The following is a 57,023-nucleotide window of genomic DNA, read 5'->3' as shown; positions in this document are numbered from 1 at the left end:
AATGACAGCGATGACGGCAGTTTCGAATTCCTGAAAGAGCAGGCCGATGTATCGGTCTGGCGGACAACAAGCAGCTACAAACGTGCAAGCTATGGTCTTGACTGGTCGAATTACCTATTGCGCAAATACGCGCATGGACATTGGGTTCTGAGCGTCGACCCGGATGAGTTTTTTATCTACCCCTTCTGCGACACCCGCCCGATCCGCGCCTTGACAGACTGGCTGGACGGAAGCGCCGTGCGCAGCTTTGGCACCATGCTGATCGACATGTATCCCGAAGGGCCTGTCGATGCCGAAACCTATCGCGAGGGGCAGGATCCCTTTGAAATCGCACGGTGGTTCGATCCGGGGAATTACACGATCACCAAGAACCCCGATTACAAGAACCTGTGGATTCAGGGGGGCGCGCGGGCGCGGGTGTTCTTTCGCGACAAGCCATCCAAAGCCCCGGCACTGAACAAGATCCCGCTGGTCAAATGGGATCGGCGGTATGTCTATGTCAGCTCGACCCACTCGCTTTTGCCGCGCGGACTGAATCAGGTTTACGACGAATGGGGTGGGGAAAAGGCCAGCGGTTCGTTGCTTCATGCCAAGCTGATCGACACCCTTGGCGACAAGGCACGCGAAGAATTGCAGCGCAGCCAGCACTATAGCGGTTCTGGCGAATACAAGGCCTATGCCGCACAGCTTGAAGACAAGCCCGTATTCTGGTGCGAATGGTCTGAGGCCTATATCAACTGGCGGCAGCTTGAGATTCTGGGCCTGATGTCAAAAGGAAACTGGGCATGAGCGGTCTGGGCATCGTCATGTTGGTTCATACCTCGCTGGACCGGGCCGAACAGGTCGCGCGCCATTGGACCGCTGCCGGATGCCCGGTTGTGATCCATGTGGATCGCAAGGTGCCCGGTGAAGAATTTGCGCGATGCGTCGCGTCCTGTTCCGACAACCCCCGGATCGCATTTTCTGACCGGCATCAATGCGACTGGGGCGGGTGGGGCATCGTTGCTGCTTCACAAAGCGCGTCCGAACTGATGCTGGAGCGGTTTCCGGAAACGCGCCACATATTCCTGTCGTCGGGGGCCTGCCTGCCGCTGCGCCCGGTTCAGGAGCTGATCGATTACCTGGCCGACCGGCCTCGTGTCGATTTCATCGAAAGCGCGACAACGTCTGATGTCAGCTGGACAATCGGCGGGTTGGATCATGAGAGGTTTACGCTACGGTTCCCGTTTTCCTGGCGAAAACAGCGCGGATTGTTCGACGCATATGTAAAGCTTCAGCGCGCGGTCGGGTTTCGCAGGAAAATCCCCGACGGTCTGGTCCCGCATATGGGCAGCCAGTGGTGGTGCCTGACCCGTCAAACACTGTCTGCCATTCTGCAGGACCCCAAGCGCAAACAATATGACAGCTACTTCCGCCATGTGTGGATTCCGGATGAAAGCTATTTCCAGACATTGGCGCGGCTGTATTCCACACATATCGAGAGCCGATCCCTGACCCTGTCCAAGTTTGACTATCAGGGCCGCCCGCACATTTTCTACGACGATCATCTGCAATTGCTGCGGCGATCAGACTGTTTTGTTGCCCGCAAGATCTGGCCCCGTGCGGAACGGCTGTATCAGGCGTTTCTGACCGATCAGGCCAGTGCGATGAAACCGGCAGAACCCAATCCCGGCAAGATTGACCGCGTGTTTTCCAAGGCGGTCGAGCGGCGGACACGGGGGCGTGACGGGCTTTACATGCAAAGCCGGTTTCCCCGGCACGGCAGTGAAAACGGCCTTACCTCGTCACCCTATTCCGTATTTCAGGGCTTTTCCGAACTGTTTGAAGATTTCGAAGATTGGCTGGCCGCGGCCACTGGCACACGCGTGCACGGGCATCTGTTTGGACCCGAGCGTGCGGAATTTGCAAAGGGTGAAACCATCACAAACGGTGCGCTTAGCGATTGTGCTTTGCTGCGCGATTACAATCCGACGGCCTTTCTGTCGAATCTGATCTGGAACACACGCGGCGAACGCCAGTGTTTCCAGTTCAGCCCCCGCGACACGCAGGACATCAATTGGTTTCTGGCGCGGGACAAGAATGCGCAAATCTCGGTCATCACCGGGGCCTGGGCGATTCCGCTATTCCGGTCGAACCTGAATTTTTCGGATATCCGGTGCGAGGCCGCGCGTCTGCAACAGATCGAAACCAAACAGCTTGAGGTACTGACCTCGGTCTGGACCAAAGCGCGGATGCGCAGCTGGTCTCTGGCCGATTTCATTGAAGCACCGATGGAGCCCTTGCAGACAATCCTGGACGAGATTGGCGCGCATCAGGCCAGCCACCTGACCGAAGTGCCCACCATGGTCGATCTGTCCGGGTTCGGGAAGTTCCTGCAAAACCTCAAGAACCAGGGAATGCACCCTTACCTGATGGGCGATTTTCCTTCGGACGATGTGTTCGGCCGTCAGACGAAACCCTATCGCAAACCCTATCTGGTGCAGTAATCATCCATGCCAGCCAATTTTGACTACTTCGTTGTTCTGGCTGCCATGCGCACAGGGTCGAACCTGCTTGAGGCCAATCTGAACGCGCTGGACGGGGTTTCCTGCCACGGCGAAGCCTTCAACCCGCATTTTGCCGGCAACCTGAAATCCGATACCCTTCTGGGTCTGTCGCTGGAAGACCGCGATGCAGATCCGATGCGGCTGTTGACGGCAATCCGTTCGGCACCGGGCGACTTGAACGGTTTTCGGTATTTCCAGGACCACGATCCACGCATTCTGAAGCCAGTGCTGAACGATCCGCGCTGTGCCAAGATCATTCTCACGCGCAATCCGCTGGACAGTTTTCTGTCCCTGAAGATCGCGCGCGCCACGCAGCAATGGCAGCTGAAGAACGTGAAGCGCCGCGTCGATGCACAGGTTGCGTTCGACGGGGCCGAGTTTTCTGAGTATCTGGATCAGGTCCACAGCCACCAGCACATGTTGCGGCGGCATTTACAGAAGACCGGTCAGACTGCCTTTTTCATTACCTATGACGACCTGGCCGAGTTGGACGTTCTGAACGGTCTGGCCGCATGGCTGGGGGTTGAGGCGCGGCTGAGCAAACTTGACGATACTCTGAAACCGCAAAACCCGGCTCCTGCCGTATCGAAAGTCACCAACCCCGATGAGATGCAAGACGCCCTGTCCAAGCTGGACAGGTTCGGATTGCACCAGCCCGCCCGTTTCGAACCAAACCGGGGCGCGGCGGTGCCGCAATACGTCGCCACAGCCAGATCAGCATTGATGTATTTGCCCATTCGCGGCGGCATAGAGCCTGTTATTGCGCAATGGATGGCCGAGCTGGATGGCTGTTCTACAGACGATCTGGTCACAAACCGGAACCGCAAGGAAATCCGCGCCTGGATGCAAGACCACCCCGGACACCGGAAGTTCACCGTGTTGCGCCACCCGCTGGCACGGGCGCATTCGGCGTTCTGCCAGTACATTCTGGATACCGGGCCGGGCAGTTACAAGATGGTCCGCAATTATCTGCGCAACCGCCTCGACCTGCCAATCCCCGGGCAGGTACGCGACAACAATTACTCGGTCGAACAGCATCGGGATGCATTTCTGGGGTTCCTCGGGTTCCTGCGCATGAACCTCAACGGTCAGACGCCGATCCGCGTTGACGGGACGTGGTGCAGCCAGTCCCGCACGCTGGATGGCATTGCCAGCTTTCTGATGCCCGACGTGATTCTGCGGGAAGAGGAGCTGATCACGGCTCTGCCGGATCTGGCCCGCTCAACAGGCCACCCCAATCCGCCGGTTCCCGGCCCGTGCGCGCAAGATGTTCCGTATACGCTGGATCAGATCTATGACGAACAGCTTGAAGCGCTGGCATCCGAGGTCTACCAGCACGACTATGAAACATTCGGGATTGCAGCGTGGGCGCCTGTGCCCCCTAAGGGCGCAGAGTGATCAGCGTCCCTCGGTTGACCATCGCATAGATTTCTTCGATCTCGTCATTCTTGACCGCGATGCATCCCGCGGTCCAATCCGGAGTTTTCTTGGCGCGTTTGAACTCGGATCGCAGATTTGGCTGCCCGTGAATGAAGATGTCCCCACCCGGATCAACTCCCTCAGCCTTGGCCTTGGCGATGTCCTGAGAGTTGGGATACGATATCCCGATAGACAGGTGATACCGGCTGTTGGGGTTGTGCCGATCGATCAGGTAACTTCCTTCGGGTGTGCGGCCGTCTCCGCGTTTGGTTTTTGTGCCCTGCGGCGCAAATCCCAGATCCACATCATATTCCTTGAGGACTTTTTCGTGGTGCAACAAATAAAGTTTGCGCGCGCCCTTGTTGACCACCAGCGAGGTGACCTCGGGCCCATCATAAGTCAGAAAATTTGGTCGGGCTGATGCACAAGCCGAAAGGCCCAGCGTTGCCATCGCCCCCAATCCGAATGCTCGACGATCCATGTTTCACTGCCTGCTTTGTTTTTTGGGGCTTATTATGCCAAAAAACGCGAAAACTGAAATCACTTTTTGATGTTCAGGTTTTCGGTCAGATGCCGCTCGATGCTCTCCAAGCGTTCCAGAACCTCATCACGATACGCATCAGTTTTGACCTCATCCTCTGCATGGTGCGCGTCCTGCATGGAATTTACGATCAGACCCACCAATAGGTTCACCACCGCAAAGGTGGTGACCATGATGAAGGGGACGAAGAACAGCCAGGCATAGGGATAAACCTCCATCACAGGGCGGACGATCCCCATCGACCAGCTTTCCAGCGTCATGATCTGAAACAGTGTATAGGCTGACCGGCCAAGATCGCCGAACCAATCCGGGAAGATTGCCGAGAACAGCTTGGTCGAGATCACGGCACCGATATAGAACAGAATTGCCATCAGCAGGAACACACTGGCCATTCCCGGCAGGGCCGAGATGAACCCTTCAACCACCCGGCGCAGTCTTGGCGCAACGGAAATCACGCGCAATACCCGCAGGATTCGCAGGGCTCGCAGAACGGACAGGCCTCCGGCGCTGGGAACAAGCGCAATGCCGACGATCAGGAAATCGAAATTGTTCCAGCCGTTTGTGAAAAACCTGCGCCCAGTCGCGATCAGTTTCATGGTAATTTCCGCCACAAAGATCGCAAGGCACAGCTTGTCCAGCATCACGATCAGCGTCCCGGCGGCTTCCATCAGGGTCGGCGACGTCTCCATCCCTAAAAGCACTGCGTTAAAGATGATGACAGCCGTTATGAATTGCCCGAATGCAGGCGCTTCGATGATGTTCAGCAGACGCTGTCTGAAACCCATGGGTCGCTTTCTCCTGTCTGATCAAGATGCGGCGTTCAGGGTAAACCGCGCAGCAAGTTCCGTATGTGACGACCATCGAAACTGGTCAACGACCTGCACCCATTCAAGGGTATAGCCAGCGTTAACCAATATTTTTGCATCGCGCGCGAAGGTGACGGGGTTGCACGAGACATAGGCAATCACCGGGCGTCTGGCCTGTGCCAGCTCGGCCACCTGCGCCTCGGCACCGGCGCGGGGCGGGTCCAGTACGATTGCGTCAAACGATTTCAGTTCATCCGGCATCAACGGACGACGGAACAGGTCGCGGGCCTCGGTCGTCACGCGTTTCAGACTTTGCGCCCTGCGCCAGCCCTGATCCAGTGCCTGCACCATGTCTGCCGCACCTTCTACCGCGTGAACCTCGGCTTTTTCCGCCAGCGGCAATGAGAATGTGCCGCTGCCCGCAAACAGGTCAACAATTCGTTTCGCACCCTGCGCCGCCTCGGAAACGGCCTGTAGTAGAGCCTGTTCTCCGTCTTTGGTCGCCTGAAGGAAGGCACCGGGCGGCGGCGTGACGGCGGCAGCCCCAAAGCGCTGAACCGGAGCGTGGCGCATGGCGATCACTTCACCATCCCAGCTGAGCCGCGCTAGACCGTTTTTTTTGGTTTCTTGCGCCAGTGCCAGCTCCAGCGGCCCATCCAAGGGCTTGCCGCCCTTGACGGCCACATCCAGCCCGCCTTCGGACAGGGTGAGCGTGACGGCCAAGACGCCCTTGCGGCTGCCGCCCAGAACCGCCAGCGCCTCGGCCACGGAAATTGCGGCGATCAGGGCCGGGTCAAGCAAACGGCAGTCCGGGATTTCGGTGATCGTATCCGATGCACGTCCATGGAACCCGGCCAATGTGCCTTTCTTGGTCCGCCTGACGGCAATCGTGGCGCGTCGGCGTGAGTGTTCGGGAGATGTGTGTATCGGACGCATCGGCGCCTCAACCCCCTGCGCGGACAGGGCGTTGCGGACAATGCTCAGCTTCCAGTCGGCGACAAACGCATCAGAGGCGTGTTGCAACTGACAGCCACCGCAGGCTTTGTAATGGCGACACGGGGCCTTTACCCGGTCATCAGACGGCACCTCGACGCGGATATCGGTCAGCACCTGATCAACAAGGGTGCCGCTGACAACCTCACCCGGAAGGGTGCGCGGGGCATAAACGGGCCCATCAGCGATGCCGTCGCCCTGATGGCCAAGCCGGGTGATTGTGTATTTCTGCGTCATGAGGGGCCTGATATCCGGGCTTTGGGTGCAACAAAACCCTTATTCGGCAGCTTCTGCCTGAATGAAGCCACCAGATTGCCGATGCCAGAACCGGGCGTAAAGCCCGCCCTGATCCAAAAGGTCTTCGTGGGTTCCGGTTTCCACGATTTGCCCCTGATCCAGAACGATGATCCGGTCCATCTCGCTGAGCGTTGACAATCTGTGGGCGATGGCCAGAACGGTTTTGCCCTGCATCACCCGATGAAGCGCCGATTGAATCGACGCCTCGACCTCGGAATCAAGGGCTGAGGTTGCTTCGTCCAGAACCAGAATGGGCGCATCCTTGAGAATGGCGCGTGCAAGGGCGATCCGTTGCCTTTGACCACCGCTGAGCTTTACGCCACGCTCGCCCAGATGAGCGTTATAGCCGGTGCGGCCCTGGCCGTCCTTTAAGCTCAGGATGAAGTCATGCGCTTCGGCCTTGATTGCTGCTTCGATCAACTCGGCCTCGGACGCGTCCGGGCGACCATAGAGGATGTTTTCGCGGGCAGACCGGTTGAACATCGCCGTTTCCTGCGTGACCATGCCGATCTGGCGGCGCAAACTGTCCTGCGTGACCTGCGACACGTCCTGCCCATCGATGCAAATAGCGCCGTTTTCCCTGTCATAGAGCCGAAGAAGAAGCGAAACGAGTGTTGATTTGCCCGCCCCTGAGGCACCGACAATTCCCAGCTTTTCGCCCGGTTGCACGGTGAGCGTCAGGTCCGTAACACCGCCGACGTCCCGGCCGTAAGCAAAACTGACATCTTCGAACGAGATGGATCCTTCGGTTACATCAAGATCTTTCGCGCTGCGCGCATCCTCGACCCTGTCCCGTCTGGCCAGCGTCTTCATCCCGTTTTCAATCTCACCCACATTGGCATAGAGGCCCATCAGCGTGAAGCTGACCCATCCGGTCATCTGCGAAATACGAACCGACACGGCGCCAGCGGCAACGATGTCACCCGCAGTCGCCAATCCGAACTGCCATAACCACAGCGTCGTCCCCAGCAGGAGAACAGGCAAAATACCGGCAAGCGCCATCAGGACGAACCGGAAACTGGCCGACAGCTTGCCAAACGCCAGTGATTTTTTCCGCAGCTCGACCATCGAGTGCCGCGCGGCCTGATCTTCGAAATCCGAGTGCGCAAAAAGCTTGACGGTTTTGATGTTGGTGATCGTGTCGACCACCTGCCCCGAAACCATCGCCCGCGCCCCGGCACGCGCAGCTGAGCGTATGCGAATACGCGGCAGGTACCAGCGCACCAGAAGGAAATAGACCACCAGCCAGGCTGCAAAGGGCAGCATCACCAAAGGATGAATAGACCCTAACAAAAGCAAAGAGCCCGCTAGCGACGCCAACGCAAACACAATCGCACTGATCGTTTCGGACACGACCGAGGCCATGGCGTTCGACGTTTGCATCTGTTTCTGGGCAATGCGCCCGGCGAAATCATCGTCGAAATAGGTGACAGACTGGCCCAGCGTCCAGCGGTTCAGCTTGGCCAGCACCAAAGGCGTGATGTTGGGCATCACGATATAGTTGTTCGAAATCGAAGACAGCCCAAACAGGATCGGGCGCAGCAGCATGAAGAACACCACCGCCCCAAAGATCATCCACATATTCCCGGCGGTCATGAAATGCTCGGGCCCGCTGGATGTTGCCACATCGATCACACGTCCCAGAATCCACGCTGTTCCAGCCTCCATCGCGCCGGCCAGCGCCGAAAAGAACGCGGCGACAAACAGCATGGGCCAGGCGCCCGAAAGGCTCCAGCGAATGAACGCCCCCAATGTCTGTGGCGGGGGCGTTTCAGTGGTCCTGAACGGATAGATGAGATCGGCGATCTTCATTCAGCGGCCTCCGGGTTCATGAAGCCGCCAGATTGCCGCGCCCAGAACTGCGCGTAAAGGCCACCCTGTGCCAGAAGATCAGAATGCGCGCCCTCTTCGACGATGCGGCCCCCGTCCATCACCAGAATGCGGTCCATCTGCGCAATGGTGCTGAGCCGGTGCGCGATGGCAATCACGGTCTTGCCCTGCATCATTCCGTAGAGCGTTTCCTGAATTGACGCTTCGACCTCGGAATCCAGCGCCGATGTCGCCTCGTCCAGCAAAAGGATTGGTGCGTCCTTCAGGATCACGCGGGCCAGCGTTACCCGCTGCCGCTGACCACCGGAAAGCTTTACGCCCCGCTCACCCACATGCGCGTCGTACCCGGTGCGCCCCTGCGGGTCTTGCAGGTCAAGGATGAATGCATGCGCTTCGGCCTGTTTGGCTGCGGCAATCATCTGCGCCTCGGTCGCATCCGGGCGACCGTAAAGGATGTTGTCACGTACAGACCGGTGCAGCAGCGCACTGTCTTGCTGGACCATGCCGATATGGCTGCGCAGGCTGTCCTGTGTGACACCCGCAATGTTCTGATTATCAATCAGAATGGCACCGCGTTCGACGTCGTAAAACCGCAAAAGCAGCTTTACCAGAGTCGATTTTCCGGCACCCGACCGCCCAATGAGACCGACCTTTTCACCGGGCTGAATGGTCAGGTTGATGTGGTCAAGCCCACCGGCCTCGCGCCCGTAATGGTGCGAGAGATCCCGGATCTGAATTTCACCCCTGGTCAAGCGCAGGGGTTTGGCTTCGCGCGCGTCAAGCAGGTCGATGGGTTGCGCGATGGTCTCCATCCCCTCGGCCACGATACCAAGCTGGCGGAAAAAGCTGGTCAGCGCCCACATGATCCATCCAGTCATGGCGTTCAGGCGCAGGGTCAGTGCGGTTGCTGCCGCGACGACGCCAACCGAAGCGGAACCCTGCATCCACAGGGCAATTGCCCAGCCCACGACACCCACGATCAGCACCCCGTTCAGGGTGACCAGAACCGCATCCATGATGGTGAAAATCCGCATCTCGATCTGGAATGTCCGGCGGGTTTCCTCGATCGCTTCACGGGCATAGTCCAGCTCTTGCGGGCCATGGGCGAACATCTTGACGGAATGAATGTTGGTATAGCTGTCCACGACGCGGCCCGTGACGGTTGACCGCGCATCGGATGCCGCCTTGGACGCCGGCCCGACACGGTGAACAGTCCAGCGCACCAGCATCGCGTAGAACGCAAACCAGATCAGCAGCGGGATCAGCAGGCGCGCATCCGCCGCATAAAGCAGGATTGCCGCCCCGATCAGGTAAGCCAGTGAAAAGGAAATCGCATCAAAGACCTGAAAGATCACTTCACCCGCCGCGGGCGGTGTCTGCATGATCCGGTTGGCAATCCGTCCGGCAAAATCATTCTCGAACCAGCCAACCGACTGACGCAGAACGTGCTTATGGGCGCGCCAGCGGATCAGAGTGCCAAAGTTCGGCAGAATCGTGTTGTTCAGGATCAGCACATCGACCAGATGCAACAAAGGGCGCAGAAACAGGACAAAGGCCGCGATCAACAACAGCTCGGTCCCGTGGTTCTGCCAAACCTCGGTTGGGGTACCACCCAACAGGTCGACGACACGACCCATATAGTAGATCAACCCGATCTCGACACCCGCGACGATAATGGAAATCAGCGCAGCCCAGACAAAGACCCGGTAGAACGGGCGCGAATAGTCCAGCAGGAACGGCCACAGCCGGGTCGGCGGCGTGTCAGCCTCATGATAGGCGACAAAAGGGTCAACAAGGTTTTCGAAATAGCGAAACATGGAGTGTGCTCCGATTGAGCAGAGAAAAAGACGTGCGAAGACAGATGGCGCCTGAACACCACCCTTTACGGGGCAAGTGTCCCGGCTTTAGCCGAACCAGATCCCGTAATACATTCGCATTCCTCCATCCATATGACGGGCGCACCTAACCACAATGGGCAAAAGTTGTCATCCCCTTTTGAGACTAAACATCAGCTTGCAAGCAAGTCTTCGCGTGACAGCTCAAAACCCGACGCGATCCAGAGGCTTTCAAGCTCGGCCAGTTTCTGGCCCAGCGCCGGGCCGGTGAACCCGGGGATCAGGTCCTTGGCCTGTATCGGGAAACGCGCGGCTGCACCTGCGTGCAGGTCCTGTCTGAAGTTTTCGGACCAGGGTTGTTCAAAGAAGGCGCACCGCAAAAGGGTTTTGTTCAACCCGCCTTCGTCACCATACCGATAGCCCAGTTCAGCCACGCTGGTGGTTGACTGCGCTTCGGTCCGCATTCCGGTCAGGCGTTGCAGTTGCGAACGGCTCAGGCGCAGGGTTGCGGCATCATCGGGCGTCGCGATAGCCGCCAGACGGCACAGGGGGTTCGGCTCGGCACCTGCAGCATGTTCCAAAGCGACCAGAGGTGCCAGCGACCGGTCATCCGCGCCCGGCAGCAATTGCGCCAATACGCCGGTGCTGCGCATCGTCGCAATGGATGGGGCCGGATCGGGTGCGCCCAGCAGTTTCAGCAGCTCGGCCCCGACGCGTTCCCGCGACAACGAGGTCAGCCCATCAAGATTGGCACCAATGGCAGCCAGCGCGTCCGGGTCGAAACCGGCATCCGGGTCACCATACCAGGCGTGAAACCGGAAATAGCGCAGTGACCGCAGATAGTCTTCGCGAATGCGATCTTGGGCCTCGCCGATGAACCGCACGCGCCGGGCCTGAAGGTCGGGAAGCCCGCCAAGCGGGTCTAACACGGTGCCATCTGGCAGCGCATAAAGCGCATTCATGGTAAAGTCGCGCCGCGCGGCATCTTCTTCGACGTGATCGGAAAAGGCGATGACGGCGCGGCGGCCATCAGTTTCGACGTCACGCCGGAAAGTGGTGATCTCGTGCGGGATACCGGCGCTGACCACTGTAATCGTGCCATGGTCGATACCGGTGGGGATGGCCTTGAGGCCCGCAGCTTGCACCATCTCGACAACCTGTTCAGGCCTGGCGTCAGTGGCAATGTCGATATCCGACACCGGCGCGCCCAACAGCGCATTGCGCACGCACCCACCGACAAAAAGCGCTTGCGCCCCGGATGAGGTCAGGGCGGCGCATACCTTTTGGGTCGCCGGTTCGCTGACCCAAAGTTCTTCTATCTGCATCATTCATTCACCCGTGCAGCAAGCCCGCGCAATATGCGGGCCGTCGCGCCCCATATGTAATAAGGGCCGTACGGAACTGTGTAATATCTGCGTTTCTGGCCACGCCAGCGGCGCGATTCAACCAGATAGTTCTTGGGATTCAAGAGATGCGCAAGGGGGGTCGAAAAGACTTCGTCGACTTCGCCGGGTTCCGGAACAGGTTGGAATCCCTTTCGAAGAACGGCCACCACGGGTGTAACCGTGAATGAGGTGACTGTTTCATGCGTCGGCAGGTAACCCAGAATTTCTGGAAGATCCGCGGGAAGACCAATCTCTTCCTGTGCTTCGCGCAGGGCCGTAGCCGTGACATCTGCATCCCCTTCATCCTGTTTGCCGCCGGGGAACGCGATCTGACCCGGGTGGTGTTTGAGGGCCGAGGACCGTTTCGTCAGAATCACCCGAGGGGTGTCATCCGCAAGCGAGATTGCAACCAGAACCCCTGCCGGGCGCAGGCGACGCCCGGGCGGCAGGGAAGTGTCCGGGTTCAGGTCAAAGTCGCTGGACCCGTGACCGGGACGGCGCAGGGCCGCCCGGATCTGTTCAATCGGGTCAAGCACCCTTGCGGTCTTCGGCTTCAAAGCCAACCGTTGACGGATCGAGCACGTAATGTGCGCCACAGAACTGGCAATCGGCAGTGACCTGACCTTCGGGCGTCGTCATCTTTTCGAGGTCCTTTGCCGAATAGATCGACAGGCTCTGCCGTACCCGGTCTTCGGAGCAGGTGCAGCCAAACTGCACGGACTGCGCATCATAGACCCGTGGCTGTTCTTCGTGGAATAGCCGGACCAACAATTCAGTCGGCGCAATTGAAGGACCGATCAACTCAAGATCCTCGACTGTGTCCAGCAGGATATTGACCCGGCCCCAGTTTTCGCCCTCTTCGCCGTCGACCAGATCGCTGGCGGTCAGAATCTCGCCATTGCCTTCCCCCGAGGCGGCGAATGGCGAGGCTTTGGGCATATGCTGCAACATGATACCACCGGCACGCCAGTGTTCATTCACGCCGGGCTCGGTCGATTTGCCAAAGCTCAGCGAGAACCGGGTTGGCAGCTGTTCGGACTGCGCAAAATAGGCCTCGGCGCAGGCGCTGAGAGAGGCCCCGGTCAGCGGAGTGATGCCCTGATAGGGCTGCGTGCCTTTGCCCTGATCTATCATGATGGCAAAGTACCCCTCGCCCACTTGGTCGAAGGGTGCTGAATTGGTTAGACGTTCACGGTCAAAGCTGGCATAGGCCCGGATCTGCGCAGGCTGGCCTTCGGTCTTGGGTGCGTAATAGTCGGTCGCAATCATGCGCACCGGCCCCTTGGACTGTACCTGCAACGACAGCTTCCAGCGCAGCGCAACCGTCTGCCCGATCAACGCGGTCAGCAGGGCCATCTCGGCCACCAGCGCCTCGACCTGTTCGGGGTAGTCATGCTGCTTCAGGATGCCATCCAGCACACCATCCAGACGAGCCACACGGCCACGCATATCCGATACATCGAGTTGAAAGGGCAGGACGGTATCGTCCCACGCGATTTTCGTTCCAAGAGACATGGGGTTTCCTTACGCGCCACAGGTTGGCATACCGGCACCATATAGGTCGAACAGATTAGGTTTTAAGGGGCCATACATGATCAGGCGGTTCGGTGAAACCCCAGAGCCGGGGCGGAAATACACGCGACGGGTCGGTGTTTACGCACTTTTGCCCCGCAGAAGTCACCTTTTGCTGACCTGCCAGACAGAACCCGGACCCGACCTGCAATTGCCCGGCGGGGGTATTGATCCGGGCGAATCACCTGTTACCGCCCTGCATCGTGAAGTCTTTGAAGAAACCGGGTGGCTTATTGCTGCACCCCGACGGATTGGCGCCTTTCGACGCTTCACCTATATGCCGGAATACGACCTGTGGGCCGAGAAGGTCTGCCTGATCTATCGCGCCCGCCCCGTACGCCGCATAGGCCCGCCGACCGAGGCGTTTCACGAAGCGTTGTGGATGGAAACCGCCGACGCCGTCGGTTTACTGGGAAATGACGGTGACCGGCATTTTGCCGAAATACACCTCGGCTCGCTTTAAGGTCCGTTATATTCAAAGAAGACGGCCGAGACGTCGTCTCCGATACCGTCTTTCGGTGACATCACTTGCGTCAAACGCCAGAACAAGTCGTCCAGAAACTCTGACCCGCCCCTTTCCGAGATGCTCTGTTGGGCCATCTGACGCAAACCGTCTTCGTCCAACAAACCGCCACCAGCCAGTTGGCATTCTGTAAACCCGTCCGAGTACAACAGCAGCTTGTCGCCGGGCTGCATCTGCGTTTCGATTTGTTGAAAGCGCGCATCTTCGATCAATCCTATGGGCAAGCCTCCGTCACCAAGAAACTCGGCGCGACCACCCTGCCGCAGCAGCAGGGGATGCGGATGCCCGGCTTGCACCATCTTCAGATGCCCGTTGCGCAGGTCGACGATGGCGTAGATCATCGTAAAATACTCTTCGATACCTTCATCGGCCATCAGCCGGGAATTGAGCGTTTCAGCCACATGTTTCGGTGGCAGAAGTGCGTAAAACTTGTCGAACCTCCGCTCCATCGCGACGTTCTGATCGAAATGCTTGCTGGACAGATACCCCCCCAATCGCGCCGTCATCATGGCCGAGGTGATACCATGCCCGGATACGTCGATGCTGTAGAACCCAAGCCGGTTCACCCCGGGCGAGAACATCCCCACCAGATCACCGCCGATATGACCACAAGGTTTCAGCAACAGACTGACCCGCGATTTGCCGAATGTCCGGGTCAGTTCGGGAACCAGCGTTTCCTGAATTTTCCGCGCCTGCATCAGGTCCTTGTCGATCGCGTCATGCGCAAGCCTGAGTTCCTTGAGCGCGGATTCAATCAGGCGGTTTTTCTGGGAGAGCTCGCGCTGCATGTCCAGAATGCGCGCACCAGCTGAAATCCGGGCGCGCAGTTCGTCCGCCTCAAGCGGCTTGATCAGAAAATCGTCGGCCCCGGCATCCAGACCGCGCGCGACTTCCTGCTTTTCGCTTTTGGATGTCAGAAGGATGAAATAGCTGTATTGATCCGTTTCCAAGGCCCGAAAGGCACAGCAGAATTCAAGGCCGCTCATCCCCGGCATGACCCAGTCGCTCAGCACAAGATCGGGCGGATTATCGACACAAAGCGCCAAAGCGGCATGGCCTGTATCGGCCTCGATCACCTCGAACCCCCATTTCCTGAGCGAGGCCACCAGAATGCGCCGTTGCAGGCGGCTGTCATCCACCACCAGCACCGTGCGGATCGCGCCGAAATCCAGATCAGTTCTGGTTTCCTCAAGACTCGCCCCCGGCACCATTTACCCTCTGCTCTGATGAGTTTCGTCACTTATGGCGAACCTATCGCCGACTGATTTAACATCCGGTGAAGAGTGACGATTGCCGAAGCGTGGCCCCGTTAACCTGCTTTTTACCGGACGCGTCTATTCAGAACCATGACCATTCATTAGCTGGTGTATAGGATGATCCACTAGGCCAGAGTCAGGCAGTTGCGGGATGAAGTCGGCCCCGAGGAATTCGATGAGGTGGTGGAGATATTTCTGGAAGAGGTGCAGGACGTGATCACCCGCCTGCGCCGCGATACCAACCGGGCCGAGCTGGAACAGAACCTGCATTTCCTGAAAGGCAGCGCGTTGAGCCTGGGGTTCGATCAATTCTCGAAACTCTGCCAGGATGGGGAACGGCAGGCGGCGGCAGGGAAAGGGGCCGAGGTTGATCTGCCGGCGCTTTTGGCCGCTTTCGACAGCTCAAAAACCGTGTTTGAAGCCGAGCTGAACAAGAACCTGAACTAGATCACGAACTGTGCCAGCGTCTCGTCCTCGGTGATGTCGGTATAGGTGAACCCGGCATCGTCCAGATGGGCAAACAGGCGCATGAAGTTTTCGGGCTTGCGGGTTTCGATCCCGATCAGAACCGAACCGAAATTGCGCGCCGATTTCTTCATGTATTCAAACCGCGCGATATCATCCTCGGGGCCGAGAATATTCAGGAACTCCTTCAGGGCACCGGGTCGCTGCGGCAGGCGCAAGATGAAGTACTTTTTCACACCGGAATACCGCTGTGCGCGTTCCTTGACCTCGGGCAAGCGTTCGAAATCGAAATTGCCGCCGGATGTCAGGCAGACTACGGTCTTTCCGCGCACAAAGCTTTGGATATCGCCTACTGCCTCGATCGCCAGCGCCCCCGCAGGTTCCAGCACGATGCCTTCGACATTCAGCATCTCGATCATGGTGGTGCAGATACGATCCTCGGACAGGACCAGAACATCCGACAGGTGACGTGATTTCAACAACTCGAACGGCTTTTCACCGATCCGCCCGACCGCCGCGCCATCGACAAAGGTATCCACTCGATCCAGCGAAACAGGATGCCCCGCCGCCAGGGCTGCGCGCAGACAGGCCCCTCCGGCCGGTTCGACGAACAGGCAATGGGTGCGATCCCCGAACCATGTAGCCACACCGGCAGACATGCCGCCTCCGCCCACGGGAAGCACAACGTGATCGGGCGCACCGCCCATCTGCCTTTCGATTTCAACCGCCAGCGACGCCTGTCCTTCGATCACATCGGCATCGTCAAAAGGCGACAGGAAATACCCGCCCTGCTGTACGCACCACGCCTGAGCGGCAGCGAGCGTGTCATCGAAATAGTCACCGATCAGATGAATCTCGACGTTATCCCCGCCAAAAATGCGGGTTTTCTGGATCTTCTGCTGAGGCGTCGTGACCGGCATGAAGATCACGCCCCGGACGCCCAGATGCTTGCACATGAAGGCCACGCCCTGCGCGTGATTGCCCGCGCTGGCACAGACGAACAGGTCCTGCCCCTGCTGCTTGCGCATTGCGTTGAACGCACCGCGGATCTTGTAGGAGCGCACCGGGCTCAGGTCTTCGCGCTTGAGCCAGATATCCGCCCCGTAACGGTCGGACAGGTGGGCATTGCGCTGCAACGGCGTTGCCGGGAAGACAGAGCGCATCGCCTTTTCGGCGGCGCGGGCGCGAGTCATGAAGTCAGTCATGCGGCATTCCCTGCCCCATCAGCGCGATAAGGGCAAGGAATACATATGTGTACGCGGGTCAGGAGAGTTGGCGTTTTTCAATAAAGACGCCATACATGGTTGTCAGGATGCTGACGTTGATCAACGGCAGGATCAGCATTCCAAAAAACAATGTCAGTAAGATGCCTAACAGAGGAATAAACGCCAACCCGGTGAATATTAGCTGAACCAGAAATTGGAACAGAAAATTCACGATCAAAAGAACAATAATAGCCCCCGATGCACCCTGAGTGCTGTTCCATACATCTGCCAGAGTCGCCGGGTGCCCGATAGCTGCCGCTGGCAAGACGATAGAAAGGCGATAAAAGCAGACAACCAGAAAGATGGCATAAACAGCGACAAGCGCGAATCCGATTGAGCCGCCACTCAGTGCTGACATAACAAAGCCCATCGGAAGGAATGCAATGGCCATCAAAATTCCCAACATCAGAAAGCGACCGAAATAGGCCAGAATCCTGTCGAAGCGGAATGTCGGAAGTATTCCCGTGGGATATTCTTCCATCAGGATGAAGCGGTGCCATGACACCGCGATCCAGAACATGGTAACGGACATTACCGCCAGTAAAACGACCACAAAGACAAAGGCTGAACCTGCGGTTGCACCTGGCGGCAACGCGCCTGTGTTGTCTTCAAGCGCCTCAAGCGGAATACCAAGCGCCAAAAACACGCCCACGATGATGATTGTCGCAATTAGAGCAGGGCCAACCGTTATCTGTAGCACCTGCTTGATGTTTCCAAATACCATCCGCACAGAATGCAAGAAAATCTGCCATCCCAACATTTTAAACCGCCCCTTCAACCAATGCTTGTTATTCTCTGCACCCGTTTCACCCCATTTCAGGTACTGCGTCAATCCTCACAACTTGCCCCCGCGTCCAAAACCCGCTAGGGGCCAATCGTTCTACGCATAAAGGGAAGTCAGATGTCCGCGCCCAAGAAAGTTGTTCTGGCCTATTCCGGTGGCCTTGATACCTCGATCATTCTGAAATGGCTGCAGACCGAGTATGGCTGTGAGGTCGTGACCTTCACTGCCGATCTGGGTCAGGGCGAGGAGCTGGAGCCCGCGCGCCAAAAGGCCGAACTGCTGGGGATCAAGCCCGAGAACATCTATATCGAGGATATCCGCGAGGAATTCGTCCGCGATTTCGTCTTCCCGATGTTCCGTGCCAATGCGCAATATGAAGGTCTGTACCTGCTGGGCACCTCGATCGCGCGGCCGCTGATCTCGAAACGCCTGATTGAGATCGCTGACGAAACCGGTGCTGATGCCGTCGCCCATGGTGCAACCGGCAAAGGCAATGACCAGGTCCGGTTCGAACTGGCAGCATATGCGCTGAACCCCGATATCAAGGTGATCGCCCCCTGGCGTGAATGGGATCTGACCAGCCGTACCAAGCTGCTGGAGTTTGCCGAGCAGAACCAGATTCCGATTGCCAAGGACAAGCGTGGTGAGGCGCCGTTCTCGGTCGATGCGAACCTGCTGCATACCTCATCCGAGGGCAAGGTTCTGGAAGACCCTGCCGATATGGCGCCCGACTATGTCTATCAGCGCACCGTCCACCCCGAGGACGCCCCGAACGAGCCTGAGTTCATCGAGATCGGCTTTGAAAAAGGCGACGCGGTCAGCATCAACGGTGAGGCGATGAGCCCGGCTACGATCCTGACCAAGCTGAACGAATACGGCGGCAAGCACGGTATTGGCCGTCTGGACCTGGTCGAAGGCCGTTTTGTAGGCATGAAGTCGCGCGGTATCTACGAGACACCCGGCGGCACCATCCTGCTGGAAGCGCACCGTGGCATTGAATCCATCACCATGGACCGTGGCGCGATGCATCTGAAAGACCAGCTGATGCCGCAATATGCGGAACTCATCTATAACGGTTTCTGGTACAGCCCCGAGCGCGAGATGCTGCAAGCCGCCATCGACAGGTCGCAAGAGCATGTCACCGGCACCGTTCGCGTGAAGCTGTACAAAGGTCTGGCCTCGACCGTGGGTCGCTGGTCGGATCATTCGCTGTACTCTGAGGCGCATGTGACCTTCGAAGAGGATGCAGGTGCGTACGATCAGAAAGATGCGGCAGGCTTTATCCAACTGAATGCGCTGCGTCTGAAACTGCTGGCTGCGCGCAACAAGCGCCTGTCCAAGTGATCGACGAAGACGATAGCGACGACGAACTCGACATGTTCATCGAGGCGCAGGACACGGTTTGGGCCGATGTCCTGCGCGAACTTGAACAGGGGCAGAAAACCAGCCACTGGATGTGGTTCGTGTTTCCGCAACTGGCCGAGCTAGGCCAATCCCATATGGCACAGCTCTACGGCATTGAAGATCTGGACGAGGCGACACGCTATCTGAACCACCCGGAACTGCGCGACCGGCTTAGGCAGGCGGCCTCGCTGATGTTGCTGCACGCAGGACGCGATGCCAGCGACATTCTGGGCGGGATTGACGCGAAAAAGCTGCGATCTTCGATGACATTGTTTTCGTCTGTGGCAGATGCTCCGCCCGAGTTTCGTGCTGTTCTGGACGCCTTCTATGGCGGTAAGCCTTGTGACCGGACGGTTCAGATCCTCGGCGCATCGTGATCAGAAGTTCCAGTTGGGTCAGCCTTGCCTGTTTGGCACCTGACGCATTACGCATTCGGAAACCGTGAAAGGAACCCGAATGCTTCAGGACATCGCCGATGGAATTCAAAAAGGGCTGAACGGCAAAAGCTTTGATGGCTCGCTCAAATTCGATTGCGGCGCGGACGGTGTGATTGTCCTGGCAGAAAATCAGGCAACAACGCAGGATCGGGACACGGATTGCACAATCCGCATCTCGCAGGAAAACCTGACCAAGCTGTTGACCGGAAAGCTGAACCCGATGACCGGCGTTGCTTTGGGCAAGCTCAAGATCTCGGGCAATATGGGTGTTGCAATGAAGCTGGGGCAACTGCTGGGCTGAATTTGCCGCAAAGCTGGCCTTTGGTCCGAGTCCAGCCAGACTGGCGGTTCCACCCGCGGTGTATCGCAGTTCCGCATCGGGATACCTGTCGCGCATAATCTGTTGCAAATGAGCGGAGGTTTCGCCCACCCATCAAATGAGCCGTATACAGGTGATCGCAGACGATAAACTCGTCTCACCAGCGCGTGACATTGCATGACAGGCAATTGCAAGGCGGTCGAACCCGCGTCAATCTCATCTTAAAAGGAGACCTGACATGATGCGGACTGCTTATTTCGAAACCGTCAGACCAGCCCTTCTGTTTACACTGATTGCATTGGCTGCCCTGTTGCGCGCGCTGCCTGCCCCGGCTGCAGGAACCGAAACGCTGACGGTGGCCGGAGGGTGTTTCTGGTGCGTGGAATCCGATTTCGAATCCGTGCCCGGCGTTATCGATGCGGTGTCGGGGTACACCGGCGGGACATCTGCGGACCCGACATATGATCAGGTTTCAAAAGGGGGGACCGGCCATTACGAGGCGGTTCAGATCACGTTCGATCCGGCGCGGGTTTCTCGCGCATCGTTGCTGAGCATGTTTTTCCGGTCGGTTGACCCGACAGACGCCGGTGGCCAGTTCTGCGACCGGGGCGAAAGCTATCGAACTGCGATATTCGTCTCTAACACAGGAGAAAAGGCGCTGGCGGAACAAGCCAAAACAGACGCGCAGCAAGCGCTGGGGCAGACCATTGTCACCCCGGTTCTGAGCGCAGGACCCTTTTACCCCGCCGAGGCGTATCATCAGAATTATTACAAAGGCAACAAACTGGTCCTTACCCGCTTTGGACCAAAGCGTCAGCACAACGCCTACAAAGCGTATCGCAAAGCCTGTGGTCGTGACGCGCGCGTCAAGCAGCTTTGGGGCGGGGAAGCGCCATTTGCAGGGTCCTAGTCAAAGGATGCGTCACGCACTTCTTTCAGATCGGGAATGACATCCGCCGTTCCGTGCCGCATGACCATCAGAGCTGCGGCGCGGTTTGCCTGCAATATGGCCTGTTCCATTGGCATTCCGCGATCCATGCCTGCCAGCACATAGCCGGTGAAGGTGTCGCCTGCCCCTGTGGTATCCACCGCCCGCACCTTATGCGCGGGAAACTCGACCGGATCGTTGCCCTGCTGCAAGTACCTCGCGCCTTTTGAGCCGAGGGTAACGATGACATGCCGAACAGGCAGATCGGCGATGCTCAGACCGGTTTCCTGACGCAGTTGCTCGGCCTCCACCTCATTCAGGATCAGAAAATCCAGAAAAGGCAGAACGCCCTGAACGGCCTGTGCCTGAAACGGGGCTGCGGCATAACAGACGGTCAAGCCAAGCTTGCGCCCCAGCTGCGCCGCTTCGACCTGGGCATTGGTTTCATTCTGCAAGATCAGCAGATCACCGGTGTTTGCCGAGGCCAGCGCCTGCCCCAGATGGGCGGGTTCCAATGCGTGATTTGCGCCGGGATACAGGATAATCAGGTTTTCACCCTCGGCATCCACCGCAATGATGGCGTGGCCCGTGGGAACATCCACCTCAGAGATATGGCGTGTATCCACACCATATTCTGTTAGTCGATCCTTGGCCCAGCGCCCATCGGGCCCCACGGCACCTATATGGCTGACGCGTGATCCCGCACGCGCAGCGGCCACCGACATGTTGGCCCCCTTGCCGCCCAGAAACCGATCCAGCCTACGGGCGGCCAGGGTTTCCCCCGGCGCAGGCAGATGCGGCAGGTCATAGACCATATCCGCGTTGATCGAGCCGAGATTCCAGATCGTCATGATTTATCCGATGTCGCAAGAGGCCAGAATGGCCATATTCAGAATATCGTTCGCGGTCGAGACGGTCGAGCAGATCTGGATCGGCTTGTCGATGCCTGACAGGATCGGGCCAATCACGGTGGCTCCACCCATTTCCTGCATCAGCTTGGTCGAGATTGATGCCGAATGCCGGGCCGGAACGATCAGGATATTCGCCGGACCGGTCAGGCGCGAGAACGGATAGGCCGTTTGCTGTTCGACGTTCAGGGCAACGTCCACCGTCATTTCACCCTCGTATTCAAAGTCAACGCCGCGCCGATCCAGCACAGCCGGGGCCCGGTGCATCTTTTCAGCACGTTCTGACACCGGATAGCCAAAAGTTGAGAAGCTGACAAAAGCCACGCGGGGCTCCAACCCCATATGCCGGGCAACTGCGGCCGAACGTTCGGCAATATTCGCCAGATCGTTTTCGTCAGGCCATTCATGCACCAGTGTGTCGCCAATCAGGACAATCCGGCCTTTATGCAGCAAAGCTGTCACACCGGCGGCACCATTGGCGGCATCGGCATCAAACACATGGTTGATCCGGTCGAGCACATGCGCAGACTTGCGGGTTGCGCCGGTGACCAGACCGTCACCATGCCCATGGGCCAGCATCAGCGACGAAAACACATGCCGGTCCCGTGCGGCCAGACGGTGAATATCTTTGCGGTCAAATCCCTTACGCTGCAAGCGCTGATACAGGAAGTTCGAATAGGTTTCGAGGTGCGTGGTATTGGCGGCATTCACGACCTCGATTTCGCGTACAGCGTCGCCCAGGCCCGTGGCTTCCAGTTTGGCCTTAACATCGTCTGGCCGACCCACCACAAGCGCCTTGCCGAAACCTGACCGCTGATACATGACCGCTGCGCGCAATACCCGGGGATCGTCGCCCTCGGCAAAAATCATGCGGCTTTGCGCCTGACGCGCACGGGCGTTCAGACCGCGCAGGATGCTGGCGGTCGGGTCCATCCGGGATTTCAGACTCAGCTCATACGCGTCCATATCGATAATCGGACGGCGCGCGGCACCGGTGTCCATCCCCGCCCTGGCAACAGCCGGTGGAATGCGATGGATCAGACGCGGGTCGAACGGGGTGGGGATGATATAATCACGCCCAAAGGTCAGCGACTTGCCATAGGCCATTGCGACCTCATCCGGCACATCCTCGCGCGCCAGATTGGCAAGTGCGTGGGCACAGGCGATCTTCATCTCATCATTGATGGCGCGGGCATGAATGTCCAACGCGCCTCGGAACAGGTAGGGGAAGCCCAAAACGTTATTCACCTGGTTTGGATAATCGCTGCGCCCGGTGGCAACGATCGCATCCACGCGAACCTCGTGCGCTTCTTCCGGAGTAATCTCGGGGTCGGGGTTGGCCATCGCAAAGATGACAGGATTGTCGGCCATGCTGGCAACCATATCCTGCGTGACCGCGCCTTTCACCGAAACACCCAGGAACACATCCGCCCCCTTCATCGCGTCTTCCAATGTGCGCAAGTCGGTTGTGATCGCGTGGGCCGATTTCCACTGGTTCATGCCCTCTGTCCGGCCCTGATAGATCACGCCCTTGGTATCGCAGACAATGCAGTTTTCATGCCGCGCGCCCATTGCCTTGAGCAGTTCGATACAGGCAATCCCCGCGGCACCTGCGCCATTCAGAACGATTTTCACGTCCTCGATCTTCTTGCCCGAGATATGCAGCGCGTTCAGCAGGCCCGCCGCACAGATCACGGCCGTGCCGTGCTGGTCATCGTGAAAGACGGGGATGTCCATCTCTTCCTTCAGTCGCTGTTCGATGATGAAACACTCGGGCGCCTTGATGTCTTCCAGATTGATGCCGCCAAAGGTTGGCCCCATCAGACGCACTGCACGGCAGAATTCATCCGGGTCTTCGGTGTCCAGCTCGATATCGATCGAGTTCACGTCGGCGAACCGTTTGAACAGGACCGATTTGCCTTCCATCACCGGTTTCGAGCCCAGCGCGCCAAGGTTACCAAGGCCCAACACCGCCGTCCCGTTCGAGATTACGGCCACCAGGTTGCCCTTGTTGGTATAATCATAGGCCGTTTCCGGGTTTTCCGCGATAGCCTCGCAGGGAACGGCCACACCCGGGCTGTAGGCCAGCGACAGATCTCGCTGCGTTGTCATGGGGACGGTGGCCTGCACCTCCCACTTGCCGGGGGTGGGGTCCAGGTGAAAGGCCAATGCCTCTTCTTTGGTGATCTTCGCTTTGGGCATCTTAAATGTCGTTTCCATGACTTCAGGGCTGACGCCTCATAGCGCAGGAGAACGCCCGCCTCAACGAGAATGAGTTTTCGGCTTTTACAGAAGATGCGGGATTTGTAAGGTCGCGCCCGGAATACGCCAAAAGGGGGCCGCTTTTGTCCACAGTCACGCCAATGATGGCGCAATACCTCGAAATCAAAGAGGCCCACCCGAATGCCCTGCTGTTTTATCGCATGGGTGATTTCTATGAGATGTTCTTCGAGGATGCCGTCAACGCTGCCGAGGCGCTGGATATCGCGCTGACCAAGCGCGGCAAGCACAATGACGAAGACATCCCGATGTGCGGCGTGCCGGTGCATTCGGCCGAAGGGTACCTTTTGACCCTGATCCGCAAGGGCTTTCGCGTTGCGGTCTGCGAACAGTTGGAAAGCCCGGCTGAAGCAAAGAAAAGAGGCTCTAAATCGGTCGTAAAACGTGATGTCGTGCGACTCGTCACGCCCGGAACACTGACCGAGGATGCGTTGCTTGAGGCGCGCCGACACAACTTTCTGGCTGCCTATGCCGAGGTCCGGGACGAGGCCGCGCTTGCCTGGGCCGATATTTCGACGGGCGCGTTTCACGTGATGCCACTGACCTCGGTCCGGCTCAGCCCCGAGCTTGCCCGGCTTGCGCCCTCCGAACTGATCGTGGCCGATGGAACGCAGGAAAAGCTGAACGAAACGCTGCTTGATCTGGGGATTTCACTGACGCCGGTCGGGCGCGCCAGTTTCGACAGCACGGCGGCGGAAAAGCGCATCTGCGGGCTGTTTCACGTGGGTGCCTTGGACGCGTTCGGCAATTTCGGCCGCGCCGAAGTGTCCGCGATGGGCGCGCTGATCGACTATCTGGAGATTACGCAAAAGGGCAAACTGCCCCTGCTGCAAACGCCGCTGAAAGAAACTGAGGATCGCGTCGTTCAGATCGACGCTGCAACGCGTCGAAACCTTGAGCTGACCCGTTCCCTATCTGGCGGGCGCGCAGGATCGCTTCTTTCTGTCGTTGACCGGACCGTTACCCCCGGCGGCGCGCGATTGCTGGAACAGCGGCTTTCAAGCCCTTCTCGAAATCTGGATGTGATCCATGCCCGGCTTGACGCAGTCAGTTTCACCGCTGGTGACAGCTTGATCGCGTCTGATCTGCGCGAAGCCTTGCGCAAAACCCCGGATCTGGACCGCGCCCTGTCGCGTTTGTCACTCGAGCGCGGCGGACCTCGTGACCTGACAGCCATACGCAACGGGCTGACACAGGCGGCCACAATTGCCGAAATCTGCACCGATCAGGATTTGCCTGTGTTGCTGGCGACCGCGCTTCAGAACCTTGTTGGTTTCGATGACTTGCTGACTTTGCTGGACGAAGCGCTGGTGGCCGAACCCCCGCTTCTGACCCGCGACGGAGGCTTTATCGCGCCAGGTTTTGATACTGAATTGGACGAGGCCCGCACCCTGCGCGACGAAGGCCGGTCCGTTATCGCCGGGTTTCAACGAAAATACGTCGAACACACCGGCATCACCTCGCTGAAAATCAAGCACAACAACGTGCTGGGCTATTTCATCGAAACCACGGCCACCCATGCCGAAAAGATGCTGAACCCACCCTTTAGCGAAGCCTATATTCATCGCCAGACGACAGCCAACCAGGTGCGGTTTACAACCGTCGAACTGTCCGAGATCGAAACTCGTATCCTGAACGCCGGAAATTTGGCGCTGGAGATTGAAAAGCGGCTCTATCAAAGGCTTTCTAGCACAATACTGGACCTCGCTGCCCGATTGAATCAGGCCGCCCGCGGGCTTGCCGAACTGGACTTGACGACCGCCTTGGCTGATCTTGCACGGGGTGAAAACTGGTGCCGCCCAAAGGTTGACGGCTCTCGCGCATTCAATGTGCAGGGTGGTCGCCATCCGGTTGTGGAACACGCCCTCCGGCAGCAAAGTGGCGGTGCATTCATTTCCAATGATTGCGATCTGAGTGTCCAAGACGGTGCGGCTATATGGTTACTGACGGGTCCGAACATGGCCGGTAAATCAACCTTTCTGCGCCAGAACGCCCTGATCGCACTGCTTGCCCAAATGGGCAGCTATGTCCCGGCCGAAGAGGCGCATATTGGCGTCGTCAGTCAGCTGTTCAGCCGCGTAGGAGCCTCGGACGATCTGGCGCGGGGGCGGTCGACGTTCATGGTCGAAATGGTGGAAACCGCCGCCATCCTGAATCAGGCCGATGACCATGCATTGGTGATCCTGGACGAAATCGGCCGTGGTACCGCCACCTATGATGGCCTCTCGATTGCCTGGGCCACATTGGAACACCTGCACGCGGCCAACAAATGTCGCGCATTGTTTGCCACGCATTATCATGAGCTTACGGCTTTGGCCGGTAAACTCGAAGGTGTCGATAACGCCACCGTAGCGGTCAAAGAGTGGGATGGCGAAGTCATCTTCCTGCACGAGGTTCACAAGGGAGCGGCTGACCGGTCTTATGGGGTGCAGGTTGCGCAACTAGCCGGTTTACCCGCTTCTGTTGTCGAACGTGCCCGGATGGTTCTGGACCAGCTTGAAAAAACCGAACGCGAAGGCGGTAAGCAAAAGGCGCTGATTGATGACCTGCCGCTGTTCTCAGCAGCCGCGCCGCCACCCCCGCCCGCACCGAAAACTTCGCCAGTGACCCAGATATTGGAGGGTGTCCTGCCCGACGAACTGACCCCGCGCGAAGCGCTGGATCTGATCTACAAACTGAAAGAGGCGGCCAGATCCTGACCGCCCTTCATCTTTTCAAAAATACTCTCGCCGAAGGCTTGGCTTTCAAAAGCCAATCAGCTTGCTGGCGTTGAAGAGACCCCGACCTGAGCCGGACGCAACAGGCGGTCGTGCAGCATGAAACCCTCGGCAGACACCTGAATGATGTCCCCTGCCCGCGTGCCCGGCACCGGGGCCTCGAACATTGCTTCGTGCACATTCGGATCAAACCGGTCGCCAACCTGGGGCGTAATCACTTCGATCCCGTGTTTCTGGAACACATCCTTCAGGGCACGCATGGTCAGTTCGACGCCCTCCAGCAGCCCGGCGGCGACCTCTTTCTGCTCGTCAGTCGCGGCCTCAAGTGCGCGCTTCATGTTGTCGTAAACGGGCAGCATATCACGGGCCAGCTTGGAACCGCCATACTGCTCGGCATCGCGGCGCGCCTTGTCGCCACGTTTGCGTGCGTTCTCGGCATCGGCAAGCGCGCGCATGAATTTGTCTTTATACTCATCCCGCTCAGCTCGAAGCTCGTCCAGCTCGAGCGCCTCGTCACTGATCTCAGCTAACTCCTCGGCCAGTTCTTCCGCTTCTGCCGCCATGATATCGTCCAGAAAATCTTCGTTCTTGGGCTCTGCCATCTCTTACCCTCTAGCTCCGGTCGGATATCAGCTTGCCGACCAGTTGCGCCGTATAATCCACGATCGGCACGATCCGTCCATAATTCAGACGCGTGGGCCCGATGACCCCGACCGCACCGATTATCTTTCGATCAGCGTTCATATATGGAGACACCACCAAAGAGGAACCCGAAAGTGAGAAAAGTTTGTTCTCAGACCCAATAAAAATGCGCACACCCTCGCCGCTTTCCGTCAATTCAAGGAAATCCGCGATGTCGCGCTTGCGTTCCAGATCATCAAACAGGCTGCGAATGCGCTCCAGCTCTCCGGCCTGGCCGGGTTCGTTCAACAGATTCGCCCGTCCCCGCACGATCAGACGAGCCGAGTCGGCTCCGTCTCCGTCCCAAGCGGCCAGCCCGCTTTCGACCAGCTCGCGCGCCAATACATCGATTTCCTGCTTGCGCGCTTGAATCTGTTTCTGCATCTGACGGCGTACTTCACTAAGCGTGCGCCCCTCGATCAGCGCATTCAGAAAATTCGCGGCCTCGCGCATCGAACTGGGCGTCTGGCCGGGTGGTGGAGTGAACAGACGATTTTCGACATGGCCGTTCGAAAAGACCAGAACCACCAAAGCCTTGTCATGCCCCAAGGAAACAAACTCGATATGCTTGATTTCTGCTTCATGCTTTGGTGTCAGGACCAGCGACGCACCTTGCGTCAGGTGTGACAAAGCTGACCCGACCCGATCCAGCATTCCGCCAACATCGCCCGCGTTAGAGCCTAATGTTTCTTCAAGTTTTTGCTTGTCGTCGACGCCCAGATCGCCAACCTCAAGTAAACCGTCCACGAACATACGCAGTCCTTGCTGCGTCGGTACCCGACCCGCGCTGATATGCGGGCTGTCCAGAAGACCCAGAAACTCCAGGTCCTGCATCACATTGCGCACGGTTGCGGCACTGACCTTTTCCGACAGGCTGCGCGTCAGGGTTCGGCTTCCGACCGGCTCTCCGCTTTCCAGATAACTTTCAACGATCAGCCGGAACACCTCGCGCGACCGGTCGTTCATCTCGTCCAGAATTTTGCTCGCTTCACTCATGCGTTTTCCCCTGCTGGTTCATCATTAAATAGCAGGCAAATGAAAGGTCAATCGGGGTTGCATCGTAACGCTGCGGGGCGGTATCCCCAACCCAGCAAACAAAGGATTTCCCATGCGACCCTCTGGAAGAGACTTAAGTGAAATGCGCACCGTTTCAATCGAAACGGGGTTCACCAAACATGCCGAAGGTTCCTGCCTGATCAAGATGGGCGATACCCATGTGCTGTGCACCGCCACGATCGAAGATCGGGTACCCCCTTTCATTAAGGGTTCGGGGCTTGGCTGGGTCACCGCCGAATACGGTATGCTGCCCCGCGCCACCAACACCCGGATGCGGCGTGAAGCGGCCTCGGGCAAGCAAGGTGGCCGTACGGTGGAAATTCAGCGCCTGATCGGTCGCGCCCTGCGGGCCGGCGTCGACCGGGTTGCACTTGGCGAACGTCAGATCACGGTTGATTGCGATGTGATCCAGGCCGATGGCGGCACCCGCTGTGCCTCGATCACCGGCGGCTGGGTTGCTCTGCGATTGGCCGTCAACAAACTGATGAAGGCAGGTGACGTGATTTCAGATCCGCTGGTTGATCCGGTCGCCGCCGTGTCCTGCGGTATCTATGCGGGCCAGCCTGTTCTGGATCTCGACTATCCCGAAGACAGCGAGGCCGGTGTCGACGGCAACTTTATCATGACCGGGTCAGGCAAACTGATCGAGGTCCAGATGAGCGCCGAAGGTTCTGTATTCAGCCGCGCCCAGATGGATCAGCTGGTGGATCTGGCGGAAAAAGGCGTTGCCGAGCTGGCCGCAGCCCAGAAAGCCGCCACCGCATGACCCGTAAGTTTGACAGCGACAGGCTTCTGGTTGCGACCCACAACAAAGGCAAGCTTGAGGAGATGGCGCATCTCCTCGAACCTTTTGGCGTGACGGTTGTGGGTGCGGCGGACATGGACCTGCCTGAACCGGAAGAGACCGAGGACACCTTTGTCGGCAACGCCCGGATCAAGGCCCACGCCGCCGCAAAGGCCACCGGGCTGCCCGCCCTGTCAGACGATTCTGGAATCACCATCGACGCGCTGGACGGCGCGCCGGGTGTTTATACCGCTGATTGGGCCGAAACCGGCAACGGTCGCGACTTCCTGATGGCGATGACCCGCGCCCATAATGAGCTTGAGGCAAAGAATGCCCCCCACCCCCGCACCGCGCAATTCCGCAGCACACTGGTGCTGGCCTGGCCTGATGGGCACGATGAAGTGTTTGAAGGTGTTGCCCCTGGTCATCTGGTCTGGCCCATCCGCGGCGAAGGTGGATTCGGCTATGATCCGATGTTTGTTCCCGAAGGATACGACATTACCTTTGCCGAGATGGATCGCTGGGAAAAGAACAAGATCAGCCATCGCGGACGCGCGGTTGAGAAGTTCGTGAAAGGCTGCTTTGGCGGATGATTGGCGCAACGGGGGCTTTGGCCTTTACGTGCATTGGCCTTTTTGCGAGGCCAAGTGCCCCTATTGCGACTTCAACAGCCATGTTTCCAGAAACATTGATCAAAAACAATGGCTTGACGCCTATCTGAGCGAATTGCGGCGCTCAGCCGCCGAAACCCCGGATCGGGTGCTGAACACGATTTTTTTCGGCGGTGGAACCCCGTCTCTGATGGACCCGGAAACCGTTGCCGCAGTGACCAGTGAGGCCCGTGCGCTCTGGCACCCCTCCAACACCATGGAAATCACGCTGGAGGCAAATCCCGGATCAGTCGAGGCCAGGCGGTTCGCGGCCTATCGTGATGCAGGCGTCAACCGGATATCGATGGGCGTGCAGGCGCTCAACGACGAAGACCTGCGCCGCTTGGGGCGAATTCACACTTTGGCCGAGGCCCGCGCTGCTTTTGACATCGCCCGTGATTGTTTTGAACGGGTGAGCTTTGACCTGATCTATGCCAGGCAACACCAAACGTTGGACGCTTGGCGGGCCGAGTTGAACGAAGCGCTGTCCATGGCCGTGGATCACCTGTCGCTGTATCAGCTGACAATCGAAGAAGGCACGGCTTTTGGCGATCGTTATGCTGTCGGAAAGCTGCGCGGCTTGCCCGAAGATGACAGTGCGGCCGACATGTACCTTGCAACACAAGAGATTTGCGAGAAACACGGCCTGCCCGCCTATGAGGTGTCCAACCATGCCCGCCCCGGTGCAGAGTCGCAGCACAATCTGATCTATTGGCGTTACGGGGATTATGTCGGCATTGGCCCCGGCGCTCATGGGCGGATTACTGTGGATGGTCAAAAACACGCGACCGAGACCCATCTGAACCCGCAACGTTGGCTTGACGCCGCCGCGAAGGGTTGCGGAGAAAAGAAACGCTATGTCCTTTCGCTTGAAGATCAGGCGAATGAATACCTTATGATGGGCATGAGGATTTCAGAAGGACTAGATGTAGATAGGTGGGAGGCCCTGTCAGGCCATCCACTTTCTGACGAAACCGTGGACCATCTGGTCGGCATTAATATGATTGAACGTGAAAACAACAAACTCAGAGCAACACCAGCGGGGCGCGCCGTGCTGAATGCTGTAATCCGGGAATTGATGGGCTGAATATGCAGTATCTTTGGGCGGGGCTGGGATTGCTTTGCGTTGCGATGGCCGCGATTGGGGTTGTTCTGCCTCTTCTTCCAACGGTTCCGTTTTTGTTGCTGGCAGCGTTTTTCTTTGCGCGATCCTCTTCACGGTTGCATAACTGGCTACTGTCGCACCGGATTTTCGGGCCAATGATACTGGATTGGCAGAGTTCGGGCGCAATACGCCCGGCCGCAAAAAAGGCAGCAACCTTATCGGTCTCCGCCGTTTTCGGGGTGTCTTTGCTACTATCCGTTCCGCCCTTCGTGCTGATCATTCAGATCATTGTTCTGGGTGGCGTCCTGATATTTATCTGGACGCGCCCTAACGGCTGAGCTTTGCACAAAGATCGTCAAGCTGATCCAGGTTTTCATATGTCAGAACAACCTGACCGGATTCCGTTCCCGCCTTGTGGTTGATTGAAACTTTCATTGCCAGAATCGCAGACAGGTCTTTTTCCAGCGCGCGTGTGTCAGCATCTTTTCCGGCATCCAGATTCCTGGATCTGGGAGCAGGTCGTGCAGTGTCGCCCTGCTGCTGTTTCTTGACCAGCGCCTCGGTAGCGCGCACAGACAGACCATCCTTGACGATCAGGTTTGCCAATTCCGAGGGATTTTCCGCCGTAATCAGCGCCCGCGCATGACCAGCCGATAATTTCCCTTCAATTACAAGAGTTTGCACGTCAATTGGCAGAGACAAAAGCCGCAACAGGTTCGCAATATGGCTGCGACTTTTCCCCAAAGCCTCGGCAAGCTTTTCCTGCGTGTGGCCAAAGCGATCCATCAACTGCCTGTATCCGGCGGCCTCTTCCACTGCGTTCAGATCAGCGCGCTGGATGTTTTCGATGATCGCAACTTCCAGTACCTCGGTATCATCGAATTCGCGCACAATCACAGGGATCTCGTGCAGCTGCGCCATCTGAGCCGCCCGCCACCTGCGTTCACCAGCGACGATTTCATATTCTCCGGCCCCCGCCGGACGTACGATCAAGGGTTGGATAATACCTTTTTCCCGGACCGACGCGGCAAGCTCATCCAGTTGTTCGGGTTGGAACGTGCGTCGCGGCTGATTTGGGTTTGCCTTCAGCTTTTCAATCGGAACTTTCAGATCAGGTCTGCGCGCGTCAGATGATACCCGGTTGCCCGATTCCGGATTAACATCCGCCATGAGTGCGGATAATCCCCGGCCCAACCCTCTGGATTTCGCTTTCCTGGTGCTCATGTCGGCCTCCTCACCACCGCTCATGCTGCGGTCTTGTTGTTCTTATGCATGATCTCACGGGCCAGATGCCGATACGCCATCGCACCAAGTGATCCCGAGTCATACTGCAATACCGGCAGCGCATAGGATGGCGCCTCGCTGACCCGCACATTCCTGGGTATCTTTGTTTTAAAAACCATCTCACCCAGATTGTCACGCGCATCCTTTTCGACCTGGCGGGACAAGTTGTTGCGGTTGTCATACATGGTTAACACAACACCTTCGATTCTCAGGTCTGGATTTGCGGTTTGCCGGACCTCCCGGATCGTCAACATCAATTGCGAAAGACCCTCCAACGCAAAGAACTCACTTTGCAGCGGCACAAGGACAGAATGGGCGGCAACCATCGCATTCACGGTCAAGAGGTTCAGTGACGGCGGGCAATCTATCAGGATGAAATCCAGCTCAAACGCGTCCACTGCCGTCTGACGCAGCGCATCGTGCAGCAGATAGCTGCGTTTTTCGTTGGAAATCAGCTCGATATCTGCCGAGCTCAAGTCAACCGTTGCAGGGACAACCAGAAGGTTTTCGATCTCCGTCTCCTGAACCACTGCCTCCAAGGGCGCGTCATCCAGGATGAGATCATAAGTGGTCCAATCCCGATCTTCGACCCCTAAACCGGTTGATGCATTCCCTTGTGGATCGAGGTCAACCACCAATACCCTGCAGCCAGCTTCGGCCAACCCTGCCGCTAGGTTGATTGCTGTGGTTGTTTTCCCTACTCCGCCCTTCTGATTGGCAACCGCAATTATCCGGGGTCCGGACGGTCGAGACAGATCAACCACGTGATACTCCTTTGATCTTAAGGATAACGGCCTGAGGTTCAGTTAAACTTGTAATAGCCTCAGCATCGAAATTCCATTCCTCACGCGCCTCATCCAGCTCTTTTTTCCAGTTTGCACCTTTGGGCAACAGCGCGGTCCCGTTTTCACCTAAATGTCTGTCACAAAATGATAACAATGAACGCAAATCCGCCAGCGCGCGCGCCGAAACGATGTTTGCGCCCAGGGGTTCAACCACCTCGATCCGCTTGGAAATCACTTTACACGACACGCCACATTCACGGGCGACGTTACGCAGAAAAGCCGATTTTCTCTGGTCGCTTTCCACTAGGGAGAAACTGGCGGCCGGAGCTTCCTCGGCAGCAATAATGGCGCACACCAATCCGGGGAATCCGCCACCGCTGCCAAGGTCCACCCAAGTGTCAAACGTTTCAGCGCATCGAAAAACTTGGACAGAATCCAGAATATGCCGATCCCACATGAATTCCAGACTATTGCGTGAAACAAGATTTATCCTGGGATTCCAGCGGTTCACCAGATCAACATAGATTTTCAGACGTTCGAATGTTTCACGTGAAACATTCAAGCCATCAAACTTGGAAAAATCGGCCATCATGCCTGACGCGCTCGTTGATCGCGGCGCAATTTCGCCAGGACAAGGGTGAGCGCAGCCGGTGTAACGCCTTCGACACGGCTTGCTTGCGCTATGTTCGACGGTTTGGCCTTTGACAGTTTCTGCTTCATCTCAGAAGACAGCCCGTCCAGACCAAAATAGTCAAATTCACGCGGGATAACATAGGATTCGTCCCGCTTCATAGCCTCAACATCGCGCTTTTGCCGGTCGATATAGTTCGCATAAAGTGCGTCACGTTCGATTTGAAGTCGGATCGTCACGTCTACATCTTGTAGATCTGGTATCAATGGAAACAAGTCCTCGAAAGATGTATCCGGAAATGCCAGAATTGCCATTCCATCTCGGCGGTTCCCATCCTGGTTGACGTTGATCCCGGCTGAAAGAACTTCCTTAGGTGTGTATGTGCGAGCGGTCAGCTTGGATTTCGCTGCATCAAGCTGGCTCATTTTCTTCTCAAAATGCGCCTGACGCCTCTCTCCGACACAGCCAATTTCCAACCCAATCGGCGTCAACCGTTGATCTGCATTATCTGCACGCAGAGACAGTCGGAACTCGGCCCTGGAGGTGAACATTCGATAAGGCTCTGCCACACCACGTGTCGTCAGGTCGTCTATCATCACGCCGATATAGCTGTCTGATCTGGTGAAAATGACCGGTTCGCGGCCCTGTACGTCCAGCGCCGCGTTAAGGCCAGCAACCATCCCTTGTGCCGCAGCTTCCTCATATCCTGTGGTTCCGTTGATCTGCCCTGCCAGATATAGTCCCGGAATGTCGGGTAGCGAAAAGGACGCGGTTAAGACACGTGGGTCCACATAATCATATTCGATCGCATAGCCCGGTTGAAGAATGTCCGCCTTTTCAAGCCCTTTGATCGACCGAACGTATTCCAATTGCACGTCCTGAGGCAGTGACGTTGAAATACCGTTGGGATAAATCGTGTGATCATTGACGCCTTCAGGCTCAAGAAAAACCTGATGCGAGTCCTTTTCTGCAAAGCGAACAATCTTGTCTTCGATCGAAGGGCAATATCTTGGACCTATGCCATCGATATGGCCCCCATACATCGCCGATTTTGAGAGGTTTGCTTCGATGATCTCATGCGTCTTGGCATTGGTATGTGTAATACCGCAGGAAATCTGAGGCGCGACAATCGATGTTGACAGGAAAGAAAACAAGGTCGGGTCCTCATCCCCGTCCTGTCTTTCCAAACCTGACCAGTCGATAGTGCGCCCATCCAGACGCGGCGGTGTGCCAGTTTTCAAGCGTCCCAGCGGAAGGTTATAGCTATCCAACCTCTCGGCCAGTTTTATCGACGGGCGATCTCCCATCCGCCCACCAGCCCGTGACACGTCGCCGATATGGATGACGCCGCGCAGGAAGGTTCCGGAAGTCAGAACAACGGCTTTGGCATGCACTTCCGACCCATCTCCAAGCAGGACACCGGCGACACGGAGTCCGTCCATCAGGAAGTCTACAACCTCCCCAACGATAATGGACAGGTTTTCCTGGTTGCTGATTTCGTTTTGCATTGCCGCACGATACAGGGCGCGGTCAGCCTGCGTTCTGGGACCCTGAACAGCCGGACCTTTTCGCCGGTTCAACAGTCGAAACTGAATACCAGCCTGGTCAGCGACGCGACCCATTACACCGTCCAGCGCGTCAATCTCTCGAACCAGATGTCCCTTCCCCAACCCACCGATAGCCGGGTTGCAGGACATGACGCCGATATCGGTCGCAGATAATGTCACCAAAGCGGTTTTCGCACCCATCCTGGCAGCGGCGTGCGCGGCTTCCGTACCGGCATGACCGGCCCCAACCACGATGACATCAAAGTTTGAATGTTTCACGTGAAACAATCCTTATTTTCCTAAACAAAAGCTGGAGAAGATTTCATCCAACAGTGTCTCGACATCAATTCTGCCGACCAGAGATTCAAGCGCCCGTATGGCAGTCCTTAACTCCTCCGCAGCGATATCATACAGGTCCGGGCCTGATTCCAGAACCGTGATCGCAGCAACAAGTGAAGCCGATGCCTTGTTCATCGCAGCGCGATGGCGTTCACGCGTGGCTATACCATGTGTTGTGGTTCTTTCACTCAAGGCCCACGAAATCTGGTCGACAAGCGCATCAATCCCCTGTCCTGTCTTTCCTGAAACACCTTCACTCTTATCTTCCCGCAGGTCTGCTTTGGGCAGAACATGGATATCGCCATCCTGCACAGCTACATCCAGCTCTTCCGGGACTTCGGTCAGAAAAACACGCAAGTCTGCCGCTTCTGCCCGTTTTCGAGCCAGCTCGATCCCAAGATTCTCGACGTGATCTTCGGTTTCCCGCAACCCGGCCGTATCCAGCAATGTCACCGGCAAGCCAGCCAGATCCATACGAACCTCGATCACATCCCGGGTTGTGCCTGCGAATTCCGAGGTAATTGCGGCTTCACGTCCTGCAAGCGCGTTCAACAGGGTTGATTTTCCTGCATTGGGAAGACCAACAATAGCCACTTCAAATCCGGTACGAATACGCTCGGCAATCTTCACCCCATCTGCTTCTCGACGAAGATCTGCCAGAACACCGCTTGTCAAATCGCGGACTTCCGGCGTGACGTCGGTGGGGACGTCTTCATCAGCGAAATCGATGACGGCTTCCAGCAACGATGCCGCGCGGATCAGATCGCGCCGCCAGCGCTCGGCCAGCGTGCCAAGCTCACCGGCAAGAATGGTCTGGGCCTGCTTACGCTGTGCCTCGGTTTCCGCGTCAATCAGGTCTGCAAGGCCTTCGACCTGTGTCAGATCCATCTTGCCATTTTCAAGGGCCCGGCGTGTGAATTCACCCGGGTCCGCCAGCCGCAGCCCATCGGTGTTCGACAAACAGCGCAGAACCGCATTGACCGAGGCCGTGCTGCCATGGATCTGAAGTTCTGCCACGTCTTCCCCGGTGAAACTTGCCGGTGCCTGAAAGGTCAGAACCAGACCATCATCCAGACGTGATCCGTCCTGATCCCGCAGGGTGCGCAAGACTATTCCCCGCTTGGGCAGTTCCGCGCCGCTCAGACATGCAGCTGCGGAATGCGCTTCGGGGCCAGAGAGGCGAATGACCGCCACCCCTGCTTTGCCTTGCGCGCTGGCCAAGGCGAATATCGTATCCATTCGTAGGCCTCGCGTCGCTTAAGACCTGTGTCAGGTGTTCATTGAATCGAAGAACTCGCCGTTTGTCTTCGTCTGTTTCAACTTCGACAACAGGAACTCGATTGCGTCGGTGGTGCCCATAGGATTGAGGATACGGCGCAGAACAAAGGTTTTGGCCAGATCGCCCTTGTCGACCAGCAGGTCCTCTTTCCGTGTACCGGATTTGAGGATGTCGATCGCCGGGAACACGCGTTTGTCTGCAATCTTGCGGTCCAAAACGATTTCCGAGTTACCAGTACCTTTGAATTCTTCAAAGATCACCTCGTCCATCCGGCTGCCGGTATCGATCAGCGCCGTGGCGATGATGGTCAGCGATCCGCCCTCTTCGATGTTTCGGGCTGCGCCGAAGAAACGCTTGGGCCGCTGCAACGCGTTTGCGTCCACACCACCGGTCAGAACTTTGCCCGAGGATGGTACAACGGTGTTAAAAGCTCTACCAAGTCTTGTGATTGAGTCGAGTAGAATAACAACATCTCGTTTATGCTCGACCAGGCGCTTGGCCTTTTCAATGACCATCTCCGACACGGCCACGTGACGCGTTGCGGGTTCATCGAAGGTTGACGACACAACCTCACCCTTAACCGAGCGCTGCATGTCGGTCACTTCTTCCGGGCGTTCGTCGATCAGCAGGACGATCAGGTAACACTCCGGATGGTTCTGTTCGATCGAATGCGCGATGTTCTGCAGGATCACGGTTTTACCAGTCCGCGGCGGTGCCACGATCAGCGAACGCTGACCTTTACCGATCGGCGCAACCAGATCGATCACGCGCGCGGACTTATCCTTGATGGTGGGATCTTCAATTTCCATCTTCAGACGCTCATCCGGGTACAGAGGCGTCAGGTTGTCGAACAGGATCTTGTGCTTGGCCTTCTCGGGATCTTCAAAGTTGATCATGGTGACATTGGTCAGCGCGAAATAACGCTCATTCTCGTCCGGCGCCTTGATCTCGCCCTCGACCGTGTCCCCAGTCCGCAGTGAGTGCAGACGGATCATATCGGGCGAGACATAGATATCGTCAGGACCCGGCAGATAGTTTGCCTCGGGCGAGCGCAGAAAGCCGAACCCATCTTGTAGCACTTCCAGTACGCCATCACCGCCGACGGTCCAGCCATCATCGGCACGTTCGCGTAGAATCTGGAACATCATCTCGCCCTTGCGCATGGTCGAGGCGTTTTCGATCTCCAGCTCTTCGGCCATTGCCAGAAGGTCTTTGGGGCTTTTGGCTTTCAGGTCGGCCAAATTCAGGGATTCATTGGACATGATACATACCTTCACCGCTGAAAGCGCGGCTTGAAGTGGAATTTCAGTACGGAAAATACGCCGCCCGGACGGGCGTGTTGTGATCTACATAAGCGCAGCGTCGTTCGGAGTCAAACAGGCGTTCAGAACTTCAGTATGACCGCCAGAACGATGATAACCATCAGAATGGTCGGAACCTCGTTCATCATGCGATATTGCCGCCCAGTGAGCTTATTCTGGCCTGCCAGAAATTCCTTCCTTCGGGCCATAAGCCAATGGTGGAACCAGGTCATCGCGATCACGCCCGCACCTTTAACCCAGGGCCATGCGAAATCCCATCCGACGATCCCCGGTGTGAACACCATGATCAGCCCGCATAACCAGGTCACAACCATCGCGGGGCGCATGATCACCCGCAGCAGCTTGTCTTCCATTTCAAAGAAGATGTCTTGCGCGCCCTCTACGACCTGCGCTTTTTCGACGTGATAAACAAACAGTCTGGGCAGATAGAACAAGCCCGCCATCCATGAGATCACGGCCATGATATGTAATGACTTCACCCACGGGTAAATCGTGAAAAGAAGGTCTGTCATGCCGGCTCCGAACGTTGTTCGGAACTCTCCCTAATAAAAAAATAAGAAAAGAAAAAGGATGATGGTTTTGTAGAGTGCTAAATATCCGTGGATTATTATTTTTACCCTAGCGTTTTCCCCAGGGGGACAAAATACCTGAGGTTCCCAGAGATTCTGTTGATAGTACAAATTAAATATATAAATCAATTATTTAAGTTGGATCAGGTAAATCTGGTCTGTGGATAACCCGATGGGTATCGCTGGATACATCTGTTATCCCACGAGTTAGAGTTATCCTTGTCCCGACAGGATGAGATTTGAGCGACTCGGGGATCTTTGCCACAAAATTCCCGGGGTTGCGTGTCAACCGGAAAACCATACAAAACACCCCAGAACTCTCATCGATTTGCACACGGGGTTTTCCACATGTCTGTCCCCATTCTTCTGGCTTCGGGATCTGTTATTCGCGCGCAACTGCTAAGGAACGCAGGTGTGCCGTTTGCGGTTCAAACGGCGCGCGTGGATGAAGAGACGGTCAAACGGGCGTTGCTGGCAGAGGATGCCGCACCACGCGATATTGCGGATACGCTGGCTGAGATCAAAGCGCGTAAGGTCAGTGACAAAAACCCCGGCGCCATGGTGATCGGTTGCGATCAGGTGCTGGATTTCGAAGGGCAGCTGCTTTCAAAGCCCGAAACCCCGGAACAAGCGCTGGTCCAACTGAAAACCATGCGCGGCAAGCGGCACATGCTTTTGTCAGCAGCTGTGATCTATCAGGATGGTGAACCGATCTGGCGGCATGTGGGGCAGGTGCGTTTGCGGATGCGGGTCAGTTCTGATGCCTACCTGAAAGACTATGTTACGCGGAACTGGGACAGCATTCGCCATGCCGTCGGAGCCTACAAGCTGGAAGAAGAAGGCGTCCGCCTGTTCGCCACCATTGACGGAGACTATTTTAACGTTTTGGGTATGCCTCTGTTAGAGCTTCTCAACTTTCTGGCTGTCAAAGGGGTGATCGAGCAATGACAGAAAACCGGGTTCCTTTAGCCGGAGTGATCGGGCACCCCATCGGGCATTCGCGTTCACCCAAGCTGCACGGGCATTGGTTAAAGACCTATGGGCTTGCCGGGCATTATATCCCGATGGACGTCGCCTCTGCTGATCTGGAGACTGTGCTGCGAACCCTGCCCAAAGCGGGCTTTGTCGGGGCCAACGTGACCGTTCCGCACAAAGAAGCTGCGCTGAAGATCGCAGATCACGTTTCCGACCGCGCAACGGTCATTGGTGCCGCAAATACGCTGGTATTCCGAACTGATGGTTCGATCCACGCAGATAACACCGACGGGTACGGGTTTATGGAAAACCTGCGCAATGGCGCACCTGACTGGAATGCGAAAGATGGCCCGGCGGTTGTGTTTGGTGCCGGGGGCGCTGCCCGTGCCGTTTTGCAGGCTTTGTCTGATGCCGGGGTGCCGGAAATCCTGCTGACCAACCGGACGCGCGCCCGCGCGGATCATCTGAAGGAAGAGTTCGGCCAACGCATTCGCGTGGTCGATTGGGTTCAAGCGGGAAATGTCATTGAAAACGCCGAACTGGTGGTCAATACGACTTCACTGGGGATGCAGGGCCAGCCAGAGCTGCGCGTGCCGTTGGACGGGTTGCAACCCGGTGCCGTGGTAACGGACCTGGTCTATGCCCCGTTGAAAACCCGTTTGCTGCAAACCGCCGAGGAGGCCGGATGCACCACAGTCGATGGTCTGGGGATGTTGCTGCATCAGGCTGTTCCCGGATTTGAACGCTGGTTTGGTGTCCGCCCCGAAGTAGACGCGGATACGCGCGCGGCGGCCCTGGCATGAGTTTTACGCTTGGCCTGACAGGCTCAATCGGTATGGGGAAAAGCACCACAGCGCAGATGTTCGTTGAAGAAGGGTGCGCATTGTGGGATGCGGATGCGGCGGTGCATCGGCTGTATGCCATTGGTGGAGCAGCGGTTGAACCAATGCGGGCAGCCTTTCCCGATGCGATACGTGATGGGGTGGTCAGCCGAGACGCGTTGAAACGAATTATCGCGGGTGACCCGGCCACGTTGAAAGCGATTGAGGCGATTGTGCATCCACTTGTCGCTGCTGATCGTGCGGAATTTCGCGAAAGCGCTACAAGCGACATCCTGGTGTTCGATATTCCGCTTTTGTTTGAAACGGGCTCTGATGCGGCAATGGACGCAGTGGCCTGCGTTTCGGTCCCGGCCGAAGACCAAAAGCGGCGCGTAATGGAACGCGGAACAATGACCGAGGCGCAGTTCGAGCAGATCCGCGCCAAGCAGATGCCGAACGATGAAAAATGCGCGCGGTCGGATTTTGTGATCGTGACTGATACTCTGGACCACGCCCGCGCGCAGGTGCAGGATGTGGTCAGGCAGATACGGGCGGGGATGGCACATGCGTGAGATTGTACTGGATACCGAAACCACCGGGTTTGACCCCGACAGCGGGGATCGGATCGTGGAAATCGGCGCCGTTGAGCTGTGGAACCACGTTGCAACCGGTGAAACCTATCACGTCTATATCAACCCCGAACGCTCGATGCCGGAAGAGGCGTTTGGCGTGCATGGTATAGGTCCCGATCTGCTGGAAACCCCGCGCCCGCCTGAAAAGGGCGAAGTGACTCTGAAAGACAAGCCGGTCTTTGCAAAGGTTGGCCATGGATTTCGCGAATTTGTTGGCGATGCGCGGTTGGTGATCCACAACGCCTCATTCGACATGAAGTTCCTGAATGCCGAGCTGAAATGGATGAGTGCCCCGCTTATCCCCATGGAGCAGGCGTTGGATACACTGGCAATTGCCCGTAAACGGTTCCCCGGTTCGCCAGCGTCACTGGATGCGCTGTGCCGTCGCTTCAATATCGACAACTCGAACCGTGTGTTGCACGGCGCGTTGCTCGACTCGGAAATTCTGGCCGAGGTTTACCTGGAATTGATCGGTGGGCGGCAGCCGGATTTTGGTCTGTCGACATCCACATCTTCTGCGGACGGTGGCAGCGATGATTGGCGAGCTACACCGCGCAGCACACCATTGCCATCCCGGATCACCGAGGATGAACGCGCAGCACATGAAGCTTTCGTGGAAAAACTGGGCGAGAACGCCTTGTGGACCCGCGCCTGATCCGGACAGGCGCGGGTCAAAACCTTACGCGTCTGCTTTTTGGGCCTGTTCGGCCTGACGGCGCATCAACTCATTGCGATAGAGCGCAACGAAATCGATATTGTCCAGGTTGACCGGCGGGAAGCCGCCATCGCGGGTGATATCGCTGACAATGCGGCGCAGGAACGGGAACAACATGCGCGGGCATTCGATCATCAGGAACGGGTGCAGCTGATCTTCCGGCACACCTTCCACGTGGAACATTCCGCAATAGTCCAGTTCACACAGGAACAAGATGTCATCCATGCCTTTGGTTTTGGATGTCAGGTTCAGCTTGATCGAAACTTCGAACTGATGGTCCGCCGCGCGTTTTTTGGCATCCAGATTCACCTGAACGGCGATTTCCGGTTGTACGTCTCCGGAAACGCCCTTTTGCGCCATCACGTTTTCAAAGGACATATCACGGATGAACTGCCCCAGAACACGCATCTGAACCTGCGGGGCGGCTTGGGCCGCAGTGTTTTCTGCAGCGTTTTCTTCGGCCATGGATCTACTCCAAAAATGAAATTCGCCACTGCTTAGCAAGTTGGGCGCGGCACCTCAATGCTGGTGGGGGCCTTCCACCCATTTCGAAGGCTTCGAGGAGTCTTTTTTTGGCCGAACTTCGGTGAATTCCCCATCGATGATATCGCCCTGATCGAAAGGGTTCCCCCGGGTTTGATATCCGGGGCCCGGCCCCATCTGGAACTGAGTCACTGTAACCTTGGATTTCAGGTACCGGAAAACGGCGATGCGGATACCGGGAACTAACAACGCAAAACCAACGGCATCAGTGAAAAAACCCGGTGTCAGCAACAAAGCGCCCGACAACAGGATCATTGCCCCATGGGCCAGGGGTTCGGTCGGATCGTCCAATTCGGCAAAGGACCGTTGCAGCCGTCCAAGCGCCATGCGACCTTGTGTCCGCACCAAAACCGTGCCCAGAACCGCGGTCAGCACTACGATGGCAAGTGTCGGCCACAACCCAATCAAACCACCAACCTGAATAAACAGCGCGATTTCGATTATGGGCACCAACAAAAATGCCAAGAACAGATACATTTGCGTTATCCTTTCCCTTAGGCCGGGCTGTGGACTTGCCACTCACTGTCACCTACATAGTGGCATGAGGCCGTGTATACAAAGTCGCGGCGTTGAAAAGAGAATGAAATGAGCGACAACCCTATGATCCAGCTCCTGGTCCTGGCCGGAATTGCCATTTTCCTGATCCTGCGCCTCAAAAGCGTATTGGGCACGCGTGAAGGCTTTGAAAAACCGCCTGTGCAGCAACAGCCCGAAGCCCATAAATCGCGCCGCGGTTTCGAGGTGATCGATGGCGGCCCGGATCATGACATTACCGACCATGTCGCCGAAGACAGCGAACAGGCGCAAACCCTGGCTGCAATGAAACGTGTCGAGCCCGGCTTCTCGGTCGGCGAGTTCGTTCAGGGTGCGCGCGGTGCGTATGAGATGATCGTGATGGGGTTTGAAAGGGGCAATCTGGATGAAATCCAGCCTTTCCTGTCGGAAGAAGTGTTCGAGACTTTCGTTTCGGTCGTGGCAGCACGTGAAGATCAGGGCCTGACCATCGAGGCCGAATTCATCGGCGTGCGGGAAACCACCCTGACGGATGTGAAATTCGACAAGGATACGAACCAGGCCGAAATCACGATGAAGTTCGTGGGAGAGCTGACCTCGGTCGTGCGCGATCGCGGAGGCGACATCGTCGAAGGCAACCCGAATACCGTGAAGCGCCAGAAGGACAGCTGGACCTTTGCCCGTGTCATGGGCAAGGACGATCCGAACTGGCTGCTTGTCGCCACGGACGCATGATTGCAACGCTTCGGTCGCTTTTACTGGTGGGCGCAATGACCACCGCCAGTGCTGCCGGAGCCGAGGCAACGCGATCCATTCTGTCGTTTGACGATCTGCAGGGCTGGGCGGAGGACGACCACGGCTCGGCCCTTTCCGTTTTTCTGAACACGTGCGGTGATCTGGATGACCCGGATTGGCGCGCCTTGTGTGGTGTGGCCAGAACATATGAACCGGATGCTGCCCGCGCCTTTTTCGAGTTATTCTTCCGCCCTGTTCTGGTCGAGGATGACAAAGAGGGCCTGTTTACCGGCTATTTTGAACCCGAGCTTGACGGCGCGCGCACCCGGACAGACCGTTTCAAATACCCGATCTACAAGATGCCGCCCGAAGCCCGTGCGGAAGGACCATGGCTGAGCCGTCGTGACATCCTGACCGGCGATGTGATGCAGGGCCGCGGGCTAGAGATTGCCTGGGTCGACGACCCAGTTGAGCTGTTCTTTCTGCAAATTCAGGGCTCGGGGCGTGTTCGATTGTCGGATGGCGGTGCGCTGCGGGTTGGATATGGTGGTGCGAATGGTCACCCCTATCGGTCGATCGGTGTCGAGTTGGTGCGACGCGGGGTTCTGGGTGCGCATGAGGTCAGCGCCCAGATGATCCGCGCCTGGGTGCGCAAGAACCCCGAGGCCGGTGCCGAGTTGCTGTTTCACAACCCGTCATACGTGTTTTTTCGCGAAGTTTCACGCGTTGCCCCTGAATTTGGACCTTTGGGGGCGATGAACCGGTCGATCACGACAATGCGCTCGATTGCGGCGGACCCCGCTTATACGCCATTGGGCGCACCTGTCTGGGTGGAAAAGGACGGTGAAAACCCGTTGCGACGGCTAATGATCGCGCAGGACACAGGCGCGGCCATCAAAGGCGCGCAACGGGCGGACATCTTTTTCGGTACCGGTGAAGAAGCCGGACAGGCTGCGGGCAGGCTGAAAGATCCGGGTCGGATGGTTCTGTTGTTGCCCATTCAGCGCGCCTATGCCCTGTTGCCGGATGAATTCTGATGACCCGGCGCAAACTGACAACCGATGAGATCGAGCTTTGGCGCAAGGTCACCAAACAGGCCGAGCGTCTGCATCCGGACTGTCCTCAGACCGTCCATCCGACCACCCTGCCGAAACCCAGGCCCAGAAAAACACCAAAACCCCGGTTTGAAGTTTTTGAGCTTGGTCAGAACCTTCAGCCGAACTCGAAGCCAAACGATCTGAAACCATCGTTGACGGACACGCTGCGTGCCGCGCCTGTTCAGATGGATATCAAGGCTTTTGGCCGGATGAAGCGCGGTAAGCTAAAGCCCGAAGGCAAGCTGGATCTTCACGGTATGCGGGTTGATACGGCCCATCCTGCGTTGATCCGTTTTATCCTGAGCGCGCAGGCACAAGGTAAACGACTGGTTCTGGTGGTAACCGGCAAGGGCAAGGACCGCGACGAACCCGGCCCAATCCCGACGCCGCGTGGCGTATTACGCAATCAAGTGCCGCATTGGCTGTCCATACCGCCGTTGGCGCAGGCGGTGATGCAGATCACGCCCGCGCATATCAGTCATGGCGGCGAGGGTGCTTATTACGTCTATCTCAGGCGAATGCGCTAAAAATCCCGACGGGCGCGGGAAATGCCTGTTCGGACCAGAACGCAAACCAGCACGAAGAACACCCCAATCCAGATGAACTGTGTGTTCAGCGAAACGCCAAGGTCTATCAGAACGCCGGTCAGGCCCGGGCCGATGGCCGATCCCAGCACCATGACGGCCGCGGCCATCGCCTTGATCGCACCGATATGCCGGGTTCCGTAGAATTCGGCCCAGAATGCGCTGGGCAATGTGCTGTTTGCTCCAACCGTCAAGGCCAGGAAGACCAGCCCCAGGGTCGCGCCGCTGATCGAATTGGTTGTGCCCAGAATAACGAACCCAAGTGCGATCGGAAGCTGGTAGTAGGGCATGATCCGGGCGGTCCCCCATTTATCCAGCGCCCAGCCTGCGACAAACATGGAAAACAGAGATATTCCGGTAAAGATCGGGAATAGAGCCACCAGTTGGATATGCTGCCAACCCTTCACATCAGCCAGAAAAACCTGATGGAAAAAAAATGCGGTGATGAATGCGGATGGCCCAAGCACTGATGGCACCATAAACCAGAACAAAGGATGGAACAGAGCGTCCCGCCGGGTCCAGTGTTTTCCCTGCATTCCCGATGCTGAAAACGCGTTGGCGAGGCTTTGTGGAGTTCTCTCTTCTCGCAGCAGCCGCATCAGAACCGGAATACCCAGCGCCGTGATGCCCGCCGCGGCAACCCACAGCCAGCGCCAATCCAGATAGACCATGGCGCCAACAAAAATCAGCGGCAACAACGCCTCGCCAAGCGCATAGCCGGTGGACGCGATGGAAAGTGCTTTGCCCCGCGTAACCGTGAACCAGCGGGCCATTGCGACCACGGCAAGATGCGTGCTCATCCCCTGCCCAAATAACCGCAGCAGAAAGATCACCAGTGGTAACAGCAGCAGCCAGGTGTTCAGCGCCATTGCAATGGCGGCCAACGCCAGTCCCGCCAACACAACTGGGCCCAATACCCGTACGCGGAAGATATCCGTCAACCCTCCAGCCCAGATCATCACGATTGCAGACAGGGTCGTGCCTAACGTGTACAGCCCACCCCATGCGCCGTGGCTGAGGCCATATTCAGAGCGGATTTCACCAGCAAAGACCGAGATGAAAAAGGTTTGCCCGAAACTGGACAGAAATGTCAGCAGAACGCCGGTCGCAAGCCAGGTCGCGTTGTCCACAAGAAACCGGTGCAGGGAAACCCGCGTCACGGATTGCTCACCTGGGCCTGGCCGGTTTCAGTCAGCACGATTTCTGTTGCGCCAACAGGATTGCGCTGGCTTGGCGGTACGAGGATGTCGATCCCGCGCCGGTCATCGCGCCCAAAGGTTTCGCTGACCCGGCGCACGGAGCGGAGGATAGTCAACAGGGCCGGAGAAGTGGCGGCCACAAAATGGGAAGATTCCGCATCGCTGTTGAAGGCAGTCGTATCCACGATTTCAATCGGATATTCGGACAGTTTCTCGGCCGATCCGATATTGCCCAGCCTTTCACCATCGGCGGTTCCCCTCAGCCGACCTGAAATGTTCAGGATCTTATCTTTCTTGGACACCATCACGACAAAAGGATCAGGAGGATTGTCGATACTGTTCATCTGCGACCGAAAAACATCCACGTCCAGATCGGGAGAGATCAGAATAACACCTTCCAGATTTCGCTTTGCCCAGCCCGGCTGTTTCAGTTCGGTTTGCCGTATCATCTCCATAGCCAGCGCGCCGCCCATTGAATGCGCCACAAGGGCCACCCGCCTGACCCCCATCGACTTGAGAAGACGAATGGTTTCCTCCAGCCCATCACGGGCAAACAACATGCTGTCCAGATCATAGGCATAACCATAGCCCGTCGCGCGGCTGGGCCATGAATAGACAAGGATCTGACCGGGAATACCGATATCATGTGACAGCTGAGCAGCCCGGAACAATGTCTCTGTCTGAGTGGAGTTATAGCCATGCACAAAAATCGTGACTTCGTCAGCCCCACTCAGCCTGTCCTTCAACTGTTGCGGTCCGCTTAGCTGATCGACCTCTGCCAGTACGAACTGCTTTCTCGGGTCAGGGTTTGCGTATGAAAATTTAAGGCTTCCCGGTGAACGGCCCGGTGGTATCGACACGGTCGTTTCCAGAAATTGCAGGCGTTCTGCGCGGCGGAATCCATACGCGCCATCGGGCTCGCGTGCACGTGTGGTGGCCGCAAAAACTGTTTCGGGAGTTCCGATTTTCAATGCAGATGGGACCGTTTCGGATACGGTCCGGTCGACGCAGGCCGCCAGCACGACCGGACACAGAATGAAGATTAAGAAACGCAGCACAGAAAGCCCCCGGAAACAAGTGCCGACACGCTACCTTATTCTAATCCCGCGTCCAGCACGGCCACGCGCAAAAGCGGCAGAAACCGGCCTGAGCGGTTACAATCTGTAACAGACCGCACCCCTACGAAACCGACCTTTGCCGGTACCGATAGCCTAGACCTCTGTGTCCTCGCCCTGCTCTTTGCGCGGCATTTCTTCGATCAGGCGTGTTTCCAGCAATTGCCCGTTTCGATACAGGATCGGATAGGCCACCGCAGCGATGTGGCTGTTGAATTCCCGGAACGCGCGCAGGGTTTCCAAGTGGATATCGCTAGTCTCAAAGCTTTCCGTACTGCCGTGCTGCAAGCGTTTGAGGTGGCGTTTGCGGCTGTCACGCTCGGCCCGTTTGATTTCGGTTTTCTCAAGGCTCAGCAGACGGGCGCTTTCCAGATCGTCCGAAATCAGAACGTTTGAGGCCAGTTTGAGGTTGGCGAGGATGCCTTCGTGCATCTCAACCAGTTCCGACCAGCCGTCTTTTGAAAATGAAGCACCTTTCTTCCGCATGTCGCCCGCCAGAACAGTCAGCCGCTTGGCAACAACGTCGCCCGCAGTTTCCAGCCGGATTGCGTATTCCATCAGGTCGCGCGCCACTTTTGCGTTCTGCTTTCCGAATGTCTCCTCGGGAATGGCGGCCACGAATTTTCGAACACCCGACAGGCAGTCGTTCACATCTTCGTCCATGTCCCTTACGGCGCGTATCTGGTCCTTGTCGCCGCTGCGGTACAATTCCAGCGACGGGCGGAACATCGACTCGACCAGATCACTCATTCGCAGCAGTTCACGCTTGAGGCTGGACAGCGCCTGGGACGGGCTGCCAGCAGTGCGTACGTCCAGCGCACTGGCCGGGCGACCTGACTGGGCCAGCGCGTTCGCAGATTTCGGGTCCGGAAAAAACTGCTCGAACGGCACTCGCAATCGCCCGCAGAACGGCAGCGCCAGCACCAGCAACGAGGCATTGAATGCCAGGTGCGCATTGACCAGCATCTGACCGCCCTGCAAATCCCCCAGAACACCGGCACGCAGTGCCGCAGTCGCCGCGAAAAGGGTGACTATCGCCCAGCTGCCGCGCAAGGCCAGGTTGGCAAAAGGTATGCGCCTGGCAGGCATCTCCATCCCCCGGCTCAGCCAAACAGGTATGAAGGCTGAACCGAAATTGGCCCCCAATACCAGCGACAGCCCGGCGGCAAACGGAATCGCGCCAATCTGGACCAGCGTCACACACATCAGGATTGCCGCGACCGAGGAATGCATGACAAAGGCCAGTGCGCCGCCGACCAGAAACGCTGTAATATAGTCGCGTGCCAGATACTCGGCGACGGCAGGCAGAAAGGCACTGTCCCGGATCGGGTCCATGGCTTCGCGCAAAAAGCGCAATGAAATCAAGATGAACGCAATCCCCATCAGGATGCGCCCCAATTGCCGGGGCCTCTTGGCCTCGGTCTTGACAAACAGATACCCGCCAACTGCCAGAAGCAAAGGTATCAGCCAACCCAGCTGGAATGACAACACCTGAATAATCAGCGCCGAACCGAGATCAGCGCCCAGCACGATTGCAAGACCGGTGGGAAAGGTCAGGAAACCTCCGGCAGCAAAACCCGATGTCAAAAGGGCAACCGCTGCCGAGCTTTGCAGAACCACCGCCATCACAATACCCACCATTGACGCCTGCGCATAATGGCTTTGGCCCGTCATGAGGCGCTGGAACGAAGCCCCATAGCTGCGCTCGATCCCAGTGCGGACCATCCGCACTGCGTAAAGCAGCAGCATCGTGGCTCCGGCCAGGCTGATGAGAAAGCTTACTATCGCCATGATCCTACCCGTTCACCAAGTCCAACATTTCCCCGTGCAGCTCGGGTGTAGCCGCTGAAATCACCCGGCCGTCAGAATTCAAGTCAAGCGGCTGACCCTGCCAATCTGTCATCACCCCACCCGCAGCTTCAACCACGGCCAGCACTGGCAGGTAATCATAGGGCTGTAGATCATAGTCGATCACAGCATCCACATGACCCGCCGCCAGCAGGGCATGGGGGTAGCAATCATAGGCGAACCGTCTGGTCTGTCCAGATTGCATCAGCCTGTCGAATAACGCCGGATGATCGCGATAGATCTTGTCCCCTTCGTTTACAAAAAGAATGGACTGATCCAGCCGCGTTTGGGCCGAAGTCGTGATCGCATGGCCATTCAACGTGGCGCCCTGGCCAAAAACGCCGGTAAACACTTCATTTATCGCTGGCATGCCGATCACGCCGATATCCGGTTTTCCGTCAACCAGATGCCCCAATAGAAATCCAAACAGCGGATGACCTGACAGGAATGACCGGGTTCCATCGATCGGGTCGATGATCCAAACCTCGCGGCACTCCTGCCCTTCGAACCCATGTTCTTCTCCAAAGACGCCGTGATCGGGGAAATACTGTTCAAGATAGGCGCGAACCTGGGATTCAACACCCTTGTCGGCCTGTGTCACCGGGCTTTCATCCGATTTGAACTCGACCCCCAGCGCGCCACGAAAATACCCCCGCGCTGCTTCGCTGGCCAGGTCAGCTATCTTTACCGCATGAGACAGCAGGTCGGCGCTTTCGTCGGTCTGTGAGGTCCTTGGATTCAGCATTCGATTCTATCCTGTTTAGCGATGAAGCGCGGGTATTGGAGGCGATAAGTTAGAAAGCCCCTTGTCGGCGTTGGTCTGGGTAAAGCCCAAACAAAAGCCTTTGGCACTCACTTTTTGTCTGAAGTGAGTCTTGCTGCATCGGGGTCCTCAAATTCCACCACAAGTTTCCACAGTAATCCCACAAAACCACCCAAGTACAACAAAAAAATCTTACATTACCTCGTATTCAAGATAAATGTGTGGATTTAGAGAAATACCACGCCGACTGTTTTTTGCAGACTCAGGCCGGTTGTTAGCAAAACAGTCAAACCCCAATGTCAGAGGTCCGTTGGGGGCCGGAAAGCTTGAAAAAAGCCGTGCGTTTTTACTCGTGCTGTTTACCCGAAGTCGATGAAGACAAGTTCCGCGTTGACCATACAGCTCGTAGAAAAGCCACCTGTTTGGCGCGTTTTCGTTTTGAAAACAAAACCAGAGGTGAAGCCACCTGCAGTAAAGCACTTATCAATGCATTCAAAAAAGGAGCCGGGCGTTTGTGTTTGCGTGCCGCGTAAACACGTGAGCGACCCATGTGCCAGGCTTTGATCGCAGCTATCTTTGGGTTTTTGGGAGAAGATTCTCCACCAATATGGGTTACTTCCGCGTCGGGAAGGAATATCAAGGGCCCCACTTGTTCATTCAAACGCAGACAGATGTCGTCATCTTCGTGGTACAAGAAGATATTTGCATCGAATCCACCGACCTTCTCGAACGCCGACTGGCGCACAAGCAACGCTGCGCCAGACAATATCGGAACCTGTAAATCAGTATCGGTTTCAATCCCGCGCAACCACTTATTACGTGGTAGCAAGACACTGGATCGTTTCAGCAATCCTTTGCCAGACTTTTGAGTAAATGCGGGGTTGAACGCTGAAGCAGTTTTGTGACGGTCTGCACCGGCCAGCATCTTCTCCAAGCTGCCGCTCGTTAAGCGCGCGTCCGGATTCAAAAACAGCAAGTATTCCGTCTCTACCCCGGCTGCACCCTGGTTACACCCTACTCCAAAACCCATGTTCTGGTCGTTTAGAATGAGTTTGGCGTTCTTGAGTTGTGCAAGCCGCTTTAGCTCTTCTAAATCGCCCGAACCATTGTCGACCAACACTATCGGAACACCATCGGGAACCGACGCCAGCATCTGAGGAAGAGTGCTGGCGCTGTTATAGGTTACACTGATAATTGTAACACGCGGTTCCAATGCTTGTCCGTTCATTTACATCTCGGAATTTGATAAGACTGGAGGAATCTCCCGGTCGTCTGACCTTTAGGAAGATTTACCTTTCTCAGCAAGCCTCCGCTTTCTCACTTTGAGGCGGGCACGATTCAGTTCGCGCAACAAGCTATAGAAACCCGTTCCTGTGTTGTTTATTGAAGAACCCCTGAATCGAGACCGAATTCTCCGCGAGGTTTTGATGCTGTCCTTGAACAACTTCTACTCGGTTATAACAAAAGCAAAGGCTCCAAAGCCGGAAGGGAACTGAAAGCAAACCCCTGTCAGGGAAGCTTTCGCCCTGAGGCAATAAACATGATTGAAGGTTTCAGCCGTCAATGGTAGCCCCTCCATAGCCGAGAAACTTGTCGGTAACTCACGTGTTTCGCTAGCTGCCAATCTCTGAGGATCCAAAATTTGAACTGGAATAAGGTATTTTTTCGTGAAGACTGGAAGCCTCGGTCTCTGGTAAGGCTCGTCGTTTTTCGTCGCAATAAAACTCCAAGACGGGGTCTTCAGCGTGTAGTCTACAAAAAAAATGGAATGGTACGCCCCGTCTTTGGACCTTGGCTCACCCGTGCAGCTGCGCCTTTGTCGCCCTTTCAAACAAAGGCTGAGACCACGCTGCCTCAGATCGACGTGCTGAACCAGCTTCATCCGGTATCCGAACAAGCCGAGGGTTGGAAGCGGGCCGGCAAATCGCCACAGCTTCTGCCCCAAGACGAAGTCATCCAGAAACTGGACCAAATCCACGGTACATGGGCCGTTCTGTCCGTTAGCCATGACAACTACACGGAAGTCCCAGGCGGTGTGCAAGTCTGTCTGATGCGCGAACAAGATCTCGTCAACAAGGCGGGCGGCCATTTTCTCAACATCCACCCCGCGCAACCCTTGCCCTGCCTTGCAAGTGCCGAGAACACCGATATCGCCGTTGTACTCATGATCAATGGTCAAACCGTCGGTACCTGCCTTATGTCGGATCTGCTCGCGGCAATTAGTTCATTGCGGCACGAGGGCACGAAATTGTCGCTCACCATACACCATTTGCTCGGGCACAACCCCGAACAGATCGCACAGCTCGGCACACATATCGTGTCTGAAAATATAGTGCTTTGGCTGCATGACTATTTCACAATTTGCCCTGGCTATAAGCTGCTGCGCAACGATCTGAGCTATTGCGGCGCGCCGGATGTGACCTCCAATGCCTGCGAGGTCTGTGCCTATGGCGAGGAGCGGGTGCACCATCTGCCACGCATGAAACACCTCTTTGAGGCATTGTCCCCCACCGTGTTGGCACCGTCTGAGTTCACACACAATCTGTGGCTGGCCCGGGCAGGCCTCCCAGCAGCAAAGACCCTGTCTGTTCCGCACCTCACCCTGTCCTGGCAAGACCGGACAGCGCCTGTGTCAGAAACGCCGTCCGCCCGCATTCGCATTGGTTTTCTCGGCACTCCCGTGCGGCACAAGGGCTGGCCGGTTTTCGAAGAACTGGCCCATGACAAGGCTCTGCGCGACAGGTTCGAATTCGTCTCCTTCTTCAAATCAAACCTGAAGTCGAAAGTTCGCAACGTGCCGATCCAGATCACGCCAAAGCAGCCCAATGCGATGGTTGAGGCCGTTGCCGCTGAGAAGTTAGATATTGTGCTGCATTGGCCGCAATGGCCGGAAACCTTCGCTTTGACCGCTTACGAAGCCTATCAAGGCGGGGCGGCGCTGATCACCAACAGTGTTTCGGGAAATGTCGCGGCCACTGTTGAGGCTATGGGCCGCGGCGTTGTGTTGAAAGACGTAAATGACCTGATGCGCTTCTTGTCCTCGGACGCCGTAGACACACTGGTAGCTCAAGTCCGCGCCGAACGCGCTGCCTCCGAGGTCGTCTCATCAAACAGCCAGCTTTCGCTGAGCGTCTTTTGGGGGAAAACCTGATATGCCCGTTCACGCTTATACAAGTTTTTCTTACAGCTATCTCAACCGCGCGCGCGTGCTCTCAGCCAGCCTGCGCAAACATCACCCCGATTGGATATTGTGGGCGGTTCTGACCGACAAGACACCACCGGATTTCGAGCTCGACTGGAGTAAGGAAGACTTTGACCATGTTGTGACCGCGGAAGACCTTTACGGCGAGACAACTAATAGTTGGCTGTTCCGACACGATATTGTCGAGGCCTGTACGGCGGTTAAAGGCCGGGCCTTGCAGCACATCATGGATCAGCCCGAATGCACGCAGGTGTTCTACTTCGATCCCGATATCGCACTGTTTAACCCGGTCACCCCAGTGTCCGAAATCCTTGAGACTGCCTCTATCGTTTTGACCCCCCACCAGCTCGATCCCGACGATCAACTGGACACCCAAGCACTCATCGACAACGAGATCACCTCGCTGGATTACGGTGTGTTCAATCTTGGCTTCGTTGCGGTGCAGAACTGTCCCGAAGCCCGGCGCTTTGCCGATTGGTGGGCCGCGCGTCTCGACGATTGGTGCCACGACCGGCTCGATATTGGTGTATTCGTGGATCAGAAATGGTGCAATCTTGTACCTTGCTTCTTCGACGATGTGCGCGTTTTGCGTGATCCCGGCTACAATGTCGCAAGCTGGAACCTGAGCCGCCGCACCATGAAATTCAATGAGGAGGGGTTGGCGTTGATCAATGGCCATCCACTCCGCTTTTATCACTTCACCAAGCTTGGTCCGATTGGGGATGCGATGACCCGTCGCTATGCCGGGGAGAACAGCGAAATCTTCGAGCTTTGGTGGTGGTACCGCCAGAAAATCAAGGACTACACGGATCCGGACATTCCAGACCGTTGGTGGCACTATGGTCAGTTCAGCGATGGTACGAAAATACCGAAATTGGTTCGGGAATTGTACCGGAACCGGGTCGATTTACAGAACGCCTTCCCCGAACCTTTCGTATCCGGAACCGGCTCGTTTCAAGCCTGGCTGGCCGCAGAAGGTTATCTGTGACTGAAATCGACTTGCGTTTCGGCATGCTGGCGTAGGCCTATAAACCCCGCGTAGGCGGTTCTGCAAAGCAGTGGCTATTCTTAACACAAATTCGGGCTGGTATCCCCTGATCATTATGCTACTCACTATAAAACGCTACACGGCAAGAGGATCACATGCGGAACCCCAAGACGTTAAGCCGTGTCAGTGTGTACTAAATGGCTCGAATCGACACGCTTTATGGAACGATCTCCGTTCCCAACTGGCCAGACGATCTAATCGTCAGTGCGCTTCATGCTTTTGGGGAATGGGCCCCGATCGAGCAACGGCTCTTTGCAAGGCTCATCCGCAAGAATGACCGGGTCGTTGACGGTGGGGCCTTTCTGGGAACCTTTGGGCTTGGTGCCGTGCAGATGGCGGCCAGTTGGGACCAGCTTCCGGCACATCTTCTGGCAGTCGAACCCAGCCGGGCGCTGGAGCCGTATTTGCGCACCACACTTATGGAAAACAGCCCCTGCGAGTGGGATGTCGCCTCCCATGCCATCGGCCTCACGGAAGAAACCCTTGTTCAGGCCGGGGATACGGATGGCAACCAAGGCGCACTTACCTATGTGGCCGCACCCGAGGACGCGGTCACATCTGATAAAAACGTCACGGCGTTACCCTTGTGGCGTATCCGGGAAACCTATGGGGATTACGATTGCCTGAAGCTCGATGTCGAGGGGTGGGAATTCAACGCGTTGCGCAGTGACTTCGATTACCTGAAGGCGCGCAAGCCCGTGATCTGGGCTGAATGTAACGAAGAGTCCGGCAGTCTGAAAGTGCTGGAGGCCATGACAGCCCTCGGGTACGCGCCGCTCTATATCGCTTTTCCCGCGTTTCGCGCGGGCAATTTCAAACAGAACCCGGAGACCTTCTTTCCAATGGCCTATGAGGCTGTGCTTGTTGGGGCGGACAGCATAAGTTTGGAGGCCCTAACTGCGGACATAAATCCTGCAGAGGTTATCTCCGCCCCTGTGCGCGACTCCTGGGAACTGCGTCAGGCGATGTGGCGCACGCCACGATGGGCGGAAGAGAGCTGGCTTACACTCAATCGATCGGAGCTTATCGCGTTGCTTGGACGCGCGGTTCGGGGGGAGACCCTTGCAGAATTTCTGAACACCCCAGACGATGCCGCCTAGTGCGGGGCGCGCGTGGTTTCAGGGAATGGACGAAGCGCCACGGCTTCGTTGAAAAGCGACTGGGCAAACTCTCCTTGTAACGTGCGGATCACATCCAGCGTAATGTCCGACGTGCGGTGATCTTCCCAAATCGGTGATTTTTTCAGAAAGGTAAAGCCGCGCGGAACCGTGAAATTCGGCACTGCATAGCTGATCCCCTGGCGGGCCACGACAAACAGGATCAACTGGATCAGGGCTTCACGGTCGAGCGCTTTGTCCTGCAGCGCGGAGGCCACGACCTCGGCCGTGTGACGGTGGCCGAAGGAGATCAAGGTCTCTGCAATATGCCGGAGCTCAGCCGTGCCAAGCCGGGCTAGCTGCTGTGGCAGGTCTGCTGTGTTCAACGCCTCGCCATGGCTGAGCCCCGTGCTCAGAACCCAACGGGTAAACCCGATCTCACCGCGCCGGACGGTTCGAGACTTCGAATTGCTCAGCCGCAACCGCTTCCAGAACCGCACAAACCCGGGATGACGGAGCACATTGGGACCAAGCGATTGGGCAAAGGACGCGTAATGAAACCTCCGGTTACCAGTATGCTGATAGGCCCATTCCAACGTTTGATACTCGGGCATGTCACCGCCACGCGGCCTGCGCCGTTTCATCTGGTAGATCGTGGCATGTGAACAGGCGGCGGCAAAATCCAGCCCGCTGGTTTCGGCCTCTGCAATCCAGTCACAGGCGCCGGGCAGAGGAAACCAAACACTATCATTGAGGATAAGTAATCTTTGCAGGTCGTCCAAATGGTCCTCGATCTCAAGTATCGCATCACGGTAACCGCCGAAATCATAGCCGAAATTGGGGCGTTCGAGATATCTCCAGGCCTGTTCTGTGACACAGCCCCGGTCTGTCTCATTAAGCGGAAGGTTCGACACAACTAGCGGTGCGTAGCCCGCCGCGGCGATGTATTTGATCGCCTCGAGATGCGACGCGAGCAGGCCGTGCCCGGGAAAAATCAGGTAGATCGCGATTTTTTCATTTAGCGGCGCCGCCCCGTCAAACCGGGAGATCTGCTTACGTTCTACACAGTTGTAATAGAGCCGCCGAAAAGGGTCGTAAAGCATCGCCTTTGGCAGCCCGCCAATCTGGAAAAGCAGCCTGCGCAACTCGCGTATAACCTTGCTCGGTGGCATCCAGTCAGCTCCCCAGTTGCGCCTCGTTCCAGATCACAGGCTTATAAAACGTATCTGTGATTGGCAACCGCCGCCAGCGGCTTCAAAAGCGCAATGAACCGCCCCGGGTTTACCGGAGAGTTTTTTGTTCAAAGCTTATGCGACTTCATCAAGGGCATTCATGCTTGCATAGAAGGCATCCTCCATTTCCTGCGGCCTGTGACCGATTGCGCCGTGGCGCAGCTCAGAGTTGTATTAACTGACCCATTGCAAGGTTTCCCACTCGACTTGACCGACAGACTGTTGATTTCCGCTGAGAAGTGACCCGGTATTTTCACCGAGATTTGACCCGCCTTTGTTTATGTCTCAGCGTTTATGTTGTGGTCAATGTTGGCGTTTCCTTTCTCGTTTTCCTTGCTTCAGAACTTGCCTTGAAGCGGTAG

General features: G+C 56.9%; 55 protein-coding genes (1 of these 55 running past the window's edge). 25 read left to right on the top strand and 30 right to left on the bottom strand.

The annotated features are described in order from the left end of the window. The 3 genes in view from ACR0ID_RS15185 to ACR0ID_RS15175 are tightly spaced (at most 6 nt apart) and all read left to right on the top strand, a layout consistent with a single transcriptional unit that may run on beyond the window. On the top strand, positions 1–789 hold the 3' portion of the coding sequence (locus ACR0ID_RS15185) for a glycosyltransferase family 2 protein (RefSeq protein WP_480482893.1). 198 nt of this gene lie to the left of the window's left edge; 789 of the gene's 987 nt are visible here — the last part of the coding sequence; its start codon lies off the left edge, out of view; the stop codon is at positions 787–789. Beyond that, positions 786–2,486, top strand: coding sequence for a DUF5927 domain-containing protein (locus tag ACR0ID_RS15180; protein ID WP_480554320.1), 1,701 nt, complete (start codon positions 786–788; stop codon positions 2,484–2,486). The genes ACR0ID_RS15185 and ACR0ID_RS15180 overlap by 4 nt, the downstream gene beginning before the upstream one ends. A 6-nt stretch (positions 2,487–2,492) precedes the next feature. Further along, positions 2,493–3,944, top strand: a complete 1,452-nt coding sequence (locus tag ACR0ID_RS15175; protein WP_480606674.1) for a nodulation protein NodH — start codon at positions 2,493–2,495, stop codon at positions 3,942–3,944. On the opposite strand, the gene ACR0ID_RS15170 is transcribed toward ACR0ID_RS15175, so the two are convergent. From ACR0ID_RS15170 to hslO, 8 genes are all read right to left on the bottom strand, one after another. Continuing rightward, on the bottom strand, positions 3,928–4,446 hold the full coding sequence (locus ACR0ID_RS15170) for a L,D-transpeptidase family protein (protein WP_480474368.1): 519 nt from the start codon (positions 4,444–4,446) through the stop codon (positions 3,928–3,930). The two genes, ACR0ID_RS15175 and ACR0ID_RS15170, sit on opposite strands and share 17 nt — an antisense overlap. 59 nt (positions 4,447–4,505) lie before the next feature. Continuing rightward, on the bottom strand, positions 4,506–5,291 hold the full coding sequence (locus ACR0ID_RS15165; RefSeq protein WP_480606672.1) for an ion transporter: 786 nt from the start codon (positions 5,289–5,291) through the stop codon (positions 4,506–4,508). Positions 5,292–5,312: 21 nt separating this feature from the next. Then, a complete protein-coding gene (locus ACR0ID_RS15160) occupies positions 5,313–6,542 on the bottom strand; it encodes a class I SAM-dependent RNA methyltransferase (RefSeq protein ID WP_480606669.1) in 1,230 nt (409 codons plus the stop codon). A gap of 39 nt (positions 6,543–6,581) precedes the next feature. Beyond that, entirely contained in the window at positions 6,582–8,414 is a 1,833-nt protein-coding gene (locus tag ACR0ID_RS15155) for an ABC transporter ATP-binding protein (protein WP_480494011.1), read from the bottom strand. Beyond that, positions 8,411–10,249: an ABC transporter ATP-binding protein gene (locus tag ACR0ID_RS15150; protein WP_480606667.1), complete on the bottom strand. Its 1,839-nt coding sequence runs from the start codon at positions 10,247–10,249 to the stop codon at positions 8,411–8,413. The genes ACR0ID_RS15155 and ACR0ID_RS15150 overlap by 4 nt, the downstream gene beginning before the upstream one ends. A 191-nt stretch (positions 10,250–10,440) precedes the next feature. Further along, positions 10,441–11,595: a CCA tRNA nucleotidyltransferase gene (locus ACR0ID_RS15145; RefSeq protein WP_480606664.1), complete on the bottom strand. Its 1,155-nt coding sequence runs from the start codon at positions 11,593–11,595 to the stop codon at positions 10,441–10,443. Next, the gene (locus ACR0ID_RS15140) at positions 11,592–12,188 is read right to left on the bottom strand and encodes a CoA pyrophosphatase (protein ID WP_480606661.1); all 597 of its coding nucleotides are present in this window, start codon (positions 12,186–12,188) and stop codon (positions 11,592–11,594) included. The genes ACR0ID_RS15145 and ACR0ID_RS15140 overlap by 4 nt, the downstream gene beginning before the upstream one ends. Next, positions 12,181–13,167 (bottom strand): Hsp33 family molecular chaperone HslO, encoded by a 987-nt coding sequence (gene hslO / locus ACR0ID_RS15135; protein ID WP_480494014.1) that lies wholly within the window; start codon positions 13,165–13,167, stop codon positions 12,181–12,183. Before hslO ends, ACR0ID_RS15140 begins: the two co-directional genes overlap by 8 nt. A gap of 76 nt (positions 13,168–13,243) precedes the next feature. Here hslO and ACR0ID_RS15130 point away from each other — a divergent pair, with 76 nt between their 5' ends. Next, positions 13,244–13,687, top strand: coding sequence for an NUDIX hydrolase (locus tag ACR0ID_RS15130; protein WP_480494015.1), 444 nt, complete (start codon positions 13,244–13,246; stop codon positions 13,685–13,687). Here the strand turns inward: ACR0ID_RS15130 and ACR0ID_RS15125 are convergent. Next, positions 13,684–14,958 (bottom strand): PP2C family protein-serine/threonine phosphatase, encoded by a 1,275-nt coding sequence (locus ACR0ID_RS15125; protein WP_480606658.1) that lies wholly within the window; start codon positions 14,956–14,958, stop codon positions 13,684–13,686. The genes ACR0ID_RS15130 and ACR0ID_RS15125 overlap by 4 nt on opposite strands. Positions 14,959–15,147: 189 nt before the next feature. Here ACR0ID_RS15125 and ACR0ID_RS15120 point away from each other — a divergent pair, with 189 nt between their 5' ends. Beyond that, positions 15,148–15,450 carry an Hpt domain-containing protein gene (locus ACR0ID_RS15120; protein ID WP_480606655.1) on the top strand — a complete coding sequence of 101 codons (303 nt, stop codon included), beginning with the start codon at positions 15,148–15,150 and terminating at the stop codon, positions 15,448–15,450. Here the strand turns inward: ACR0ID_RS15120 and ilvA are convergent. Continuing rightward, positions 15,447–16,673, bottom strand: a complete 1,227-nt coding sequence (gene ilvA, locus ACR0ID_RS15115) for a threonine ammonia-lyase IlvA (RefSeq protein WP_480606652.1) — start codon at positions 16,671–16,673, stop codon at positions 15,447–15,449. The two genes, ACR0ID_RS15120 and ilvA, sit on opposite strands and share 4 nt — an antisense overlap. A gap of 58 nt (positions 16,674–16,731) precedes the next feature. Beyond that, positions 16,732–17,433 carry a hypothetical protein gene (locus tag ACR0ID_RS15110; protein WP_480606649.1) on the bottom strand — a complete coding sequence of 234 codons (702 nt, stop codon included), beginning with the start codon at positions 17,431–17,433 and terminating at the stop codon, positions 16,732–16,734. A 201-nt stretch (positions 17,434–17,634) separates the two neighbouring features. Between ACR0ID_RS15110 and ACR0ID_RS15105 the strand changes: the two genes are divergently transcribed. The 4 genes from ACR0ID_RS15105 (at position 17,635) to msrA (ending at position 20,587) form a co-directional block, all read left to right on the top strand. Continuing rightward, positions 17,635–18,861, top strand: a complete 1,227-nt coding sequence (locus tag ACR0ID_RS15105; protein ID WP_480518219.1) for an argininosuccinate synthase — start codon at positions 17,635–17,637, stop codon at positions 18,859–18,861. A gap of 32 nt (positions 18,862–18,893) precedes the next feature. Further along, the gene (locus tag ACR0ID_RS15100; RefSeq protein ID WP_480518265.1) at positions 18,894–19,298 is read left to right on the top strand and encodes a DUF1810 domain-containing protein; all 405 of its coding nucleotides are present in this window, start codon (positions 18,894–18,896) and stop codon (positions 19,296–19,298) included. A gap of 79 nt (positions 19,299–19,377) precedes the next feature. Beyond that, positions 19,378–19,659, top strand: a complete 282-nt coding sequence (locus tag ACR0ID_RS15095) for an SCP2 sterol-binding domain-containing protein (protein WP_480474381.1) — start codon at positions 19,378–19,380, stop codon at positions 19,657–19,659. Positions 19,660–19,915: 256 nt separating this feature from the next. Further along, positions 19,916–20,587: a peptide-methionine (S)-S-oxide reductase MsrA gene (gene msrA / locus ACR0ID_RS15090; RefSeq protein WP_480474382.1), complete on the top strand. Its 672-nt coding sequence runs from the start codon at positions 19,916–19,918 to the stop codon at positions 20,585–20,587. Here the strand turns inward: msrA and ACR0ID_RS15085 are convergent. Together ACR0ID_RS15085 and ACR0ID_RS15080 are read right to left on the bottom strand one after the other, a co-directional pair. After that, positions 20,584–21,456, bottom strand: coding sequence for a ribokinase (locus tag ACR0ID_RS15085; protein WP_480518221.1), 873 nt, complete (start codon positions 21,454–21,456; stop codon positions 20,584–20,586). The two genes, msrA and ACR0ID_RS15085, sit on opposite strands and share 4 nt — an antisense overlap. A 3-nt stretch (positions 21,457–21,459) precedes the next feature. Further along, positions 21,460–23,715: an NADP-dependent malic enzyme gene (locus ACR0ID_RS15080; RefSeq protein ID WP_480494020.1), complete on the bottom strand. Its 2,256-nt coding sequence runs from the start codon at positions 23,713–23,715 to the stop codon at positions 21,460–21,462. 161 nt (positions 23,716–23,876) lie between these two features. On the opposite strand from ACR0ID_RS15080, the gene mutS reads away from it, so the two are divergent. Continuing rightward, a complete protein-coding gene (gene mutS / locus ACR0ID_RS15075; protein ID WP_480606751.1) occupies positions 23,877–26,492 on the top strand; it encodes a DNA mismatch repair protein MutS in 2,616 nt (871 codons plus the stop codon). A 56-nt stretch (positions 26,493–26,548) separates the two neighbouring features. On the opposite strand, the gene ACR0ID_RS15070 is transcribed toward mutS, so the two are convergent. After that, a complete protein-coding gene (locus ACR0ID_RS15070) occupies positions 26,549–27,112 on the bottom strand; it encodes a nucleotide exchange factor GrpE (protein ID WP_480606646.1) in 564 nt (187 codons plus the stop codon). Positions 27,113–27,122: 10 nt separating this feature from the next. After that, positions 27,123–28,187: a heat-inducible transcriptional repressor HrcA gene (gene hrcA / locus ACR0ID_RS15065; RefSeq protein ID WP_480606643.1), complete on the bottom strand. Its 1,065-nt coding sequence runs from the start codon at positions 28,185–28,187 to the stop codon at positions 27,123–27,125. 112 nt (positions 28,188–28,299) lie between these two features. Between hrcA and rph the strand changes: the two genes are divergently transcribed. The 4 genes from rph to ACR0ID_RS15045 are packed head-to-tail and all read left to right on the top strand — an operon-like array spanning position 28,300 to position 31,124. After that, complete coding sequence (gene rph, locus ACR0ID_RS15060; protein ID WP_480606640.1) at positions 28,300–29,013, top strand: ribonuclease PH; 714 nt, start codon at positions 28,300–28,302, stop codon at positions 29,011–29,013. Further along, on the top strand, positions 29,010–29,624 hold the full coding sequence (gene rdgB / locus ACR0ID_RS15055; RefSeq protein WP_480606637.1) for an RdgB/HAM1 family non-canonical purine NTP pyrophosphatase: 615 nt from the start codon (positions 29,010–29,012) through the stop codon (positions 29,622–29,624). The genes rph and rdgB overlap by 4 nt, the downstream gene beginning before the upstream one ends. Continuing rightward, positions 29,614–30,768, top strand: coding sequence for a radical SAM family heme chaperone HemW (gene hemW / locus ACR0ID_RS15050; RefSeq protein WP_480606634.1), 1,155 nt, complete (start codon positions 29,614–29,616; stop codon positions 30,766–30,768). The genes rdgB and hemW overlap by 11 nt, the downstream gene beginning before the upstream one ends. Before the next feature lie 2 nt (positions 30,769–30,770). Further along, positions 30,771–31,124, top strand: coding sequence for a YbaN family protein (locus tag ACR0ID_RS15045; RefSeq protein ID WP_480474389.1), 354 nt, complete (start codon positions 30,771–30,773; stop codon positions 31,122–31,124). Here ACR0ID_RS15045 and ACR0ID_RS15040 read toward each other — a convergent pair. The 7 genes from ACR0ID_RS15040 to ACR0ID_RS15010 all read right to left on the bottom strand — a co-directional run bounded on the left by ACR0ID_RS15040 (position 31,114) and on the right by ACR0ID_RS15010 (position 38,485). Next, positions 31,114–32,010, bottom strand: coding sequence for a ParB/RepB/Spo0J family partition protein (locus ACR0ID_RS15040; protein WP_480606631.1), 897 nt, complete (start codon positions 32,008–32,010; stop codon positions 31,114–31,116). The genes ACR0ID_RS15045 and ACR0ID_RS15040 overlap by 11 nt on opposite strands. Before the next feature lie 20 nt (positions 32,011–32,030). Next, positions 32,031–32,834 (bottom strand): ParA family protein, encoded by an 804-nt coding sequence (locus tag ACR0ID_RS15035; protein WP_209506882.1) that lies wholly within the window; start codon positions 32,832–32,834, stop codon positions 32,031–32,033. Continuing rightward, a complete protein-coding gene (gene rsmG, locus ACR0ID_RS15030; RefSeq protein WP_480606749.1) occupies positions 32,827–33,444 on the bottom strand; it encodes a 16S rRNA (guanine(527)-N(7))-methyltransferase RsmG in 618 nt (205 codons plus the stop codon). Before rsmG ends, ACR0ID_RS15035 begins: the two co-directional genes overlap by 8 nt. Further along, a complete protein-coding gene (gene mnmG / locus ACR0ID_RS15025) occupies positions 33,444–35,312 on the bottom strand; it encodes a tRNA uridine-5-carboxymethylaminomethyl(34) synthesis enzyme MnmG (protein WP_480606628.1) in 1,869 nt (622 codons plus the stop codon). Before mnmG ends, rsmG begins: the two co-directional genes overlap by 1 nt. 12 nt (positions 35,313–35,324) lie before the next feature. Further along, positions 35,325–36,611 (bottom strand): tRNA uridine-5-carboxymethylaminomethyl(34) synthesis GTPase MnmE, encoded by a 1,287-nt coding sequence (mnmE, locus tag ACR0ID_RS15020; RefSeq protein WP_480606625.1) that lies wholly within the window; start codon positions 36,609–36,611, stop codon positions 35,325–35,327. A gap of 30 nt (positions 36,612–36,641) precedes the next feature. Then, positions 36,642–37,913 carry a transcription termination factor Rho gene (rho, locus tag ACR0ID_RS15015; protein ID WP_480494027.1) on the bottom strand — a complete coding sequence of 424 codons (1,272 nt, stop codon included), beginning with the start codon at positions 37,911–37,913 and terminating at the stop codon, positions 36,642–36,644. 122 nt (positions 37,914–38,035) lie between these two features. Next, a complete protein-coding gene (locus ACR0ID_RS15010) occupies positions 38,036–38,485 on the bottom strand; it encodes a CopD family protein (RefSeq protein WP_480606622.1) in 450 nt (149 codons plus the stop codon). A gap of 405 nt (positions 38,486–38,890) precedes the next feature. On the opposite strand from ACR0ID_RS15010, the gene ACR0ID_RS15005 reads away from it, so the two are divergent. The 4 genes from ACR0ID_RS15005 to dnaQ are packed head-to-tail and all read left to right on the top strand — an operon-like array spanning position 38,891 to position 41,625. Further along, positions 38,891–39,490 carry a Maf family protein gene (locus ACR0ID_RS15005; RefSeq protein ID WP_480606620.1) on the top strand — a complete coding sequence of 200 codons (600 nt, stop codon included), beginning with the start codon at positions 38,891–38,893 and terminating at the stop codon, positions 39,488–39,490. Beyond that, entirely contained in the window at positions 39,487–40,320 is an 834-nt protein-coding gene (locus ACR0ID_RS15000; protein WP_480606617.1) for a shikimate dehydrogenase, read from the top strand. Before ACR0ID_RS15005 ends, ACR0ID_RS15000 begins: the two co-directional genes overlap by 4 nt. After that, entirely contained in the window at positions 40,317–40,910 is a 594-nt protein-coding gene (gene coaE / locus ACR0ID_RS14995; protein WP_480606615.1) for a dephospho-CoA kinase, read from the top strand. Before ACR0ID_RS15000 ends, coaE begins: the two co-directional genes overlap by 4 nt. Then, positions 40,903–41,625 (top strand): DNA polymerase III subunit epsilon, encoded by a 723-nt coding sequence (gene dnaQ, locus ACR0ID_RS14990; protein ID WP_480606612.1) that lies wholly within the window; start codon positions 40,903–40,905, stop codon positions 41,623–41,625. Before coaE ends, dnaQ begins: the two co-directional genes overlap by 8 nt. 24 nt (positions 41,626–41,649) lie before the next feature. On the opposite strand, the gene secB is transcribed toward dnaQ, so the two are convergent. Together secB and ACR0ID_RS14980 are read right to left on the bottom strand one after the other, a co-directional pair. After that, entirely contained in the window at positions 41,650–42,150 is a 501-nt protein-coding gene (gene secB / locus ACR0ID_RS14985; protein WP_480606610.1) for a protein-export chaperone SecB, read from the bottom strand. A gap of 54 nt (positions 42,151–42,204) precedes the next feature. Next, positions 42,205–42,705, bottom strand: a complete 501-nt coding sequence (locus ACR0ID_RS14980; protein WP_480474399.1) for an FxsA family protein — start codon at positions 42,703–42,705, stop codon at positions 42,205–42,207. A gap of 108 nt (positions 42,706–42,813) precedes the next feature. Here ACR0ID_RS14980 and ACR0ID_RS14975 point away from each other — a divergent pair, with 108 nt between their 5' ends. Genes ACR0ID_RS14975 through ACR0ID_RS14965 form a run of 3 tightly spaced genes read left to right on the top strand, consistent with a single transcriptional unit; the run spans position 42,814 to position 45,100 of the window. Then, entirely contained in the window at positions 42,814–43,476 is a 663-nt protein-coding gene (locus ACR0ID_RS14975; protein WP_480559165.1) for a Tim44/TimA family putative adaptor protein, read from the top strand. Then, complete coding sequence (gene mltA, locus ACR0ID_RS14970) at positions 43,473–44,513, top strand: murein transglycosylase A (RefSeq protein WP_480606606.1); 1,041 nt, start codon at positions 43,473–43,475, stop codon at positions 44,511–44,513. Before ACR0ID_RS14975 ends, mltA begins: the two co-directional genes overlap by 4 nt. Next, on the top strand, positions 44,513–45,100 hold the full coding sequence (locus tag ACR0ID_RS14965) for a Smr/MutS family protein (protein ID WP_480606603.1): 588 nt from the start codon (positions 44,513–44,515) through the stop codon (positions 45,098–45,100). The genes mltA and ACR0ID_RS14965 overlap by 1 nt, the downstream gene beginning before the upstream one ends. Here ACR0ID_RS14965 and ACR0ID_RS14960 read toward each other — a convergent pair. The 5 genes from ACR0ID_RS14960 to ACR0ID_RS14940 form a co-directional block, all read right to left on the bottom strand. Beyond that, the gene (locus ACR0ID_RS14960; protein ID WP_480606601.1) at positions 45,097–46,317 is read right to left on the bottom strand and encodes an MFS transporter; all 1,221 of its coding nucleotides are present in this window, start codon (positions 46,315–46,317) and stop codon (positions 45,097–45,099) included. The genes ACR0ID_RS14965 and ACR0ID_RS14960 overlap by 4 nt on opposite strands. Then, a complete protein-coding gene (locus ACR0ID_RS14955; protein WP_480474404.1) occupies positions 46,314–47,414 on the bottom strand; it encodes an alpha/beta hydrolase in 1,101 nt (366 codons plus the stop codon). Before ACR0ID_RS14955 ends, ACR0ID_RS14960 begins: the two co-directional genes overlap by 4 nt. Before the next feature lie 153 nt (positions 47,415–47,567). After that, positions 47,568–49,262, bottom strand: coding sequence for a Na/Pi cotransporter family protein (locus tag ACR0ID_RS14950; protein ID WP_480474405.1), 1,695 nt, complete (start codon positions 49,260–49,262; stop codon positions 47,568–47,570). Positions 49,263–49,266: 4 nt separating this feature from the next. Then, positions 49,267–50,064: an inositol monophosphatase family protein gene (locus ACR0ID_RS14945; RefSeq protein ID WP_480474406.1), complete on the bottom strand. Its 798-nt coding sequence runs from the start codon at positions 50,062–50,064 to the stop codon at positions 49,267–49,269. A gap of 364 nt (positions 50,065–50,428) precedes the next feature. Continuing rightward, entirely contained in the window at positions 50,429–51,310 is an 882-nt protein-coding gene (locus ACR0ID_RS14940) for a glycosyltransferase family 2 protein (protein WP_480606598.1), read from the bottom strand. 540 nt (positions 51,311–51,850) lie between these two features. Between ACR0ID_RS14940 and ACR0ID_RS14935 the strand changes: the two genes are divergently transcribed. The 3 genes from ACR0ID_RS14935 (at position 51,851) to ACR0ID_RS14925 (ending at position 55,432) form a co-directional block, all read left to right on the top strand. Further along, positions 51,851–53,233, top strand: a complete 1,383-nt coding sequence (locus ACR0ID_RS14935) for a glycosyltransferase family protein (RefSeq protein ID WP_480606596.1) — start codon at positions 51,851–51,853, stop codon at positions 53,231–53,233. 1 nt (position 53,234) lies between these two features. Then, positions 53,235–54,272: a hypothetical protein gene (locus ACR0ID_RS14930; RefSeq protein ID WP_480606594.1), complete on the top strand. Its 1,038-nt coding sequence runs from the start codon at positions 53,235–53,237 to the stop codon at positions 54,270–54,272. A 197-nt stretch (positions 54,273–54,469) separates the two neighbouring features. After that, positions 54,470–55,432, top strand: coding sequence for an FkbM family methyltransferase (locus tag ACR0ID_RS14925; protein WP_480606592.1), 963 nt, complete (start codon positions 54,470–54,472; stop codon positions 55,430–55,432). Here ACR0ID_RS14925 and ACR0ID_RS14920 read toward each other — a convergent pair. After that, complete coding sequence (locus ACR0ID_RS14920) at positions 55,429–56,601, bottom strand: rhamnan synthesis F family protein (RefSeq protein ID WP_480606590.1); 1,173 nt, start codon at positions 56,599–56,601, stop codon at positions 55,429–55,431. The two genes, ACR0ID_RS14925 and ACR0ID_RS14920, sit on opposite strands and share 4 nt — an antisense overlap. A 60-nt stretch (positions 56,602–56,661) precedes the next feature. Between ACR0ID_RS14920 and ACR0ID_RS14915 the strand changes: the two genes are divergently transcribed. Beyond that, the gene (locus tag ACR0ID_RS14915) at positions 56,662–56,904 is read left to right on the top strand and encodes a hypothetical protein (RefSeq protein ID WP_480606588.1); all 243 of its coding nucleotides are present in this window, start codon (positions 56,662–56,664) and stop codon (positions 56,902–56,904) included. Positions 56,905–57,023 lie beyond the last annotated feature (119 nt).

This window comes from Ruegeria sp. AL2 (assembly GCF_056540845.1).
Note: the sequence above shows the minus strand (reverse complement) of the source record. Positions and strands in the feature narration are given on the sequence as shown.

Excerpts from the sequence above, each read along its gene's own strand:
- ACR0ID_RS15180 (WP_480554320.1), top strand. The coding sequence starts at position 786 with ATGAGCGGTCTGGGCATCGTCATGTTGGTTCATACCTCGCTGGACCGG.
- ACR0ID_RS15175 (WP_480606674.1), top strand. The coding sequence starts at position 2,493 with ATGCCAGCCAATTTTGACTACTTCGTTGTTCTGGCTGCCATGCGCACA.
- ACR0ID_RS15170 (WP_480474368.1), bottom strand. The coding sequence starts at position 4,446 with ATGGATCGTCGAGCATTCGGATTGGGGGCGATGGCAACGCTGGGCCTT.
- ACR0ID_RS15165 (WP_480606672.1), bottom strand. The coding sequence starts at position 5,291 with ATGGGTTTCAGACAGCGTCTGCTGAACATCATCGAAGCGCCTGCATTC.
- ACR0ID_RS15160 (WP_480606669.1), bottom strand. The coding sequence starts at position 6,542 with ATGACGCAGAAATACACAATCACCCGGCTTGGCCATCAGGGCGACGGC.
- ACR0ID_RS15155 (WP_480494011.1), bottom strand. The coding sequence starts at position 8,414 with ATGAAGATCGCCGATCTCATCTATCCGTTCAGGACCACTGAAACGCCC.
- ACR0ID_RS15150 (WP_480606667.1), bottom strand. The coding sequence starts at position 10,249 with ATGTTTCGCTATTTCGAAAACCTTGTTGACCCTTTTGTCGCCTATCAT.
- ACR0ID_RS15145 (WP_480606664.1), bottom strand. The coding sequence starts at position 11,595 with ATGATGCAGATAGAAGAACTTTGGGTCAGCGAACCGGCGACCCAAAAG.
- hslO (WP_480494014.1), bottom strand. The coding sequence starts at position 13,167 with ATGTCTCTTGGAACGAAAATCGCGTGGGACGATACCGTCCTGCCCTTT.
- ACR0ID_RS15130 (WP_480494015.1), top strand. The coding sequence starts at position 13,244 with ATGATCAGGCGGTTCGGTGAAACCCCAGAGCCGGGGCGGAAATACACG.
- ACR0ID_RS15125 (WP_480606658.1), bottom strand. The coding sequence starts at position 14,958 with ATGGTGCCGGGGGCGAGTCTTGAGGAAACCAGAACTGATCTGGATTTC.
- ilvA (WP_480606652.1), bottom strand. The coding sequence starts at position 16,673 with ATGACTGACTTCATGACTCGCGCCCGCGCCGCCGAAAAGGCGATGCGC.
- ACR0ID_RS15105 (WP_480518219.1), top strand. The coding sequence starts at position 17,635 with ATGTCCGCGCCCAAGAAAGTTGTTCTGGCCTATTCCGGTGGCCTTGAT.
- ACR0ID_RS15100 (WP_480518265.1), top strand. The coding sequence starts at position 18,894 with ATGTTCATCGAGGCGCAGGACACGGTTTGGGCCGATGTCCTGCGCGAA.
- ACR0ID_RS15095 (WP_480474381.1), top strand. The coding sequence starts at position 19,378 with ATGCTTCAGGACATCGCCGATGGAATTCAAAAAGGGCTGAACGGCAAA.
- msrA (WP_480474382.1), top strand. The coding sequence starts at position 19,916 with ATGATGCGGACTGCTTATTTCGAAACCGTCAGACCAGCCCTTCTGTTT.
- ACR0ID_RS15085 (WP_480518221.1), bottom strand. The coding sequence starts at position 21,456 with ATGACGATCTGGAATCTCGGCTCGATCAACGCGGATATGGTCTATGAC.
- ACR0ID_RS15080 (WP_480494020.1), bottom strand. The coding sequence starts at position 23,715 with ATGCCCAAAGCGAAGATCACCAAAGAAGAGGCATTGGCCTTTCACCTG.
- mutS (WP_480606751.1), top strand. The coding sequence starts at position 23,877 with ATGATGGCGCAATACCTCGAAATCAAAGAGGCCCACCCGAATGCCCTG.
- ACR0ID_RS15070 (WP_480606646.1), bottom strand. The coding sequence starts at position 27,112 with ATGGCAGAGCCCAAGAACGAAGATTTTCTGGACGATATCATGGCGGCA.
- hrcA (WP_480606643.1), bottom strand. The coding sequence starts at position 28,187 with ATGAGTGAAGCGAGCAAAATTCTGGACGAGATGAACGACCGGTCGCGC.
- rph (WP_480606640.1), top strand. The coding sequence starts at position 28,300 with ATGCGACCCTCTGGAAGAGACTTAAGTGAAATGCGCACCGTTTCAATC.
- rdgB (WP_480606637.1), top strand. The coding sequence starts at position 29,010 with ATGACCCGTAAGTTTGACAGCGACAGGCTTCTGGTTGCGACCCACAAC.
- ACR0ID_RS15045 (WP_480474389.1), top strand. The coding sequence starts at position 30,771 with ATGCAGTATCTTTGGGCGGGGCTGGGATTGCTTTGCGTTGCGATGGCC.
- ACR0ID_RS15040 (WP_480606631.1), bottom strand. The coding sequence starts at position 32,010 with ATGAGCACCAGGAAAGCGAAATCCAGAGGGTTGGGCCGGGGATTATCC.
- rsmG (WP_480606749.1), bottom strand. The coding sequence starts at position 33,444 with ATGGCCGATTTTTCCAAGTTTGATGGCTTGAATGTTTCACGTGAAACA.
- mnmE (WP_480606625.1), bottom strand. The coding sequence starts at position 36,611 with ATGGATACGATATTCGCCTTGGCCAGCGCGCAAGGCAAAGCAGGGGTG.
- rho (WP_480494027.1), bottom strand. The coding sequence starts at position 37,913 with ATGTCCAATGAATCCCTGAATTTGGCCGACCTGAAAGCCAAAAGCCCC.
- ACR0ID_RS15010 (WP_480606622.1), bottom strand. The coding sequence starts at position 38,485 with ATGACAGACCTTCTTTTCACGATTTACCCGTGGGTGAAGTCATTACAT.
- ACR0ID_RS15005 (WP_480606620.1), top strand. The coding sequence starts at position 38,891 with ATGTCTGTCCCCATTCTTCTGGCTTCGGGATCTGTTATTCGCGCGCAA.
- ACR0ID_RS15000 (WP_480606617.1), top strand. The coding sequence starts at position 39,487 with ATGACAGAAAACCGGGTTCCTTTAGCCGGAGTGATCGGGCACCCCATC.
- coaE (WP_480606615.1), top strand. The coding sequence starts at position 40,317 with ATGAGTTTTACGCTTGGCCTGACAGGCTCAATCGGTATGGGGAAAAGC.
- dnaQ (WP_480606612.1), top strand. The coding sequence starts at position 40,903 with ATGCGTGAGATTGTACTGGATACCGAAACCACCGGGTTTGACCCCGAC.
- secB (WP_480606610.1), bottom strand. The coding sequence starts at position 42,150 with ATGGCCGAAGAAAACGCTGCAGAAAACACTGCGGCCCAAGCCGCCCCG.
- ACR0ID_RS14980 (WP_480474399.1), bottom strand. The coding sequence starts at position 42,705 with ATGTATCTGTTCTTGGCATTTTTGTTGGTGCCCATAATCGAAATCGCG.
- ACR0ID_RS14975 (WP_480559165.1), top strand. The coding sequence starts at position 42,814 with ATGAGCGACAACCCTATGATCCAGCTCCTGGTCCTGGCCGGAATTGCC.
- mltA (WP_480606606.1), top strand. The coding sequence starts at position 43,473 with ATGATTGCAACGCTTCGGTCGCTTTTACTGGTGGGCGCAATGACCACC.
- ACR0ID_RS14965 (WP_480606603.1), top strand. The coding sequence starts at position 44,513 with ATGACCCGGCGCAAACTGACAACCGATGAGATCGAGCTTTGGCGCAAG.
- ACR0ID_RS14950 (WP_480474405.1), bottom strand. The coding sequence starts at position 49,262 with ATGGCGATAGTAAGCTTTCTCATCAGCCTGGCCGGAGCCACGATGCTG.
- ACR0ID_RS14945 (WP_480474406.1), bottom strand. The coding sequence starts at position 50,064 with ATGCTGAATCCAAGGACCTCACAGACCGACGAAAGCGCCGACCTGCTG.
- ACR0ID_RS14940 (WP_480606598.1), bottom strand. The coding sequence starts at position 51,310 with ATGAACGGACAAGCATTGGAACCGCGTGTTACAATTATCAGTGTAACC.
- ACR0ID_RS14935 (WP_480606596.1), top strand. The coding sequence starts at position 51,851 with ATGGTACGCCCCGTCTTTGGACCTTGGCTCACCCGTGCAGCTGCGCCT.
- ACR0ID_RS14930 (WP_480606594.1), top strand. The coding sequence starts at position 53,235 with ATGCCCGTTCACGCTTATACAAGTTTTTCTTACAGCTATCTCAACCGC.
- ACR0ID_RS14925 (WP_480606592.1), top strand. The coding sequence starts at position 54,470 with ATGGCTCGAATCGACACGCTTTATGGAACGATCTCCGTTCCCAACTGG.
- ACR0ID_RS14920 (WP_480606590.1), bottom strand. The coding sequence starts at position 56,601 with ATGCCACCGAGCAAGGTTATACGCGAGTTGCGCAGGCTGCTTTTCCAG.